Source organism: Paenibacillus sp. 1-8, assembly GCF_056316205.1.
In genome coordinates this window covers 512501-570171 of sequence record NZ_CM149995.1, presented here as the reverse complement: position 1 = coordinate 570171, position 57671 = coordinate 512501, and the positions used below count along the sequence as shown (strand labels likewise).

The following is a 57671-nucleotide window of genomic DNA, read 5'->3' as shown; positions in this document are numbered from 1 at the left end:
GGCTTGCGCATCGAGCTGTCCGTCGGCCTGCTCGTGATGCTGTTGGCGGCGGTGCTTACCCACCTTTCGCCTGGTCAGGCACCTGCGATGCCGTTTGAGGAAACCCGCACCGCAGGCCAATACAGCATCTCGCTGGCGGTTAGCCCGAATGCTGTGGGCAGCAATGAATTCAAGGTAACCGTGCGGGATGCCAAAGGAGCTACCGTTCAGGGCATCCAACAGGTCACACTGACACTCGTCCCGGCCGACCCTGACAAAGCCCGGCAGGAATTTGTTCTCCCTGCACAACAACAGCAGCCATTCCTAACTCAAGAGCTCCTGACCGCCGAAGGAACATGGACTGTACAGGTACATGCTCTGACCGCATCATTGGATGCAGTTGACGCTGAATTTACTCTGCACGTAGGTAGAAAAAGATAATCATTATATTGTTTAAAGGAGCAAATGATATGAATACAACGATTCAAACGGTAAAATCCAGATTTTCCAGACTTGCGACCTCTATGGGTCTGATTGCAGCAGGTGCTTTACTTTTTGCAGGTATGGCCAGTGCCCACGTGACGGTCAAACCCTCCGTTTCACAGCCTAACGCTTGGGAAACGTACACGCTGAAAGTGCCTGTCGAAAAAAACATTCCAACCACCAAAGTGGCTTTGAAAATCCCGAAAGAAGTCGTTTTCAAGCAGTATGAGCCTGTACCGGATTGGAAAGTAGCAACCGAAAAAGACAGCTCTGGCAAAGTAACCACCGTTACCTGGACGACCGACGAAGATGGCATCCAGGCGGGGCAATACCAGCGTTTCAGCTTCGTGGCACAAAATGCAGACCAGAATACTGAAGCCGCATGGAACGCTTTCCAATATTACAGCGACGGAAGTATCGTGGAATGGACAGGCGATGAAGGAAGTAACAATCCGCATTCCATTACAAAAATCACGGCTGATGCCACATCCGAGGCTCCTGCGCCTGCCGCAGACAGCGGACACGATTCTGCTGGCACCGCAGCAGGCCATGCGAGCACAGACACGGCCAAGGATAGCAGCAGCCCTGCACCCGCTTCGAACAATGCTACCGAAGCTGCGCCTGCCGTCGCTGCTCCCGCCAGCTCTGCCGCACAAACGACAGCACTCGTTCTCTCGATCATCGCAGTCGTGCTTGGTGCAGTAGCCATCGGCATTGCGCTCAAGCGCCGCAAGTAATCTTTGTTTGCAAAAGCTGGCACCTATATAGACGGTGTCAGCTTTTTGTTCTATTGCTTATTAAACTTGCAACATGTATACAGCAATTACCCATTGGCTGGAAAATTGAAATTTATTCTATTTTTTATTTTTCATCTTGTATTATTCTCATAAAAAATTTTAATTCAAAGTCGGTTACTCCTAAGTAATTGACTTTTTTTGTATTCTACATAGAATTCGAAGCAGTGTATATCATTTTAACATTCACCTATCTATCATTTTTTTGGTAAAATAGGAGAAACCTCACGATTCTAACATGATAGCTTTGCAATCTATGATGCATAGGAGAGTATAAGATGAAAATCGTAAATAAGGCCCTCTTATCCAGTGCCATCTTTCTGAGTGCCGCGGCAGGCATCTATAGCCCGTCTGCGCAGGCAGATGCGGGGCAGGTCAGCATTGTGCTGGACGGATATCCGCTGCCTTTCCCGGTACAGCCCGCAGTCATGAGCGGCACGACGATGGTTCCCTTCCGTGCCATTTCCGAAGCTCTCGGCATTACTGTGAAATGGGATCAGGCCAGCCAAAGCATTACCGCCACCAAGTCTCAAGGCTCTGCGACCAAACAAGTTGTTCTGAAAATGGGCAGCCGCAATGCCACGGTAGACGGACAGACAGTGCAACTAACAGCCGCGCCACAAACAGTGCGCGGCAGTACAATGATTCCGTTAGGCTTCTTCGGACAGCAGTTTGGAGCCACGGTCAACTGGAATCAGGGAACGCGGACGGTATCCATTACATCGCCGCGTGAGTCTATGTATACAGTCGGATTTTACGCGCTATCTTCCTTCGACCAAAAATCCAAAATACCGGATTTTAACGCGGTAGCCTTCGGCTGGAGCCGAATTGATGCGAACGGACAATTTACGACCAGCGGCAAGGAATACAAATGGCCTCAAGCCGCCGACAACGTGACACCAGAGTCCATTGTACAGGAGGCAGACAGTCAGGGAACTTCCCCTTACCTGATGGTCTATTCTGGAGATGGCAATCACGAGCTGACCAAAGTTTTGGAAAATGCACAGCTTCAGGAGCAAACTATTTCCCAGATCGTTAGCACCGCCACTGACAAGCAGTTCAAGGGCATTACGCTGGATCTGGAGGGACTGGGCTGGAGCGGAGATAAAGCCAAAGCGCGTTCAGACTACAATGCCTTCATTCAAAAGCTGTCGGCCAAAGCGCATCAGGCCGGACTCAAGCTCACCGTCGTCCTGCATCCGCTGAACAGCTCTTACTCAGGCTACGACTATAAGACGCTGGGCAATCTGGCGGACGATTTGATCATCATGGCCTATGATTACGGACAAAAAGCAACGCCTGAGCCACTCGATAAAGTGGACGAAGCCATACAACTGGCCTTGAAGGAAACCTCGCGAGACAAGCTGATTCTAGGCATCTCTATGGGTAGCGAAAAAGACAGCACCGTCAACGCAAAGATCGGTCTGGCCAAACGTTATGACCTGAAAGGCATCGCCATCTGGCGACTGGGCATCATTGGAGAAACCGCCTGGACGCAGATGAACGAATCCATCGAGTTCAAATAAATAAATCTCACAAGAGCGTCTCGCCCTTATTCCGCCCGCTGATGAATTTCATGCATCTTCCATGCGAAGCTCTATGAGATCATCAGTGGGCTTTCCTCATTTCCCACTCCAACAAGAAGACTCCCCGCACTTGGCATTGGCCGCCACAGGCCCGCAGGTCTGTTCCACATAAAAGACACCCCAGTCTCTCATAAAATCCAGCAACGGCCTCAACGTATCCCCCAACGGGGTAAGCGAGTATTCCACACGCGGCGGATTCTCGTTATAGATTTCACGGTGTACGATACCATCACGTTCCAGCTCACGCAGCTGCAAGGTCAGCATACGCTGCGTAATATTGGGCAAGGTCCGTCGAATTTCGTTATACCGGCGCGGTCCCGTGGTCAAATGATATAAAATGACCCCTTTCCATTTGCCGCCGATAACCCCTACAGTTTTCGCTACCGGACATCCAAAGTTCACGTTAACTGTATTTTCCATCTCTTGCGTCACGGTTTTCCCTTCTTTCTGCCGATTATAGACCCAAAATTTTCAGACTTATAACAAGGAACAAGTATGTGCGTACTTGTTCCTGCGAAAAACTTTTTATATGATGACTATACATTCGATATTAGCTCTCATTATAGTAGCAGAAAATAAATGGAGCACCAACTCAACCCAAACCGGAAGGAGTACACTTCATGTCTAATACATCAGCTAAAAAACAGGAAATTCTGGATGCCTTTCTGTTCAGACATGCCACTAAGGAATTCGATCCTGATCGCATCATACCAGAGGATGATTTTCAATTTATTCTCGAAACCGGGCGACTTTCCCCAAGCTCCGTCGGCTTTGAGCCGTGGCGATTTGTGATTGTACAAAATCAGGCATTGAGAGAAAAGCTGGCTGCGGCTTCAAGCGGCGGACAAAAACAGATTCCTGCGGCCAGCCATGTCGTCTTGATTTTAGCACGCAAGGATGTCCGTTATGACTCTCCTTATGTGGAGTATATGTATAAAGAGGTTAAAGGGATGTCTGAGGAAGACTTTGCCTCACTGCCGGACCGATATAAGATTTTCCAGGGTGAAAATCAGCGCCTGCTGGAAACCGAACGTACGTTATTCGACTGGGCATCCAAGCAGACCTATATTGCCTTGGGCAATATGATGACGGCGGCGGCTCAGATCGGCATTGATTCCTGCCCGATTGAGGGCTTTAACTACGATCAGGTGCATGCCATTTTGGAGGAAGAAGGACTGTTGGAGAACGGACTGCTGGATATTTCGGTCATTGCTGCCTTTGGTTATCGGGCCCATGAGCCCAAACGGGAAAAATCCAGACTGCCGCTGGAACAGGTCACACGCTGGATTCCGTAACTAATTATCCCCTTATTAGACAATGATACTGGAACATAAAAAAATAACAAACAGGCGGGCTTGCGGCATTTCATCTTAATCATGAATATGCCACAGCCCGCCTGTTTCATGTGATCCTAATGATTGGTTAAAATTTTTTCTATTTCGATACTTTTGTTTATATCTGGAGCTAAGTTATCATATATAATGGTATGTATCCGCTTAAAAAGGAGTAGACTATTTGTGGGGAGATCAGATAAATTCACAAGAATTATTCTTCTAGATGATGAAGAGCCGGCTTTAGATTATATGAAGCGTCTATTTAGTAAAATTGAAAACATACATATAGTAGGTTCATTTATGAATCCACTGGAAGCAAAAGAGCAAATTCTTCTCGAAAATATAGATGTAGCTTTTCTGGATGTAAGCCTGCCTGAAATGAACGGCATTGAGCTAGCAAAGCAAATTCAGGTTGAAAAGCCTCGTCTCCATATTGTATTCGTAACGGCCTACGATGAATATGCCATTCAGGCCTTCGAAATTAATGCACTGGATTATTTGATCAAACCAGTCACCACAGATCGCCTCATTAAGACCCTAAACCGTATTCCGGAACGCGATGGTCATCCTGCGCTCCAGCCTTCCAGTGACCCTCCTCTCCGGTTACAAGTCTTCAGAGAAGTCGCGGTTGGATTAACAAATCAGCAGTCAACGGCTATACAGTGGCGAACGAAAAAATCACAGGAGTTGTTTCTATACCTACTTCAGCATCATGACCAGTTTGTTCGAAAATCAGCACTGATTGAATTGCTCTGGTCGGAACATGATGAGGAGAAGGCTTACTCTCTTCTATATACTGCTACTTATTACCTCAGAAAAGCTATGGGCCCATATAAAGACTATTTAAAAATTGATAATACCAGTGGCGGATATATTCTAAATACGAAAAATATACTACTGGATAAAGAGGAATGGGAGTACAGCCTGACGTCTGCTCCACCGATTAGCCAGGAAACAATTGATGACTATATCAAAATAATGAAGTTATACAGAGGCGATTATTTACAAGAATACGATTTTTGGTGGGCTGAAAGCGAACGTCAAAGACTTCAAAAAATGTGGATAGCCACCTCATTAAAAATGGGAGAATGGTATAACAAAAACGCTCAGCCTGACAAGGCTATCTCTCTTTATGAGGATATCTGCAACCGACACCCTCAAGCAGAGGATGCGTATTGGGATTTGATGAAAATATATGCGGATATGAAAAAGGATACCTTGGTTAGCCGGTGGTATGATTTATTATTATCCGTTCTATGGGAAGAACTTCATGTGAAGCCAAATGAACAGATCACCGATTGGTATACTCGATGGAAAATGACGCATGTCTAGTTCCGTGCGTCAACTAACAATCTGCAACCTATATATGATGCGGATATCATGCAGAAGCGTGCTTTTTCCAGCCATCCTGCATGATATCCGTACTTGACAAAAGTCGTCAGTCTTCCTTTTTCTTCTCGCGGGGAATATGAAAGCTGACGGTTGTTCCTTGATCGGGATGGCTGCTGATATGCAGCCCGTCACCGTACATTTGCTTTAGGCGCCGATCTGTATTTAGCAAACCGACTCCTCTTTCTTTATTCTGATGGGTCAGTATATTGTCCAGCTTCTCCTGATCCATACCTACTCCATCATCTATGATTGCTATTTCTGTACCCTTCGCATGGTCCGTGATACGAATATGCAATGTCCCTCCACGGATACGCTTCAGAATGCCGTGTCTAACGGCATTTTCCGCAAGTGGCTGGATCGAAAGGGGCGGGAGATGCAGGCTCAATTCTTCATCCACTTCCCAGACGATATTCAATCGGTTTCCAAAGCGCTCCTTCTCGATATACAGATAGGACCGAAGGAGTGCCAGCTCATATTCCAGTGAAACGACACGATCCAGGTTTCGGGAATTGAAGCTCCCTCTTAGGTATTTTCCAAATTCCTCGATCAGAACGATCATTCTTTCTCCATCCGTCTCACTCAACGAAACGATCGTGTTCAAGGTATTAAACAAAAAGTGTGGCCTGATTTGTGCCTGTAGCCATGCGGCCTCCATACGAAGTCGTTCACTTGCGGATCTCTTCACTTCCGTCAAGGCATGAACCCTTGACTTTAATTCCAATGAATCCACGGGCTTCGTAATATAATCGTTAGCCCCTGCTAAAAAACCCGTATACAAGTCCTCCCGCTGGCTACGTGTAGTCAATAAAAGAACAGGAAGCTCGGAAATTGCAAAGTACTCTCTCACACGACGAGTTAATTCATAACCAGACATTTGCGGCATCATCACGTCAGCTATAACCAGATCCCATTCTTGATGATCCAGTATCCGTAATGCCTCCTCACCGCTGGTAACGGTGACTATATCATAGGCGTCCGTAACGAGAATTCCCTCCAGAATTTTCAGGTTTACAAGATCATCGTCGACGGCTAATATTCTGGATCTTGGGGTACCCGTTGCGACTGGCATAGCAGCCTTTTTAGAGGGTAGTATAGGAGTTGCGCTCGCTGCATACTCCATATAAGCCCCCTCATCCCCTGGTATCTCACCGACTACAGGCGAATGATCCAGAGGAAGAGTGAATGTAAAGACCGAACCTTTTCCCACTTCAGAGTGAACCCTCAAGGTTCCCCCGTGCAGCTCAATGAGCTGCTTGCTGATGCTCAGCCCCAGTCCCAGCCCGTCTCCAATCACCGTCAAGTGTGACGTTCCTTGTTCATAGGGCTGGAATATTCTCTGCTGCGTCTCCTCATCCATGCCAACTCCCGTGTCCCGAACGTGGATATGGGCCATCCCGTCCCGAATATCTGCTTGAATCGAGATCGTTCCTGCATTCGTATACTTGACCGCATTATGGAGAAGGTTGAAGAAGATTTGCACCAGCCGATTCTCATCCGCCAACACATTGGGGAAATGATCTGGAATCGAGATAACCATTTCCAATGATTTACCATCTGTCATGAACCGGAGCATGTCCAGTACACCGGAAGCTACCCCTTGGGGCTTCAAACTGCGTTTTTCCAGGCGAATATCCCGTTCTCGCAGGCGCGTTACGTCAAGCAAATCATTAAGCAGCAGAGACATCCGCCGACCCACGGTGATGAGCAGCTGCATGTTGCTCCTGTTCCGTTCATCCAAGGTATGGGTCTGACTATCCAGCACAGACTGCGCTATATTGATCATTCCGTGCAGAGGATTTCGCAATTCATGTGAGGTGTTCGCCAGAAAATCATTCTTAACCTGATCCGCTCGCTGCAATCTATCCGACAAACTTCTCAGTTCGGTGTTCGTTTGGAAGAAGTGCTTGAACCAGTATGAGGCGAAGCCTAGAAATGCCAGCACGATATCCCAAGGGTAGTATGGAAGGTCATTCCACAATACTGTTTTGAGAACTCCCCATAATATGCTGGACCCGATGCTTATGGAGGCAAGCAATAGAAAAATAGCGCCTTTTTGACCTCTGAATGTCTTGAAGAAAGCAAACAAGGGAATCGTGACACAAAACGTAATAATTCCCAGCAGCAGCATAATCATCAGAAAAGAACCGATCTCCTGTGGAGGCATAAATAAAATCAAGATTGCAAAAATACACTGTCCCGCAAAAACAGTCTGAATAATTCTGGACCTCACCAACAGGAGCTGTGCAAACTTGAGTATGCACAAAGCGATCCCTGTATAAGAGAGCAACAACATCTTAAGTGTAAGCTCCAGGCTGACTGGAAGCCAGCTCAGCAGCAACCTATCATCGTCCATCAGAATGGATAAAACGGTAAACACCACAATACCTGAAAAATAGAGCAGTGACTTTTTATGAGGTCCCATAAAAAAGATGATGCCCGCATACAACCCATGCAGCAACAAAATAATACATACGATCAACTGCATAGTAATTGAAAAGTTAGTCCGGCTGCTGACCGCCTCTGCGCTTCCGAACATAATCGATTTTGCAATTCCCCCATTCGCAGGGAAATCAAAATTGGATGCCTGTATGACAATTTCAATGGCATTCCCATCCGCTTCAAAGATAGCAGAATAGGGAACAATACTACCTATATGGTGTTCAGGTTTATCAGCCACCTGACCCTCTTTACTGATTAACTGCCCATTCACAAACAGATTGGATGCGGTATTAATCCTCGGGATGCGAAGCCCGTACAACGGTGCTTTTGGGGAGTCAGTCAAAATTAACAGCCGGTAGCTCCCGAAGCCATATGCAGTATGATCAGGTGAATGCAAAGCAGCATTCCATTTTCCCGGAACACGAATCCACTCCCGCTGCTCTTTCGCTGGTAAGGATTTTAAAAGATCCGGTTTTGATAGATTCCCTGCATAAAATTCCCATTCTCCCTTTAACGGAATAGTCTCACGGCCTTGCAAATCCCAGCCCCGCAAGTCCAATACTCCTTTTTTGGCCTCAGGATACTCCTGTCCTTGATAATAATGAAACCACAGCATACGGAAACCAGTGATCATAAGCACAAATAACACCGTAATCAGGAATATTTTTCGTTTAGTCATCATGTATTTATACATTCGATCCATTTCTTAAATATCCTGTACCGTGCTCCACGATCAGGATACCCTTGGAGGCCAGATTATCCAGGCATTCCTGCATATAAGCATCGTCATGCTCCGCATACGCGCCGACAGCTTCCAGTTCCTCGCCAAGCTCTGTCGCCCACGGTTCGCACTGCTTGCCGCGATACAACGGCTGCTCCCATAGCGGATCAATGTTGTAACCGCGACTTTTCATTTCGTCCATGATGAGCTTATGGTAGCGGACGAGCAGCATCGGGTGATAGTCGAACACATAATTAACCGTAGCATGTCGCTTTCCCCACCCGTTCCCACGTAGTGCACAGCACTCGCGGTGTTGCCCCAGCAGTTGCGGACGTGGCAGCTTGTCGATCAACTCTTCGTGCCAAAGTCTCATGCTTCCACAACCTTATCTGTAGCATTTTCTTCTCTAGTGAATCAACCGATCAGCATACGGATACCTGTCAGGACAATACCGATCAGGAAGCCGGTAACCGCGCCGTTAATACGTATCCACTGCAAGTCCTGCCCCAGCTTGTCCTCCATCAGAGCAATCAGGGAATCGTTATCCATTTTATCTACATTTTCGCGTACCAGATTACCAATCCGACTGTGGTTGGCTTCCACCAGCTCGGTAATGCCTGCCACAATTCTAGAATTGATCTTGTCCAGCAGCTCGGTATTCCCTCTCAAATCAGCCAGCATTCGATCCAGTAGCGGCAAAATATAGGTCGGCACATAGCTGCCGTCTTCCATATAGTCCAATAAGCGTACGCGCAGCTCTTCTATCTTACTGAGCACCGACGCATCGCCTTCCCAGGTATCAACAAGGTTGTTCTTCCAGCTGTTCAATCCTTCCTGAACCGTATCTTTCGCCGCCAGACGGGTCAGCTGTGTTTTCAGACCGTCCAGCACGGCCTGACGGCGCGGATGTTCTTCCCTTTGCAGCTCTGCAACCTGATCCAGCAGGAAATGGCGAATCATTTCACCCATGCGCTCTTCGTTCAGATAGCCAAGGAATGCGTTCAGGGCAAATTGCATCAGCCCGCTCACCTGCAAACCGCTCACAGCCTGCATTCCCAAGGTACCCAGCGTGTAGCCCGTTTCCGGCTTCAAAAGCCAAGATTCAGCCTGCTCCAGCGTGTAATCCAGCGCGCGGCGGTCATAGCCCTTCTCACTGGTTTGACGGGCAAGCGCCTCCAGCAGCGGTCCGGCGTCGAAGTCTGTCACCTGCCGCTTGATCTCGGCCGCAATTACCGGGGCCAGCTCCGCAAGCGGAAGCGACCGAACCAGCCGTTTGGCGAGAATATCTACGGATGCGGCCGCTTCCGGCGTGCGCAAGCCCTTTTCCACACCACCCAGCATCAAATCGGCCAGCCGGATATCGGCAATTTTAGATGCGATACTGTCTTTGCCCAGCAAGTTATTTTCCACCGTACTCACCAGTGCATTCGTGAGCTTGTCCCTGTTTTTGGGGAGAAGCGCCGTGTGCGGAATCGGAATGCCCAGCGGGTGACGGAACAATGCGGTGACGGCGAACCAGTCCGCCAGTCCTCCGACAAGTCCGGCCTCGAAAGCACCTGCTAACAACCGAGCCCAGCCATATTGCTGAAAAGGCAACGTAGCTGCAAAGCCCGCTCCCAGAATAACGAGCGACCAAGCCGCTGCGATTTTCGTATTTTTTGGTTTTCCCATCCTATAATCCTCCAAGTTGACTGTCGAGTAAGTAACACACTAATATCTGTATTACCCATCATATCATTGCCCGTGTGAATTCCAAAGCTAACGGCACTCTATTTCCTGTAAAAGCTCGCCCCAAAAGTGAGCTGTTTCGGGAGTACATCAAACATTATAGCCCCAAACGGTAGCTCGTCGCTCATGGATTTGATCATTTTATAATTTCATGGTCTGATCAGGAGTGGCACCTTGCTTGTCAAAGCACACTGCGGGAACAGGATGACTCGACCCATTGACTCACTAATCGGCGGACGGGCCGATTGGCCGGGTTGCCCAGTTATCCGGCTTGTAAAAGCGCGCGCTCAGGCGATAACGAATGGGACACGCCCAGCCCTGGCATAGCGTTATGGGGCACCATCAAGACTTGGGGAAACCTATGTACGAAGAATAGGACGCCCTAATTGCCCAGGACGTCCTCTATTGGCAATCTGAGAACTCATATTGTGAGTTTTTTCTGACATTTCTCTTTTTATAGTTGTTCTTCTTCTGGAATAGAGAAGAACATTTGCTTCGCCTGATCTTCGGTCGCTTCACCCAGACGAGTTTTTTTACCGGCTTTATCAATAGTTCCGAACGTGGTGCCACCCGGAACGCTATAATTATAATAAACAACGCCCTTTTGGATCGTTGGCATTTTGCCACTTTGTTCAACAATTTTGTTGGTGAGGAACGGCAGACTTGCATTTTTAGCTTCCTGTTGCAGATTCAGTCTTGCAGACCAGAGCAGCTCTACATGTGTGTCAATGATACGATAGTAATTCACAATGTCCATATGTTGTTCGAAAAATTCGCTGGATTGGTTTTTTGGGAAGTAGCGAATGTAATTCATACTATCCCCTTCTTCACCTTGCAGTACATTAACTTTCGCAATACGTGGAAGATCGTATGCACCATGACGAGCTAAAGAAATATCGCTAGATTGGATTTCTTTCAGCATATCTTCTGTCGGTTTAGCTACGTAAACTGTACGATCTGGAGCATTCCAGTACACTTGAGATCCGGACGCATCTGCAATGAAACGCAACGGTACCATAACACGACCCTTTTTCATTACAGAAGAGGTAGATAGCGTTACTTTTTTCCCACCTACCATTGCCTCTTTTTTACCAGCCACCAGTGTCGATTTTGTTCCGTTATTATCTACAGTTACCGTTTTAGAAGTGTTGTTCCAGCTGATCGTTACACTAGGAATTGATCTTAACATATTCAATGCCACCAACGTGGAACCATTCTCAATATATGGGTCTGCATCCCCTGACACAGGTTCGTTATTCACTTGCACAATAATTGACTTGGAAGCTGCCGCAGAAACGCCAGGAACACCGCTGGCAAGCATGCTAAAGGATATTGCAGATGCAAGAGCCGCTTTGGAAAATGTATTCATAATTTTAGTCTCCTTAATAGTATTGTGTATATTCAGACGTATATTATACCAAAAAGTTACACATACTAGGAAATTTCATAAATTTGATATGGTGATTTCCAATCTATCTTCATAATCATATTTCACATATGGTGCACTGCATGGTTGGATGATGTTTTCATCGCGTCCTTCCGCGAATTTTTTAGAGTATCCTTATCACTAATGTAGGTATAAATAGACAAAGGCAACTGCCTTTGTTTTTAGAGAACCGTTTTGCTTTTGCAGTTCTTATGTGAATTTTTAAATTCATGTGAATAGTTAAAACAAAAAACAAGCTCAATATCATATATTAGCGGCTGGCTACAATTTCAATCTATAACACTCTTAAACTGATTATGGTTCTAATCTCTTAAAAACATTTATTTGGGAAGTCAACCGCTTATTTCGAGTTATAGTCAACAAGTTTTGAAGTATGGTTGTAAAACATATTAAAAAAACTCCTATATATATGAGAAGAGAAAACAGTAAAAAATCTTCTCAAAAAACATTATAAGGAGTAGATATTAATATGAACAGACACGCAGGAATCGTTGCAGAGACAACCGCAGCCAATTACACAGGATTGACAGCAAAGCTTACTATCCCTTCCAGTATTCATACTAACGATGGATATGTTGACTGGTACATGGGAATTGGTAAATCCGCAATTGAAGCCGGTATTTCCTACAAGGCTGGTGTAGGCTTCAAAGTATTCATCAACGGTGTCGTTGACGCCGATAAAGAAGGTGTACGTTCCAGACCTGTATCCTTCCTGAGTCCAGGACAAACGGTTGATATGAAACTCGTGTATAACCACGGCACCAAAAAAGCAACGTTGTACATTAATAGCAAGCCTATCGACTGGGCTACCGAAGTTACCGCAACGGCTGACGCTTTGAAGCGACTGAGCACTTACAACACAGTAAAGCTGGTACACGGTGTGGAAGACAGTGGCTTTAACACATTCAGTCAAGCTACTTACTCTTCTCCGCAGCTTCGCATGGACACTGCGGGTACACAGTACAAAGCTTGGACTTCAAGTTTGTCCACAACTGCTTCGCGCGTTTTGGGTGACGCAGGCAGTGCAGATCATTTCTATGTTTTACAAAACTTCCCGCTGGCAACTCGTTTGGATCGAGCATAAGATTTACAATTAAAAAGTAAAAGAATGAAAATAACTCCATATAATTATGGAGTTATTTTCATTCAGGCTGTCGAGAAACCCCCTGTTTTTTTGAAGAGGGTTAAAATGGTCGTTTTTCTCCAATAAAAGTGGGTCTCAGATCGTTTTAAATCGATTTTTGTTTTAAAAGTTGAGCTCCCCCAAATAAGCAATGTGACAAATAGAATCAAGAAAATTATCAAAAAAACGTAACCGTCATACTAATTCTCCCCTTTATTTATTGATTTTTTATATTCGTTAACAAGTAATTTGGCTGTTGTAAAATCAATCCGATCATCTAATGCCAATCGTTTGATAAGAGAAACGAATATGTCTTTATCCTCATTTTCAGTTATGTTTATTTTTTGAATTAAACGATCTAATCGAAGTCTTACTGTAGGATATGTTACCTTATATATTGATGCAATCTGTTTAAGTGACCCTGATTCCAAAACGAAGTTTTTGATAAATGCTACGTCCTCATCATCAAGATTGACCATCCATTCAGGGATAATTCTAATTGTCATAAAAACCCCCTACGTGGTATTTCTTTTATAATATTATGTTATTCTTTAATTATGTTAAAGTTAATACTTATTATTTGTTTTAATTATATTTAGGAAACGAGTAAAAAAACAACGTATGAACATAGACTGTCCCGTGTCAACGGAAACAAATCGTCTTTCGAGGGGCACAGATAAGAAAAAGTTGATGCAAACGTATACGTTTGTGAGGATGTTTTTTTGATGGGAAATTGAATGATAATGACTATTTATGCGAGCTTGCTAAAACGAACGCATTGGAGCACTCTCGACAACTTCAACTTCTAGGTTTATTTTCCCTAAAGTAGTTTATATAACGAATACAAAATGCGCAATCAAGTGGGCTCACTTATTGCGTAATTTTGTATGCACATATTCGCATTTATCTCTCTTTTGGATCTACATGTTCGTGAACAACATCACAACATTGGACCCAATCTAATTTTCTTCATGATAAGCCTAATGAACTATTTCGCTAGAACAAAGACCCATTTTTTTCAAAACAAAAGGATATGCGCGTCGGAAGGTGGAATGGGCATAGAATACCTTTAGCATCCTTTCCTGGATTTTATTCCAGAAATGAATTGAACCCATGGCATCTCCAAATTTTTTCAAGATGATTTAACTTTTTCGTATGGATGAATGAGTTAAAAATATGGAGGAAACGAGGCTGTTTTCACCATAATAGTACACCTGAATTCGAATGGAAAATAATTCAAAATATTATTCGCTACATGCATTTATGTGATGTGATAAAATAAACCGTATTCATAGGAAATCATGTGTAAACCACCATATTGTTTTGTTAAACAAACAGTGATTAGCTTGATAAATTTGCTCTTTTGTAAAGGAATTGAATATGACAACAGACCAAAAAAACAACAGGAATGGGACCCCTTGGAGCAGCGATCCAGTCGTCATTGCACGTACTCCCTCCGCTTTTGCCAAGCAATCCCTTTTTTATATACAGGAAATAGGTTATTTCAAAAAAACATCTGCTTATGCCATGGAACGGAAGGAACTCACCTCGTTTCTGCTCGTTTTTACGTTATCAGGACAAGGGGAATTACTGTACCGGGAGAAAAAATACATATTGAAGCCTCATGATATGTTTTTCGTTAGTTGTGAGGAATACGTACAGTACAGCACCGCTGGTCATGAAGCATGGGAGTTTATCAGTGTACATGTGTACGGCAATCTGATCGACAATTTCTACGAACAATTTGCCAAGCAAAACAAGCCTGTAATATCACTCAACGATCCATGCACCATATCGGACAAGCTGCGTTCCCTGTTATACGTACAATCTGACAGAAGCTTCTCTGCTGAGTTGCTTACATCCAGACTCATCGGTGAGTTGCTGACGTATATTTTGCAGCACCCTTACGATCATCCGTATGTAAACCAGGATACGATCACCGAGATACGCAAGGTTCAGCAATATTTGGATCGATCCTACAGTGAGCGAATTACGCTGGATTCGCTGGCAGACATGTTTGAGTTAAACAAATTTAATCTCGCTAAAAACTTCAAGAAACAGATCGGATTTTCTCCTATCGATTATCTCATTAATGTCCGCATCACAGCGGCTCAAGGCTGGCTTAAAACCAGTGACGAATCCATTGTGGATATCGCACGGTTTGTAGGGATTCCCAATACCAGCCATTTTATCAACCTATTCAAGGAACATGTCGGAGAAACCCCACATTCCTTCCGCAAAAAATGGGGAAATCGTGCAAAACTATAAACTCATCTATCGGATGACTTTGTCGAAAAACAGAGAAAATCTGAGATTGTGCTTGCCTGATCGGAAGCCTAACTGATAGAATGATAGATATAGACTGTTCAGGATAAATGGCAAACCTGTCGAAAGGCAGGGACGCAAAGCTACAGGGCCTTCTTTTTTAAGATGGTAGCCAGCTACCGGTTGGAGAGGCTTTTTGTCGTGTCTTTTTTTCCTGAAAAACTTTATACGATAATAGCAAACCTGTCGAAAGGCAGGGACGCAAAGCTATAGGGCCTTCTTTTTAAGATGGCAGCCTGGCCGCCGAAAGGAAGTTTTTCTATGAGGAAAATGTCGTCTTTTTTACTAATTTTAGTATTTTTATTATCCATCCCCCTACATACGACAGCATTTGCTGCCGAAAGTCAGGCATGGCTGAATCAAAACAACGTAAACCACGGTATTGTTAATATACGTTATCCTGTCAAGTCCAATGTCAAAACCAAGATCGTAATTACCAAGGATGCGGAGAAATACTCTTATTATCTGAATTCGAGCAAACCTGAGGAAGCATTCGCTCTTCAAATGGGCAATGGCAATTATAACATTCGTTTATTGGAACAGCTAACTGGCAATCAGTATAAAGTGATAGGTGAAGAAACGGTCCAGTTAAATTTGAATGACAGTAAAACCATATACCTCAATTCTATTCAAAATATTGACTGGAGCGATACGAATCAGGCGATTCGGAAAGCCAAGGAATTAACCAAGGGTGCAACGACAGATGATGAAAAGGTGAAACGTATTTACGAGTATGTCATTAGTCATATTAAATACGATTCCAACCAACCTTTTTCCTTATCACCCGACTATCTTCCACAAATTGATCGTACACTAGTTTCGCAAAAAGATATTTGCTATGGATACGCTTCACTGTTCGCCGCCATGCTTCGAAGTGTGGATGTTCCAACGAAACTGGTTATGGGCGAATCCTCCTATGTGAATACCTACCACGCTTGGAATGAAGTCAATATCAACAATCAATGGGTTATCGTTGACACTACAGTAGATGCCGCTCTAAAAAGCGGTAAACAGAAGTTTGCAATGGCCAAAGAACCCTCCAAATACACAAAAACAAAGCAATATTAATTTTTTTTTAGAAAGCCCTGATCACTGCGATCAGGGCTTTTTTCTATTCTTGTTGAGAAATTGTTGAGATAAGGAAGGTATTGTATACCTAGTCAGTCATTTAAAACCTACCGTGTTGAATATACTAATTTGACTGGGCCATTAATGTGAAGGCTGTGGATGATGTAAACCCGGTATTAGATAGCATTGTGCCTGAATCTACACCTGCACCCTTTCTCAGACTACACTAAATGGAAAGGGAGGATTTTTAAAATCAGTATGTGATACACCTTACATAAGTTAGGGAGGTTTTTTAGATTGCGTAAGCTATCATACTTGTTCATCGCCTTGGGAATACTCATTATTTTGTTTCCTAAAGCCAATGAATGGAACGAAGATCGGAAGCAGAGCGAGCTTTTGAAAGAGGCAGAAGTACTGAACCCTAGCATTATCGACGGCTATAAGCGCTTGTCCAGCAAGCTTGGAGATAACACGGGCATCGAAACCACACGAGGTCCTTCGGTACCCGCAAATGAACCAGACCCTAAGCAACTCCCCATTGCCACCATTAGCATTAATCGTATTGATTTGAAGCTTCCTGTGCTGGAGGGTGCAACTTGGGATAATATGAAGCACGCATCTGTACACATGTCGGAAACGGCAGCTCTGGGTCAGACAGGAAACGCCGCCATAGCAGCCCACCGTGCGCGTACAGCAGGACGTTTATTTAATCGGCTGAACGAGGTAAAGATTGGAGATAAAATCATTATTAATACCAAGGGTGAACAATATAGTTATACAGTCTATAAAATTTCGATTGTCGATCCTACAGACGTCTCCGTTCTGAAAAGCTTTGAAAATCAAAAGCTGCTCACATTAATTACATGTGACCCTCTTGTAAATCCGACACATCGCCTCATTGTTCAGGCCCGACAAAGCACCTAAAGCTGGATCTGTTCGCCATATCCGAACACCCTTGCTGCTCAGATTTACTTAATTTGCAGCGTTAGGGGTTATCTCTATTTCATTGGACAGACTCTTAGTCCGTTGAATATATTACTTCCGGGAAAGAAGGAGGGATGCTATAAACGCCCCGACATGAATACAATATACAGTAATCTTTATACAGTAATCTTTAGACAAGGAGACTTAAATAGAGTATGAGAAAAAAATGGAATGTAATGATTATTGCATTATTACTCACAATACAAAGCTTTTTTGGTATCACACAGGCTTATGCTCAAATTCCTGCCCCGGATCAGCCGGAGATTGCCGGAACCGAGGCAGGGCGAACCGTTACAAATGATGTATATGATATCGTAGTACCCGAAACAGAACCAGTCATAGAACCAGAACAACAGAAGCCTCCTTCCCTACCAGCTCCTGTTGTTCAGGCAGCGGCCGCCACAAATTCTGAAGAAGCTGCTCAAGCAAGTATTTTAACGAAACTTACCCTGACCGATGCGACTGGTCAAGTAATTGATGCGGTATACAATCCCGATAGTCGCTTGGACATTGACGATGCAGTCCATCTCATTTATGACTGGGAGCTTCCCAACAATACGTACAAAGCCGGAGACACTTTTACCTTTCAATTGCCCGAGCAATTTGTAATCTACACAGATATCTCCTCTCCTTTGGTTACGACAGATGGAAATGTTGGCCATTTCACAGTAGACCGCCAAGGCAAAGTGGTCATGACTTTTAACGATTACGTGGAGAGCCGTTCCAATGTCAGCGGAAAACTGGAGGTTAAGACCGAGTTCAGCAAGCAAATAGAAAAAGGCAGTACAGAGGTCATTATCGCCATCCCGATCAAGGGGGGCGTACAAACAGCAGTCGTAAATATCAAGCCTGCGGCAGGCTCTTCCTTGGATAAGCAAGGGAAAGCCAATGGAACCCATCAGATTGATTGGACGATTGACGTAAATAAACAATTGGATACGGTTCAACATGCTGTAGTCACCGACCCGACTCCCCAAGGATTGGAGCTGGTAAGGGATTCTATTCGGTTATACCATTTACAAATCAACGTGGATGGTTCAACCTTGCTGCGTGATCCGGTGGATAAGGATACGTATACGCTGGAAGCCGATTCGGCTGGTACCGGCTTCATCATCCGTTTTAAAGATGGAAACATCAGCAGCGCATACCGAATCCAATACTCCACTAACATCACCAGCGAAGAATCTCGTTTTTCCAACACAGCCACTTTTTCAGGCAACAATACGAAAGACGCTTCTGCAACAGCTACAGTAACCGTTCAACGCGGCGAATTTTTGTCCAAAAAGATGGAGCAATACGACCCGGTTACTCAAACGGTATCCTGGGCGATCAAGTATAATTTTGGCGAAAAGAAAATTCCCGCCGGGAAAGCCGTGTTAGCTGACCGCTTCAACAAAAGCCAGCAGCTCATGGCCGGTTCGCTTAAAGTGTACAAAGGAGCTACTTCTGAGGAGCTTTCATCCTCCGAATATACCGTCTCACTGGTTAACAATGAAACGGCCAACGGCTTCGATTTACGCTTCAACTCCGATGTGGAGACAGCATACACGATCCGTTATCAAACCAAGGCCATAGATCGTGTACTTAAAAATGAACGGATAACGAATACCGTAACGTCTGATGGAGTAACCAAAGATACTACTACCGAGCTAAAAAGCGGGGTCATTGTTAAAGGCTTCAAGGAACCGAACTACAACACAAAAACAATTCCCTGGGTTATTGCCATCAATACGGATAAATACACGATGAATCAGGTTGTGATCAACGATACGTTTCCGAATGGCGGTCTGGCTCTCTTACCGGATACATTAAAGATCCAAAGCGCAGACGGAAAATCAACACTAACATCACCAGCAGATTATGAACTGATTCCTTTATCACAAGACTATAAGCAAGGATTCACGATACGTTTCCATAAAACGATCCAGGATGCGTATACCATCAGCTATTCAACAACATTTAATAATGAATGGAAAAAAGATACGAGCAAGCCGGATTTCTGGAATAAAGCTTCCATCTCATGGGTACAAAATGAAACATCTTACTCTGCTGCAGCCGAAGCCCGGCTATGGCCTGACAATCTGACACAGCAGAACGGTGCCAAACAAGGAAGCTATAACGCTACATCCAAGCACATCACATGGGACATCTTGACGAACTATAACCGTAAAACCCTGAATCAGGCTGAAATAAAGGATACGCTACAGCAAGGGCAGAAGCTGGTTCCCGGCTCTGTCAAAGTGTATGACATGACACTGCTCGGATGGTGGAATGGTGTGGAAAAGGGAGCTGAACTGCCAGCAGACCAATATACCCTTGTTCTTCCCACCGCTGATAACGGCAATGAGCTGCGTATTCATTTTAATGAACAGATCAACACTCCCTACTGGATCACTTTTCAGACCACATTGGAGGGAGAGCTTATTGATAAAGAAATCAACAATAAGGCTCTGCTGATGGATGGAAAAAACATGATCTCTGAGTGGGCAGCCAAAGTAACTGTGCCCTATGGGGGAGAATACGTTACAAAATCCGGTAGCCAGAATGGTAATAAGATTGACTGGCAGATCCGGATCAATGAAGGGCAATCTTATGTCTCCAACGCCAAAATCGTGGATACACCCAGCAGCAATCAAATCCTGATTGAAGATTCCTTTCATTTGTATTCCACCAAAGTATCAGCCAACGGAAAGGCTGCCAAAGACACTGAATTAGCCAAAGATCAGGATTATAAACTGAAAATTACGACAAACGATCAAGGTCAGCAATCCTTTGAGCTTGGCTTCACACAGGCCATTTCATCCAGTTATATTTTGGAATATCAATCCTTTATTCAAGCGGATGATAAAGCGAAAGTGAGTAACAGCGTCTATTTTGAGGGCGACCGCTTAACTACGGAGCTGAGAGAAACCAGTAAAGAAATCATCGTGCGGACATCCTCCGGTTCAGGTTCAGGGGGAGGCATAACAGGAAGCCTGGAAGTGACCAAGGTCGACCAGGATCATCCTGACAAGGTGTTGTCTGGAGCACGCTTTGCACTCTATGATAAGAGCCAAAAAAGAGCCCCGCTCATTCAAACTACCAATGCAGACGGGAAAATTTTGTTCAATTCATTGCTGTATGATGATTATATTCTGGAGGAACTTACGGCTCCAGCAGGCTATAAAATAACAACCTCGAAGACAGCGGTCAAAATAGACGCCACGGTTAAACAAAGCTCAGGTATTAAGCAGATTGTGGTAACCAATGAAAAAGAGACCCCTGTCGATCCGGGTAAACCTACCAATCCAGGAACGCCTACGAATCCAGGAACGCCTACGAATCCGGGAACGCCTACGAATCCGGGAACGCCTACGAATCCGGGAACGCCTACGAATCCGGGAACGCCTACGAATCCGGGAACGCCTACGAATCCGGGAACGCCTACGAATCCGGGAACGCCTACGAATCCGGGTTCAGGTAAAAAGCGCGATAAAGATCCTGAACCCACAGAAATACCGATTGTACCCGTTAAGCCAGTAACCAATGAACCACAGATCGTTGAAGATGAAGATGTGCCATTGGGTGTTCCAGTGATTGAGCAGCCCCCTGCAGAACCCGATGCGCTACCGAAATCGCCAGAAATTGATCCTCCTCAGGAATCGTCTCCACCTGTAGAGATCGAAGATGATCCCATCCCTAAGGGAGGTATCAAGTTCCCTGTTGAGGACCCCGAGGACCCAAGTGATCCAGGTCACACTCCGCAGGTAAAGAAATTACCGCAGACAGGAGAAAACAGTCCTGCTTCCTTCTATGTGAGCGGAATGTCTTTCATTCTTCTGGGTGCCTATTTGAAATACAGACGGATGCATAAAAATAAAAGAATAAAATAATCAAACAATCCCCTTTCTCGGCTTATACAAAGCGAGGAAGGGGTACTATCATGATATGGGTGGTGACATAAACTTGAATTTAACTCAAAACTCCTATACGCTCTTATGTTTATTGATCTTAAACCTGATCGTATGGATATGCCTTGGGGTTTTTTTAAGGTCCGTATTTGTGGAAAGAACTATGCTAAGGAAACTTGCTTACCAAGACCCGGTAACAGGTTTGTTCAATCGGAATGCGCTCAACCATTTCTGGAAGCAGTATAAAGGCAAAGAAAGCACCGCTATTTTATACATTGACCTGGATGGCTTCAAAGCCATTAATGATGCTTATGGGCACAGGGTAGGCGATATGCTGTTACATGAAGTCAGCCTTCATCTGCTACAAGTCATGAATGCGAACCAAAAGGCTTTTCGTATTGGGGGGGATGAATTTTTGCTCATCATAAAAAATTTTGATTCCGACCAGGTAAAGATTTTGGCGGAACTCCTCCTAAGAAAAATCAGCAGAGCCTACAGCATTCATGGACACAGATTATCTGTCACGGGAAGTATTGGCATTAGTATGAATCCATCCCAGAAGGAGAATCTGCAGACATTGCTCAAAGAAGCGGATATCGCCATGTACCATGCCAAACGAATGGGAAGAAACCGTTATGCCTTGTATTCCAAGATCAACCGGAAACAGAGTAGTTCATATAGCTCTACACGGATCAAAAACCTCGCAAAAGACATTCGAAAGCGCCATAATATCCATGCCAAAAAACAACCTGCACCTCTATAAGCCATGCAACAATCTAAGCCCAGCGGAGAATATAAATCAGGCGGGTGATTCCTGTTGATTCAAAGAAATACACCCGCCAAATGCACACATCATTACAATTATTCGGTTGGACCCGTAGTACCCTTTGCAATCAGCTTGAAATCGTCAAAGTGGAATCCCGGAGCGACAACGCAGGTTACCAGCACAGGCTCATCCCCAAGCGGACGTGCCGTTTGCCATACTGTGCCCGGTACCAGCGCTTGTGGATGCTGTCCTGCCTCCACATCGGCACCGACGATAATCACGGTTTCTTCACCAGGTTGTTCTCCGCTTCCACCCAATTTCAACTCCACAGGGCTGCCGCTATGATACAGCCACAGCTCATCCGAATGTACGACATGCCACTCGGAGAACTCGCCCGGATGCAGCAAGAAATACGTCGACGAAGCTGCAAAACGCGGACCGGAATACATATCCGGCAGTACAGGCTTCGGAATTTGAAAATGGGCCTTCCACATCTCTTTGTACCAGCCGCCTTCCGGATGGGGCTCCATGCCCAATGCGGTTACCAGCGGTGAAATAGCTTTCGTCATTGCACTAACCTTCCTTTACCCTAAATTCCTTCTCCCCTACTGTAAAACATAGCGTTGCTTTTGTCACGTTTCTCCCTTGGAATGTCGAAGGTCGTTATTTTGTGTCATATTTAGTAACATTTAATTGTGCATTCATGCTCATTCACATGTGGAAATAGCGATTTTCTCATGAATAATTACATGAAAATATATTTAGAGTTAAGTTTTATGACATAAAATCTTGTTTTTTATTGTAAGCTTATAGTATCATGAGAGAAAATTTTGAAATTTTGATAGAGCTTGATCATGCCAGCCAATCTACCAAGCTATGTATCCAAGCCTGAAAGGGGTGAGCCTTCTGATCCAGTTTCGTAACGTCAACAAGCATTTTGGTCACTTCCATGTACTTAAAGACATCAATCTCCAAATTAAGGAGGGCGAGGTCGTCGTGATCATCGGACCCTCCGGCTCGGGTAAAAGCACCCTGCTACGCTGCATCAATCGTCTGGAAACCATATCGGACGGGGAGCTGATCGTCAACGAGATACCTGTACATGACAAAAAGATTGATATTAACGCCTTCCGGCGCAATATCGGTATGGTATTTCAGCACTTCAATTTGTATCCCCATAAAAAGGTAATCGAGAATATTGTACTTGCACCCATGAAGGTGCTGGGCATCTCGAAGGAAGAGGCTACCCAAACAGCCATCACCTATTTGAAGCGTGTTGGAATCGAGGAAAAGGCACAGAGCTACCCCGCTCAATTGTCGGGCGGACAGCAGCAACGGGTTGCTATCGCCCGTGGTCTCGCGATGAATCCGAAAATTATGCTGTTTGACGAACCTACCTCCGCTCTTGATCCTGAAACTATCGGGGAGGTACTGGATGTTATGCGTTCGCTCGCGCATCAAGGCATCACCATGGTCATTGTGACTCATGAAATGGGCTTTGCCCGTGAAGTAGCGGATCGCGTCATTTTCATGGACAAAGGACAGATTTTAGAAGACAGTCAGCCTGCCGAGTTTTTCCAGAATCCGGGTGAGGAGCGGGCGCGCCTGTTCCTGAGCCGTCTGATTCATCATTAAACAGACCTTTAAATGGATTCAGGATTTTTTCAAACTCCTCTGGAGTGTAAATTCAGAACGTAAATCGAAAGGGGATTGTTCAAATGAGAAAAAGATATTCATGGAGTGCCCTTATGCTGCTTATGCTGTCCTGTCTACTCGTTTTGGCTGGCTGTGGAGGCAAGCAGGGAACAGCAACGTCGGGGAATGAGGCGCCGGCAGCCAACGGGCTGGAAGCCATCAAGCAACGTGGCAAGCTGGTTGTTGGTGTGAAATACGACACCAAGCTGTTCGGTCTGAAGGACCCGGCCACCGGGAAAGTAGAAGGCTTTGATATCGACATTGCCAAGGCAGTAGCCAAACATATTTTTGGAGACGAAACCAAGCTTGAATTGAAGGAAGTCACATCCAAAACACGAATCCCCTTGCTGCAAAACGGGGACATCGACGCCATTATCGCGACCATGACCATTTCGGACGAACGTAAAAAGCAGGTCGATTTCAGCGACGTCTACTTTAACGCCGGGCAATCCCTGCTTGTGAAAAAAGGAAGCCCGATTACCGGTCTGGAGTCCCTGACTCCGGATACCAAGGTACTCGCAGTTAAGGGCTCCACCTCCGCCAAAAATATCCGCGAAAAAGCACCCAAAGCGACTGTACTGGAGTTTGAGAACTACCAGGATGCATTTAATGCACTCAAGGCAGGTCAAGGGCAGGCGTTGACCACCGATAACTCTATTTTGCTCGGCATGCAACAGCAAGATCCGAATTACACCCTCGTAGGCGGAAACTTCACTGAGGAGCCTTACGGCATTGCGGTGAAGAAGGGACAAACCGAATTGCTGCAAGCCATTAACGATACGCTCAAGGAACTGAAAAGCAACGGTGAATACGATAAGCTCCACGAGCAATGGCTTGGGGTTAAACCCGAATAATATTCTTGTGAAGGAGCCGCAGCTGCGTGCTCCTTCCTTTCTTTAGAAAAGCCCATCGCTCTGGATAAGGAGGTAAATCCGCAGATGCTTACTTTTGATATCAACGTACTTTTCGACCACGGCGACCGCTTTAGAGAAGGCTTGCTTCATACCGTTCAAGCCAGTGTCATTGCCTTGATCGGAAGCTTTATTCTGGGGGCGATCATCGCCATCCTCCGAATTGCGCCCTTTAAATGGCTGAACTGGATTGGCACCATCTATGTAGAGGTCATTCGTAATATCCCGTTGCTGATCGTTGTGCTGTTCTTTTATCTGGGACTTCCCACTTTGGGCGTTCCCTTGGACGGGTTTACATCTGGAACGCTTGGTTTGACCGTGTACACAGCCTCCTTTATTGCAGAAGCGATACGTGCCGGCATCCAGTCCGTACCGAAGGGGCAATTTGAAGCCGCACGCTCCTCCGGACTGAGCTACAACCAGACGATGATCAGCATTATTTTGCCGCAAGCGATTAAAATTGTACTGCCTGCGATTGGCAACCAATTCATCAATCTGGTCAAAAACTCTTCCGTACTGGCCATAGTAGCCGGACTGGACCTGATGTATTACTCTGACCTGATTAACTCGGATACCTTTATGCCCATCACCGTCTATGCCATTACAGCGTTGTTATACCTTATATTGACGGTTCCGCTCAGCTTTCTTGTTCTGTACATGGAGCGTCGTCTGTCCAAAACATCCTAAGGAGGGAAGCCCGTATGGATTTCAGTGGCTTGTTTGTATGGCCTAATGTGCGTTTTATACTGGAGGGCTTCCTGCTGACGCTGGAGGTCGCCGTGTACTCCATCGTGTTCAGCTTCGCGCTCGGTATCGCGTTCGGCATCCTGCGCTATACGCGCTTACCTGTCGTTTCACAGGTAGCGGCCTTTTTGATTGATCTGATTCGCAATCTTCCGTTATTGCTCATTATCTTCTTCATCGGTATGGTCTTACCGTCCATTGGCCTTTCCATTTCGCTCAAATGGGCAGCCATTACGGGCCTGTCGATCTTTGAGGGTGCCATGATCGCCGAGATTGTTCGTAGCGGTTTGAACTCCATTCATAAAGGACAGATCGAAGCCGCACGTTCCTCCGGGCTGAGCTACTCCAGAACGTTATGGCATATCATTCTGCCGCAAGCGCTTCGCCGCATGGTGCCGCCCATCGTCAGCCAGTTCATTTCCCTGCTCAAGGATACTTCTCTCGCAGTCATTATCAGTCTGCCGGAGCTGACACATAACATTCAGATTGTCGGCGGTCAAAATCAATCCTTCGTCATTCCGGCTCTGCTGTTCGCCGCTTTCCTGTACTTCGCTGTCAATTACAGCATGTCGCTGCTTGCACGCAGGCTGGAGGTGCGCACTCATTAGCATTCAGCACACATAGCTTGATCAGAGCTGCCGCCAGACTGAACGTTCTGTCAGCACAGCATGTATTTTTTCAATCAGCCGTTTAATGGCTTCTCCCGTGTAACGATCTGACCGATGAATCAGCTCCAGCCGAACCTCGGGTACTCCCCGTGAAATAGGCACTGCACAAAGGGATGAACGGTCCAGGGATACTGCGAGGGATTTGGTCTGGATAGTCACTGCAAGTCCCTCCTGTACCCAACGCAGGATCGCAGGAATGGAATGGGTCTCCATGGCAGTGGCAAAGGGATACCCGCGATCACAGAAGCATTTTTCAATGTGCCTTCTACCCAGATGATCCCCTGGCTGCATAGCCCAAGGCATGTGCCTCAATTCGTCCAGTGCAATCGAAGAACGGTTGGCAAACGCATGTCCTGCCGGGACAATAAGACAGTAGCTCTCCGTCCGAAGCGGTAGCTGGACGAGCCTTTCATCTATACCTGAGTGCAGCGTAATGCCAAGGTCCATCCGGTTATCCAGCACCTGCTCCAGCAATTCAAACGATGGGTGGATGTGCAGACTGATTTTAGGAAACAAACGATGAAAATCCATAAACATCTCTTGCAAGGGTTCCTCAAGCTCCGGCAAAGCGATACCGATCCGTAAGCTTCCCCGTTGCTCGGTGCGAAGCTCCTCAATGGAAGCCTTCGCCTGCTGTAAATTCTTGAGTGCATGAGCGCTGTGCTGTAGCAACAGTTTTCCAGCCTCTGTCATTTTGATCTTTTTGCCTGCACGATTAAAGAGAGTCATCCCCAGTTCTTCCTCCAACGCCTTAATTTGCAAACTGAGCGTAGGCTGGGAGATTCCGATCTTTTCAGAAGCTTTCGTAAAATGCAGTTCCTCGCATACGGCTATGAAGTATTGAAGCTGGCGTATTTCCGTCTTCTTTCTCTCCCTTCGAAATTCCGCAGATGGTTACATTAAAAGGCTAAAAGAAGCACGAGATCGGATCACTCCGGTTCGCGCTTCTTTTTAGATTATTGTGCTGCTTCTGCTTTTTCCGCCGTCAACGTAATATTGGCAAACGTGTCTGCACCATACTCCTTGCCACGGGTAATGTCGTAATTGGCTACCCGGTTATTCAGAGCCTCCAGCGAATAGCGGAATAACGTCGGTACGATTGGAGCTTCCTCACTCATATACGCCTGCCACTGATTATATATATCTTTACGATAGTTGTCGTCAAAGGCTTTGACCGACACCCCCTCCTTCAACAGCTTGTCATTTTCTTCACTCGTAAAACGCGAATAGTTAAAGCTGGCTCCGCGTCCATACAATCCACCAGGATCTACATCTGAACCTGTTCCCCATGCGCCGCCAAAAATATCAATGCCAGGATCATCCTTTTGCACACGGTCATAGAAAGAATTGAACTCCAGCAGACGACCGTCTACCAGCTCGACATGTAGCCCGACATCCTTCCAGTTTTGCAAATAGAACTTCGCCAAGGATTCGGCTGTTGCATCCCCGCTCATCGCTGCATAATGGAGCACCAGCTCCTTACCCTTAGGGTCCTCACGGTAGCCATCTCCATTGGTATCCACATATCCTGCCTCGTCCAGCAGCTTTTTCGCTTTGTCCGGGTCATATGTGATGCCCTTCGCGTTCGTGTCATGATATCCCTTAAAGGCAGGCGGAATCAGGGACGTTGCCGGAACCCGAAGCCCGTGAAAGAGCTGCTTGCCGACCTGCTCATTATTCAGCGCATAGCCAAGGGCCTGACGCAATGACTTGTTCGCCAGCTTGGCGTTCGGGTCCATGATATTTAGACTCTTGGCCTGATCGAATTTGCCCAGTTTAAAGCCGACATAGCTATAAGACAATTCCTCCTGACCGAGAAACTGTACATTTTTCGGATTGCTGGCTTCATCGTAACGGGTGGTTGGATAGCTGGCCCAGTCAATTTCTCCGCTTTTCAGCGCTTCTGTAATGACATTCGGGTTCACAACCTTCAAATGAAGGCCATCCAGCTTGGGCTCACCGTGAAAATAATCCTTATTTTTGACGAATTCCACAGATTCACCTGTGACCATGGATTTAATTTTGAACGGCCCATAGCCAATCGGATTTTTACGGACAGGATCAGATCCGGCCATATCTTTCACGGGAATGTTTTGAAATACCTTTTTCTCCAGTGGCGTAGACCAAAGTCCCGATTTCACCGAAGGATTAGGCTCCTTGAACTGAATGGTAACCTCTTTCTCATTCAGCACCTTAATGCCTGAAATCGTTTTGGCCTTGCCCGCGTGATATTCCTCCATACCCACAATATTGGTCATAAAGCTATCGTAACGCGGACCTTCGTAGTCTTTATGACCGATCACTTCATAGGAAAAAGCATAGTCCTCCGCCGTTACGGGATTACCATCCGTCCAGTTCAGCTTGGGATCAATTTTGACAGTCACCGCCTTATTGTCTGGGGAAAAGGAAATCGTCGCCGCCCCTTTATCGTTAATATTCAGATTGGAGTCAATTGAAAACAAAGAAGGATAGAAAAATTGGAAAACTTCAAAATCCGGATTGCCATCATAAAATACAGGATTCAGAATCCCTTCAAAAGGGGTATCGGACACGAGTGCATAATTGATGATGCCGCCCTTAATCGGTGCCTTATCGTTCTTGACCGCCTTCGCTAGCGCTGTCGCATTCACCTGCTTGCTGTCCGATCCTGTACCGCCTGTACCGTCAGACGATTTTCCTCCATTCGAAGCGGAAGGCGAGCCGCTGCACGCGGCCAGAGAAAGCACCAAAATTGCAGATAGAACAGGCAGAATTCCTTTTTTCCAGCGTTTAACCATTGTAAACCCCTCCTTGTCATTGTCCTTATCCTTGAACTTCGGTTAACCCAATCGTTGTCTGGCATCCGTGGCGCGTTTGAGCGCCTGACCGATAAAGTTGATCGCCAGCATCAGCACCAAAATAAGTAAAGAAGCAGGCAACCACATCCACCAGCTATTCTGTAAAACATCCGGGTCATTGGCGTAGCTCACCAGCGTACCCAAGCTTGGGGTGGATTCCGGCAAACCAAAGCCGAGATAGGAAAGCCCAGTCTCAATCCCGATATTCCCTGCAAGACTGAGCGTTAGATTGACGATCACAACCGAGCTGAGATTGGGCAGCACGCCAAACCAGATAATTTTCCAATTGGGTGTGCCGAGCGTTTTGGAGGCCTGCACATAGTCCAGCTCCCGCTCCGACAGCACCTTGGCCCGAATCAGGCGTGCTTTTCCAATCCACAAAAAAGCGGTCATGATGAAAATAAAAGATCCTATGCCGCTCTTGGGGACAATACTGACGAATACGATCACCAGCATCAAAAACGGAAGCACCAGGATAAAATCAATGATCCGCATGATAATGTTATCAACCAAGCCACCATAAAAACCGGCCATCAGTCCCAGCGTCAAGCCGATGGCAGCGGATAATAGTGTAATCGTGAAGCCAATCGTGAAGGAATTACGCGCCCCAATGACCAGCTGACCGAAAATATCTCTGCCCGCCCGGTCCGTGCCCAGCCAATGCACCGAGCTTGGAGCTTCACGGATCGCGCCCAAATCGACCGTCGTAACTACATCCTGATTCACAAACAGAACGGATGAATAAATAAAGAGCAAAAACAAGACCACAAACGCGATGGACACCAGCGCCGTTTTGTCACGCACCAGCTCGCGGCGCAGTACAGACCAGCTGGATGGTGACTTGCGAATGATCTCCGGCGTGAAAACCTCCTCCACCTGCATGGACACCTTACATCCCTCCCCTTCCTCTGAAGTTGTTCGTTATTCGATCCGAATGCGGGGATCGACCTTGCTCAGGATGACATCAGACAAAAGGGTCCCCAATAATGCCAGGAAGCCGGAAATCATCACCAGCGCGGTCACGACTGAAAAATCACGTTGGGTGATGGACTGGAGAAATAGCTGCCCCAGCCCTGGATACCCAAAGATGGATTCAAGGAAAATGTTGCCCGCAATCACTCCCGTCAGGTCATAGCCCAAAAAGGCGGCAATCGGTAGCAGCGAATTTTTGAAAATATGGCGGGAATAGATTTTCCCCTCGGGTACCCCTTTGGAACGCGCCGTTTTCACAAAATCCTTCAGTCGTGTGTCAATGACCTCATTGCGCAAATACTGAATCGTTGCCGTTGTACTGAGCAATGCGCCTGTAACCGCTGGCAATATGAGATGGTAAGCCTTGTTGATGTAATATGCTGAGGTTCCCGGTTCTACGCCCACATCCACACTGCCGCTGGTCGGAAACCAGCCAAGCCTGAATCCGAACACGTACAGCAGCAGCAACGCGAGTATAAATAAGGGAGTCGCAAAGCTGAGATAGGTATAGCCCACCACGGTTTTGTCCAGCGGGCTATGCTGATAACGACCGCTAAGTACACCGAGCGGAATCGCGATCAGATACGTCAAGATCAGGATCACTACGCCCAAAAAGAACGTGTTCCCCAGACGGCTACCGATCAGATCGGTGACGCCGATTTTATGTACATAAGATTTTCCCAAATCCCCGTGAACCAATCGGGCAAGCCAGTTGCCATATTGTATCCACACCGGATCATTCAGCCCTAATTTTTGCCGTTGCTCCTCCAACGCCGCCGGATTCAAATTGGGTGTCGAGGTTATGAGTCCTGTCAGGGCATCCCCCGGCATGGCCTTCGCCAGAAAAAAGATAAGTATGCTCAAAGCAACCAACTGAGGGATCATGGTCAGCAGCCGACGCAGTGTAAATTTCCACATATTCTGTACCCCCTTATGGTAGCGCGACTTGATGGGACGTGCTTACCGCTTTTAGCGCAAACGGCTTACCGTTCTCATCCAGATGTTTGGGCAGCTCCGTTTTATAGGAGGACAACAGGGCTCGCCTTTTTTGAGCATTTTCCAGCCGTTTGGCGGGATCTATATTCGGAATAGTCGCAATGAGCCGCTGGGTATACAAATGCTGCGGATGCTCATAAATATCCTGTTCGCTTCCCTGCTCCACCAGACGGCCCCGGTACATAATCCCGATTTGGTCGCACATATGGCGGATGATACCGAGATCGTGGCTGATGAACAAATACGTCAAATTAAATTCCCGCTGCACATCCTTCATAAAATTAAGCACCTGTGCCTGAACGGACACATCCAGCGCTGATACCGGCTCATCGGCAATGATCAGCTTTGGATTTAATGTGAGTGCACGCGCAATGCCGATCCGCTGTCGCTGTCCCCCGGAAAATTCATGCGGATATTTGTAGGCCGCATCGGCGTTCAAGCCGACCTTTTCCAGCAGCGTCTGAACTTTTCGGCGTTCTTCCTCACTACTCAGCCTTTCAAAATTCCGCAACGGCTCAGCGATGACATCCAGCACACGCTTACGCGGATTCAGCGAGGAATACGGGTCCTGAAAGATCATCTGAATATCTCTCCGCAGCGGATGGCGGTTGTTACGGCTTAAGGCCGTTAGGTCATTTCCGTTAAAAAGAACCTGCCCGCTCGTCAGCTTGTTCAGCCCGATAATCGTTCTGCCTGTGGTCGTTTTGCCGCAGCCGGATTCTCCCACCAGCCCGTACGTCTGACCCGCCTCAATGCTGATGGACACACCATCCACCGCTTTTACCTGATCGACCACACGCTGGAAGAAACCACCACGCACCGGATAATGGACTCTCAGATCATTTAGCTCCAGCAGTGCCATGAGCTGCTTCCCCCTTTGCCTCATCTTCAAAATGAAAATGCTGATAACATGTACAGCGGACCCAATGCCCGGGAGAAACCTCACTTAAATAAGGATGATCCTCATGTGCCTCATGCTGAATCCAGGGAATACGTGGAGCAAAGCGACAGCTATTGCGGGGAATATCCTGCAAGGAAGGGACGATTCCTCCGATGACGTGTAACGGTTCTCCCTTGGTATGCGATCCCGGCATGGATGCGAGCAAAGAACGCGTATACGGATGCTGTGGCTGTCGGAACAATTCAAAAACATTGGCGCTTTCCACGATTTCTCCGGCATACATGACCGCTACGCGGTCCGCCACCTCTGCCACAACGCCAAGATCGTGCGTAATCAGGATAATGCCGCTTCCAGTCTCCTGTTGAAGCTGCTTGAGCAAGTCGAGAATTTGAGATTGAATGGTTACATCGAGCGCTGTAGTCGGCTCGTCTGCAATAATGAGGGCAGGACGACAAGCAATGGCTATGGCGATCATCACACGCTGCCGCATCCCCCCTGACAGCTCATGCGGATACCGGTCGTATACACGTACGGGATTCGGAATATCTACACTGTCCAGCAATTCCAGCACACGTACCTTTTTCTGCTTCGTAGAGAGGGTCGTATGATAATCAAGGTTTTCCTCAATTTGCTTACCAATGCTCATTAGCGGATTCAGCGCGGTCAGCGGGTCCTGAAAAATCATGCCGATGCCTGCTCCGCGGATTTTGTTCATTTGCCCTGTAGAGAGGCGATTCAGATCCGTGCCTTTAAAAAGAATCTGTCCCTCCACGCGGGTACGCTCCAGATCGTGCAGCTGTGCTATCGAAAGCGCCAGCGCGCTTTTGCCGCAGCCGGATTCCCCGACCACAGCCAGCACCTCATTGGGGTTGACCGTCAGATCCAGATGGTCAACTGCAGGGTAATATTGATCCTTAATGCGAAAAGATACCGTTAACCCTTTGATCTCCAACACCGGCTCGCTACTCAATGTATATGCTTCCTCCATTCTCCATGGCCTTGTCCTGCTAATGCACGCCACGCTTGATGTTAAACCTCTCATAAACATTACACACTGATTTAGTCGGAATAATTTGAATTCATCCTATCACCAGTATATGGATATATCAATTAAGATTAGACTATCACCATCATTGGTAAAACCAATGATTCAGCAGCAGCGCGACCTTTCTGGCACAAAATATAATGAAATAACCAACCACAGGTTAATTTTTAGCACAAAAAAAGCCGCCTGACCCCCTTAAAGGGATCAAGCGACTGGCTGGTCCAGCTCAAATTGTGCTCTCTTCGTTAGTTACGAGGCCGCTCCATAGGAGCCGGATTTGAACGTTCTTGGATCGTACCATTTGTAGCCCGCTGCCGGAGCAGCCCAAGGCTCAGGCTGCGGTTCCGTGGAAGCCGCAGGCTCCTCGAACGGTAGCAGCTGTGTTGGCTGGTCTAGCGTCAGGCCTGCCACATCGGACAGCTTCGTATAGTCCTGCTTCCATGCGAGCCATTGGACCGTCTGTACCAGGAAGGTGGAATCGTCCACTTCCTTGAAGCCATCGTACGTCTTCTTCGACTGTCCGTTTTCCTCACGAACATATTTCGGCGTGGCATCCTCAACTGGCGAAGAATCGCCGATAAACGCTGCCTTGCCTTGGCCCACCTTGGAGATAGCGGCATAAGGTCCTTCCGCACGACCCCCGCCGTTATAAACTCCCTGGTCCACAGCATTGCCCCATTTGTTCGTGCCCGAAGGGATATAAGCGATTCCTTTCGCCTTGGTCGGGTCAATAATCGCCAGTGTAGAACCAGCATGCATTGCAATCGAACGTACACCCTTCGTAATGCCAAAGGATTGATCTGCCGCTACGATGTCCGTAGCGTTCACGTCACCAAGTGCATTGTAGCGGAAACGAACGCCAAAGTTCGTCGCCAGCCAGTCGGAACTGGTTAATCCCTGCATAGCTGGTGATGCAGCTTCTTCTGTAGTCATGCCTTTGGCCGGATTGGAATAGGCTCCACGGCGGTAGCCGTTCATAACCTCGGAGGAATCCCAACGGTTTTTGTTTCGGTCAGCGTTATAGTGGTCAGAAATGAAGAAAATGCTGCCTCCATTCTTCACGTATTGCACCAGTGCGGCCTGCTCGGATGCCTTAAAGGCAACATTGGCTTCACCAATGATGAACACATCGTATGGACGCAGCTTGTCATACGTTATAGCCTGCTCTCCATAGGTAAAAGGAATGGAACGGTTCAACGGGTCCACGGTAAAACCTGCATTACGCAGTCCGCCCGCAAAATCGGAAAAGGCTCCATCAATAACCCAATCTGCTGCTCCGGCTGTCTGTGCGTGCGTATTATCAAACAGTACTTTTTTGCCTTTTCCATCCGGTAATGTCGTACCGGGTTGACCCGGGGTACCAGGATCAGGTTCGCCCGGATCACCAGGATTTCCAGGCTCGCTTCCGCTTACCAGCTCCACAGCGCTTGGGCTTTTCACGCCGCCAAAATTGTTATAGGCACCGAGCGCACCCGTCACGCGAATTTTACTGCCGATCAGCTCAGGATGGCCTGACAGCCCGAATGCTCCTCTATACGCGGATGTCAGTTGTACATTTAACAGATTAGACGTATTACGTTCACTCGCCTGATCCGCAATCAGTACGTTAAAATCGTTTGCAAACGGGGCAGAGAAATTAGCCGTTTTCGATCCGGTGGCATGTCCTACGACGTAGCCTTCTACCGTCACCGTACCTCCGCTGCTTTGACGCTGAAGCGCTTCCGCTACCGTCAACGCGCCCTCTGCCTTGACCTGGCCGAATGGAACGAAGAGTCCTACCAGCAGTGATACGATTGCCGCCAGATGCAGCATTCCTTTTAAGCGTGAACCTGTGAACCGGAAACCTTTTACCATACGTAAATGTCCCTCCCATTATTCCATAAATTAGCTTGTCCTCTATCAGATTAGCTATCAACCTTCTAATTCCTTCCTGTTTTCATCCATAATTATGTAAAATTTAATCTTTTTTATTGAGAAGGTACCTGATTATGTAAAATTTCAACCTGTGATTGACACCGGGCATGGCATACATTACGCTTAGGAGGAAATGTTGAACGGTATACGCGAATGAAGATGACGGGAGAGTCTGTCCGGGAAGCACATCCCGGCGGCACCGAAGGAGCAAGACGCCAGCACCCGGCTGGCGGATAATCTCTCAGGTCCATGTATCGCCATCTGACGCAACTCTGGAGAGAGCGCAAGCCACCCAAGGGGTAAGGCGGTAGTACACCGCACGAAACTCTCAGGTAACGAGGACAGAGATAAGGGAAATTTCCTTATCCTGTCCTTTTTTGTGCTTACATGCTGCGTTAGCATTAGAAACTGTCACACCCGCGCAAGGGCGCGGCAACACCATATACTATGGTATTCAAACATACAGGGGGCCACACCATGCGTTTCAAAGATGTATTTTCCATTATCGGTCCGGCTATGACTGGACCCTCCAGCTCGCATACCGCAGGCGCAGTGCGGCTCGCACGCGTTGCCCGACACTGGCTTGGTACGCAACCTGACCGTGCCCGCCTGACGCTGTACGGCTCATTTGCCGATACGTACAAGGGACACGGCACAGACCTGGCACTCATTGCCGGACTGCTGAATTACGATACAGACGACCACCGGATTCCGGATGCGGAGCAATGTGCAGAGCAAGCCGGGATGGAAGTAGAGTTCGCTGTCAGCGGACTGCCCGCCCCCCATCCGAACACGGTCCGCTTCGAGCTATGGAAGGGTGAAGAACAGCGCACGCTGCTAGGCTCCTCCATCGGCGGCGGCAGCATTCATGTCCAGCAGCTTAACAAGTTCCGGGTCAATCTGACCGGAGAGCTGCCTACGCTGGTGCTTCTTCACTCGGATAAGCCCGGAACATTGGGCGCGGTGACTTCGGCGCTGGGTGCAGCTAACATTAACATTGCCTACATGCACGTGGATCGCAAAGGCCGGGATGGCGAAGCGCTCACTGCTATTGAAACCGATAGCCCCGCTCCGGCTGAATTAATTGCCGAGCTGCGGGCTTTGCCTCATATGTATGAAATCAAAATGATTAATTTGAAAAAAGGAGCTGAATCCGATGCGGTTTAGCCATCTGCATGAATTAGGTGCCTTGTGCGCCAAGGAATCCACTACGATTGGGCGCCTGATGATCAAGGAACAGGTACAAGAAACGAACACACCGGAGGAAGAAATCTTCCGACAAATGGCTGATTATTATGAAGTCATGAAGGAAGCCGTTCATCGCGGGCAAACACAGGACACCGTATCCCGCAGCGGATTGACGGGCGGCGACGGCAAGCGCCTGGCGGAATATTTGCGCGCAGGGGAAACCTGCTCCGGCGATGCCTCGGCACTCGCCATGGCGTACGCCCTCTCCGTGTCGGAGGTCAATGCGTCCATGGGTCGCATTGTTGCCACGCCTACCGCGGGTTCATGCGGGGTCATCCCCGGCGTGTTCATCAGCGCGCAGGAGCGGTTTGGCTGGGATGACGAGCATATGGTGCGCGGACTGTTCGCCGCTGGAGCGATTGGCTACGTTATCGCCAACAATTCCTTTATCTCCGGTGCGGAGGGAGGCTGTCAGGCCGAGATTGGCTCAGCCATCGGGATGGCTGCAGGCGCTATGGTCGAGCTGCGCGGCGGTACGCCAGAACAGGCCATTCATGCAGTGGGCCTCGCGCTCAAGAACACGCTCGGCCTGATTTGCGACCCCGTCGCCGGGCTCGTGGAGATTCCTTGCATCGTGCGCAACGGGCTGGGAGCCGTGACCGCGCTTGCCGCTGCGGATATGGCTCTGGCGGGTGTGCGCAGCGCCATCCCGTCTGACGAAGTCATCGACGTGATGCTCGAAGTCGGCAGCGCGATGCCGTCCAAGCACCGCGAGACCGCCAAAGGCGGCCTGGCCCAAACGCCGACCGGCAAGCGTCTGACGGAGTCGCTTACACGCAACATACCAGCCAAGAAGGATAAGTCGTAGCTTCTAAGCGGTAAACCTCCTCCCGCATGTAGATCGGGAGAGAAGCTGCCGTCTGTCCAGCCACATAAAGGTGAAAAGGTTGCTCGACACTTCCATTTTATCAAAGAACGGTTTTTTTTGATTTTAGAAGGATTGCAGAAGCTTTTCTCGCTGGTCACAACAGCGATTGGAACAACGGTCCGTTCGCGAAGCGTCCATCTGAGTGCCAACGAATATCATTCTCTAAAGCAAAGGGGCGCCCCATTGCCATTTCCATGGCTTTTGGGACACCCCTTTTTTTTACTGAACGTTCACCAGTACCTTCGTTGTTTTACCTGCATATTTCACCGTAATGACAGCTTTACCTTTACCCTGTGCCTTAATGCTGCCGTCTTTAACCGTAGCAACAATAATTCGGGACGAGGACCAGACAGCCGGCTTGGATACATCCTTCTCCGACTCATCCTTATACGTAGCTGTAGCCGTAACCTTAGCTATCTGTCCTGCTTTCAAATTCAGCGAGACTTCGTCAGTTTGCAAATATTTAAGCGTATCGACATCCACCGGTACGGTGATATATTTCCCGCCAAACTTCGCCTGAATATTGGTTTTACCGTAGCTTACTGCGGTAACCTGGCCCTTTTTGACCGTAGCTACCTTATAATTGAGCGTTTTCCATTCGGCTTGGGCCGTAACGTCTTTTTCTTTGCCATCACTGGATTTGACCACAATTGCGATGGTTTTTTGATCTCCGGATTTAAGCGATAACGCGATAGCATCCGCCTCAATCTGTTGCGCCACATCCACTTCTACTGTAAATGTAATGCTTTGCTTGCCATAAGAAGCTGTAACAGTAGCCTTACCACTGCCATTCGCTTTGATCAAGCCCTCGCTAACCTCAACCACTTTCACATTGCTGGTAGTCCAGGTGGCATCCTTGGTTACATCTGCTTTTGTACCGCCACTCTTGACGCCTGCTACTTTCAACTGCTTCGTTTCCTGGGCACCAAGCGCAATCACGCGTGTGTCTGTTTCCAAACGGTCTACGAGACCGACTTGTACATTAATGGTCAGCTTTTTGCCATTATAAGTGGCTGTAACAACCGCCTTACCCGCTGCTTTACCTGTAATTGTACCTTTGGATACCGAAGCAACATCTTCCGCACTTGAAGTCCATTCTGCATCCTGTGTAACATCTTCCTTACGACCATCTGCATAGGTAGCAGTCAGAGTCGCAACATAGTCCTCATTAATATCAATCGTTGCCGTTTTGGAGGACAATGCCAGATCACCAGGCACATTCACAGATACCGTCGCTGTGACTGTTTTGCCGCCATAAGAAGCAGTGATCGTAGCCTCACCTGTTTTATAGCCCGTTACTTCACCCTTGCTAACAAAAGCAATATCTTCATTGCTGGATTTCCATTCTGCCTTATCCGTGATATCTTCTTCCGTACCTGTTACGTACGTCGCGGTTAGCTTGAGCTTCTTGGATTCCTTGGCATTCAGGCTCAGCTTGTCCTCGCTCAAATCCAGATATCTGGACGTTTCCACATCTGCCTTAATCGAAACCGTCTTATCGCCATACTTCGCGGTCACCGTAGCCGAACCCGCTCCAATCGCCATAATCGTTCCTTTGGTCACCGTCGCAATTTTTTCGTCGCTTGTGGACCATGTAGCTTTATCCGAGACATCCGTTACCGTTCCATCAGGGTACACCGCAGAAACCTGTACTTTTTTGGATTCATCCAAACGGAGAAAAATATTGGATTCGCTGGCTTTCAGCTTATTCGTTTGATCCACATCCACCGAAATGGTAGCAGACATCGTACCGTATTTACCGGTAATCGTCGCTTTACCCGCGCTGTAGCCCGTAATCGTGCCTTTCAGTATATCCGCCACGGCTGCATTGCTTGAGCTCCAATCGGCGGACTCTGTAACATCCTGCACCGTTCCATCAGGGAAGGTCGCGGTCAGTTTAACCTTCTCGGTATCCTTCAACAAAAGGGAAACTTCTGGTGAACTGACTTCCAGACGCTTAACCTGTTCTACCTGTACAGCAATCGTTACCGTCTGTTGACCGTATACGGCTTTAATATTGGCTGTACCTGCTCCCTGAGCGGTCACCAATCCGTTAACAACGGTTGCTACCTTTTGATTATCCGAAGTCCAAGTCGCATCACCCGATACCTGAGTTGTCGTGTTATCACTGTAAGTCGCTGTCAGATCGACCTGTCCTGTACCGCTTGAACGCAAGCTCAGGCTCTGCACACTGGATGTCAGTGCCTTAACCTTTTTCGTTACATGTACCTGAACCGATTGTATCTTATCTTTATAGGTCGCAACCACAGTTGCTTCCCCTTCGCCCTTACCTGAAACCGTACCGTTATATACCGTAGCAATAGCAGTATTATCACTTTTCCAATCCGTGCTTACAGTTACATTTGAAGTCGTCCCATCGGCATAAATAGCCGTAGCCGTCAACGCAGCCGTATCTCCCTGCTGCACAGTTACCTCGTTAGAGGAAAGGACAATCTTGGAAAGCACCGGATCAGCTGCGGATGCAAACCCTGCGTATGATGTAAAACTTGAGATCAGGATGACCAACGCCAAGAAACCGGACCATCTATTCTTCAAAATCTAATTCCCTCCCATTTCGAAACTTAAAATTAAGGATTTCGCAAAATCCTTATACCTACGTTTTATGTCGACATGTGGAAAAGAATAGTTTAGGCTTTAAAGAAAATTTGGTCCTTATTAACTACTGAATTTTACATTAACAGCTCGGCCACCGTTTCTTTCCAGCGATTGATCACCGATTCCGGCTCCTTGAGACGAACCGTGACACCTGTCAAGATATCCGCATATTGAGCAGAATCCTCTCTGGCTGCGAAAACCCGTGCCGCAAAACGCTCGCGTACATGCTTGGCCCCCAGCAAAGCCGACAGGTGTTCCAGCGACAATCGGACATAATGCGCCTTCCCGCCGATGAACACCGCGAGCGTCGCCTTTCCGGTACGAATCATGTTGCCCGTCGTAGTCGTGCCCGGCCACAGTGCCAGACGCAGATTTCCCTCGTCCAGCGCTACAACCTCGCCCACGCTAACCATTGCAATGTGCGGCCACTGGTCCTCCGTGACCGTCAGCAGCATCATCGCTTCATGCTGCTTGTTTTCCAGCCTCTTGCCATCCAGCAGCGAGAACAGCTCCTTACCGATCCTTGGTGTCTGCATGAAGTATACTCCCCTTTACATTTGGCCTATATCTTCAAAGTACCATAATTTACGGCTGCTTACGAACGTCCCTGTACCCTCTCTGGAATAGGAGGGACATGGGCGGCATTCGGAATATCTTGGGGGTTCACCTTGAACGCCGATTTATACTTTGCCGGATCAGTAATGCTATCCGGTTCCGAGGTGCGCCATGTGAACATACATACAGGACACAGCAAGACCTCCCAGGCGCCTTTCACTGGCGAACGGGTAACAACCTCCGAACGATTAGATTCACAACGGGGACAAATATGCATCTGTCAGCACTCCTTTAATCTTTCTATATTTTCAAAAATATTTAACGAAGCATTTGGCTCAGCTTTTTTTCCCATTCCGCTACACCCAGCGGAGAATCGAGCGGCTGCGAATAATGGCCTCTAATATCCGGTGCTACAGGTGTCGTCGCATCCAATATCATTTTGTGCGTCATGCCTGCCGGATCAGAGCCAGGGTCAAGCGGTAAAATTGACAGGCCCGGCACAATGACAGCATCATGCTTCGGATGCAGCTTGGTGGATAAAGCCCACATGACCTGCGGCAGATTGAACGGATCGACATCCTCATCTACCACAATCACCAGCTTGCAATATCCCAATCCATGCGGAGTCGTTAGCGCACGCATCCCCACAGCCTTCGCAAAGCCGCCATAACGGGTTTTTGTGGAAATAATAGCGACCAGCCCATGCGTATACATAGCATTAACGGCTACAATTTCATTAGGAAATGCATCCTTGAGCTGTTGAAACAACGGTACACTTGTATTCACACCGATCATATAATCCGTTTCCGTCCAAGGCATTCCGATGTACAAATGCTCAAAGATAGGCTGTTTGCGGTGATATATACGATTAATCTGAATGACTGGCATTGCGCGGCCGCCGGAATAGTGACCTGTAAATTCACCGAATGGACCTTCAAACTCACGCTCACCCGCTAATACTTCACCTTCCAGAATAACCTCGGCTCCCCAAGGCAGATCGAGATCCGCATCCTTGGCTTTGACCACACGGTAAGGCTCACCTTGAATGGCGCCCGCCATCTCATATTCCGATTGATCGTACAGCAGCGGCGTAGAAGCCGCCGTGGTAATCACAGGCTCACATCCGAGAGCAATAGCGACCTTCAGATTTTCACCGCGTTCCTCAGCCTGACGGATATGGATCGCAATATCATGCTGCGGTACAGGTTGGATACCCAAACGGTTTTTGCCCTTGACCTGCATCCGGTACAAGCCGACGTTTTGCTTGCCATAGGTGTCCGGGTCATCCAGATCGCGTGAAACTAAAATCGCTTTATCCAGATAAAATCCTCCGTCTCCCTGGTTCAAACGAAATAACGGCAAAATATCAAACAAATTAATATCCTCTGTAATCTCGACTTCATGAAAAGGAGCGGTTTCTTCCCGCTTCACGGGCACCGGAAATTGTTCATAGCGTCTGGCAAATTCAAAAAACTGCTCCTTGAGCGGCGTGTTTTTTGGCATTCCCATCATGAGGGCATGATTGGGCCAGGAGCCCATCACATTCATTGCAATACGAGCATCCGTATATCCATAGATATTGTTGAAAAAGAGAGCAGGCGTCTTGTCTCCAAGATTGTTTAATGCTCTGTTAGCTGCTGCGAGGTCCGGCTCCGGCCTTACCTCATCGCTGATCGTAAGCAATTGCCCCTCCTTCTCCAAAGTATGCAGAAAATCGCGAAAGTCTTTATAAGCCATCATTCATTCTCCTTTGTCTTCCGTTTTCTCAATTCTGGTGCAGTCTGGAGTCAGTCTGCTTCATTCCATCCCAGCGCTTAGCTACGGTAGTGACAATACCGAACTGATCCAATGCGCGAAAAACAATATGATCCACCAATTCCTCAATGCTTGCAGGATGATTATAAAAGGCAGGCATCGGCGGCAGGATCATCACGCCCATACGTGACAGCTCCAGCATATTTTCCAGATGAATACTGCTTAATGGTGTTTCCCTGGTCATGAGCAGCAGCTTCTTTCGCTCCTTCAGCATTACATCCGCTGATCGGGTCAGCAGGTTGTCCGCCATACCGATACGAATAGAGGCGAGCGTCTTCATACTGCAAGGAGCGACGATCATGCCATCTACCCGGAAGGAGCCGCTGGAAATACGTGCAGCCTGATCCTTATACGAATAAACTGCATCCGCCATGGCCTCCACTTCCTTCACCGTGTAGCCTGTCTCATAGGGAATGTTCGCAATAGCCCACGGGGATAGCACCAGATGCTCTCCACTCCGGCCTCCCGTAATTGTTGCAATATACGGATACCGAAGATCGACCCTGTCGCTCCCGATATTCCTACAATGATTTTCTTCATATGTCCCCTCCTTCCACTCCATCGTTGTATGTTCACCAATGCATCACTGTCAAAAATTATACGCCTGTTCCTTGCACACGAAAAATATATATAATATATGTAATGCATACTTTAAAAGTATTCAAATCGAAGCGTTGTTCAGAAATGAGGAGGAACCCCCCAATGGATATGAAGCATCTGCATTACTTTTGCGTCATTGTGGAGGAAGGGCAAATCACCAAAGCCGCACGCACGCTCAACATGGCCCAGCCTCCGCTGAGTCAGCAGCTCAAAAATATGGAGGACGAGCTTGGGGTAAAGCTGATTTACCGGGAAGGAAAGAAGTGGGAGGTCACCGAGGCCGGATACGCACTGTACACCCGCGCCAAACGATTACTGGCTGAAATGGAGGATACCTGTAGAGAAATTGGGGAATTTGAAAACAACGTAGCTGGCACCCTGTCCATAGGCACTTCATCCGCCTGCATGTCTCTAATTACCGAACAACTCAGCCGCTTTCATCGGGATTACCCGGAGGTATACGTTAAGATAGGACACGGGGACACACATCATCTGGAAGAACTGCTGCATCAAAATAAAGTCGATCTGGCTCTGCTACTGCTTCCGGTAGACGACAACTCGTACCATACGATTGAACTGGAGGGCGTTTCTTTTGTTGCGGTACTTCCATGTGAATGGGCAGATCGTCATTCGAGTGGAGAAATCACGCTACAGGAAGCAGCCAGCTATGACCTCCTGTTGGCACGTCGAACAGAAGGTCACGGATTATACGAAACCGTCATCCGCAAATTTCAGGAGCACCATCTTACTCCGCGCGTCGTACTGGACTGTCCTGAAATATCGACCATTCTCTCGCTCGTATCCACAGGCATGGGGGTTACCATCATTCCAGACGCTGGCTTGGGACAAGAATACGGAGACAGATTTCGCACACTCTCCATTAAGGAGCCGTTCCCTTTTACACGGCCTGCCGTCGTATGGCGCAAGGATCGTTATTTATCCAATGCGGCTCGCAAATTGGTTGAACAGCTCCAAGCTGGACACACGAAAAAGACTGCTCCCGAGTAGATGCTCTCTACAACTCTACTCATGAAACAGCCTTATGCTGGATGAACCTCGGTCATTCCTTTGTTGTTGCCGCCTTATTTGACTCCCTGATGCCGATACTCGGTCGGAGTCATGCCACATTTGCGCCGAAATACTTGTGTAAAATGCCGCATATCCTGGTAGCCGATCCGCTCCGATATATCAGCCAGCCGCAGATGGGGATCATTGAGCAGACGCTTCGCCTCCTCCATCCGCAAACAAATGACATAATCCTTATAACCTTGTCCGGTTTTTTGCTTGAACAACTGGCTGAAATACACCGGATTCAAAAAGACGATCGAAGCCACCTTCTCCAGCGACAATTCCTCGGTAAAATGGGCCCGGATATATTGCAACGCCACATCCACCGTATGCATGCCTTTTCGCAGACATTCCCCAGTATCCGTCGCTGCTGCTGCAATCTCCTCAGGCGTCCGTCTTAGCCTTGCCACCTCTTTAGGTATGGAGGAAAAATTGTGATGAACGCCTGAGCGTGTAATTTGCAGGGGCACCTTCACGTAACGTTTCAAATGGGATTCGAGTAACGTCTCCAGCCGTGCGGCCTCTGCTTCATCCCGCAGTCGTGCAATGCCCAGCAGGCTGTGGCGGTCGAGACTGACGACAAAACCGCTGCCCCCCGCCTCAACGAGCTCGGACAGTACGTTTTCAATCATAAAATGCTCCAGATGCGTCTGCTTATGATCAGGTTCCATGCGAACCATGAAGAGGTAAAACTCCGGGTAATTTTCGATAAAAGGCTGTATATCCAGTTTTCCCGTGTCCAGTCCAAGTGCATAGCGTTGAAAAACAGCCTCCCGCAAATAGACCATATTGGATTTGAGAAGCCTGCCCTCGTTGGCCTGCTGCGAAGCGACAAGCGCTTCGGCTGCCAGCACTTCAATGCATTCCAGCAGCTTTCTTTTGCCGATTGGCTTTAACAAATAGTCTTTGGCACCCAGCTTCACTGCTCTTTGCGCGTATTGGAAGTCGGAATGGGCCGAGATGACGACCCACTGTAAATGAGGATGCTTTCGCTTGGAAATGCGCATGAACTCCAGACCATCCATGCCGGGCATCACGATATCGGTCAATACAATATCCACGGGATGCTCCGCCAGAATGCCTGCTGCTTCCTCGGTGGAAGCAGCGAGATGAATACCGCAAGTTGGCAGAGCCTGGCCAATCGTACGCCGAATCCCCTGCCGAATCATACTTTCATCGTCAGCTATCAGAATATTCATGTTTCTCCTCCTTCAGTGGCAGAGGCACACTTACAGTGGCTGTCGTTCCGGCCCCAGGTGCGCTGGAAATCCGTAGGCCGTACTCTTCTCCGAACATGTGCCGTAGCCGTAAATTTAGGTTTTGCAGGCCGATGCCTCCCGCCTGCCCGCTGCCCGCCTGCTTGCCGGGTTCTGCCAAAGCAACCTGAACCACCTCCCATCGTTCGTACTCCATCCCTGCACCGTTATCTATAATATGCAGGCTTAATACGCCACCATATTCCTCTGCTCTGACAAGCAGCTTGCCACCTGTATTCGCATGAAGAGGCTCCAGTCCGTGCTTGACCGCATTTTCAATCAACGGCTGTAAGGTCATTTTCGGCAAACGGATATCCATCCAGCGCTCATCAATACTGATGTCTACGGATACCCTGCCCTCCAGCCGGGTCTGAATAATGGTGAGATAATGTCCGATCTGCTCTACTTCTTCGCGCAGGCTGACATCGGTTCCTTCCTCCCAATGACTGCTGTAGCGGAACATATGGGATAAGGAAAGCACCACTTCCCCAAGCTGATCCTGCCCCTTTTCATCCAGCATCCAATAGATCATATCCAGCGTATTATACAGAAAATGCGGATTGACCTGCGTCTGGAGCGCGTGCAGCTCGGCATTTTTTTCACTGACCGATGATATACGAACCAGTTCGATCAGTTCGTCAATCCGTCTTACCATATGGTTGAAGGAGGTCGCTAATTGGTTGATTTCCTCATACGATTCAATCTCCAACGTATGGCGGAAATTCCCCGTCTCCACCCGTTTCATTTCCCGAATGACCCGCTTCAACGGAAGAGAAATACGTCTGGAGACAATGGACGCAATCAGCGCGGATAAAATAATGAGTACAGGCACCACAATGAGCAAATACCTTTGATTTTGCACCAGCTCCACGTTCAAATCCTCGCTGGGGGTCACGCTAATGACCGACCAATCGGCAAACGGCAACTTGGAAGCGATTACAACGCTCTCATTACTTCGGTTTACAATGACATCGTCCTCCGGTACCTGCTGCTCCAGATTTTGCAGATCCGGTGGCGGTTCAGAGGAAGTAGCCGACACAATCCGGTTTTCATGGCCCACCAGATATACCTGACTATTGGTACCCAGCCGCAAATTGTGGAGGGCGGACAGAACAGAGCGCGGTTCAGCTTCAAACAGGACAATACCAATCGGCTTATGCTCATCCAGATCATAGAGCTGGCGCCCGAACGCAAATACGGGTCTGGTTTCCACCTGGTCAATGACAGAGTGAGGATAAACGCCCAGCCATGCGATTTTGCCCGCTGACTTTCGAATTTCCTTATACCATTCAGTGTGTTCGTAATCCGTATCAATGACGTTCATATAATTCCCGTAATTGTATACCTTGCCTGTGTCTGTGATGACATGAATGCCTATCAGGTCCTCCCGCGAATAATAGATAGCTCCCAGAATATTGGTAATTGTACGTTCATTGATGTAATTGACGGCGGGTAGATCGCTGGTATCCATCGTTAGCAGACGAACCAAATCCATATTATTGCTGATCGATTTGGACAAACTGTTATAGCTGCTGAGCAGCAATTCGAACAGTCCTGCCGTTTGGGAAACATTTTTACGAGCCAGCTCACTGACCTTATCATGGAACTGTACTGTAGTACGGTTATAAAATAACAAACTGATCGCCAGCACAATACCAGACATGCTCAACAGGAATAGAATGAACAAGCGGTGGTGAATAGACTGAAAACGGCGCATCATACCTCCGTGCGCTCCTTTCGAATCGCTCGCCTACCCTTTAACCGCCCCCGCTACCATGCCCTTGGTAATCTTTTCGGACAGGACAAAATAAATAATAATGACCGGTAAGGCCCCCATGACCAGAAAAGCGCCAATATTGCCGTAATTCACAGAATACTGACTGACGAATGTATAGACGCCGAAAGGGAGTGTTTTGAGCTTCTCTGACGAGATAAAGGTGGCGGCCATAATGTATTCATTCCAGATATTAATAAAGGTCAAAATACACACCGTCATCATCGGCGGAATCGAGATGGGTAAGATCACACTGCGGAAAATACGATAAATGCTCGCCCCATCAATATAAGCGGATTCTTCAATCTCGTGGGGAATGGACCGCATAAAGCCGGACAGGATGAAAACCGCAATCGGTGTCTGAAAAGCAATGTAGGGTAAAATTAGCGAGAAATACGTATTGAGAATGTTAATGTTTTTGAACATCACCATCAGCGGCAGCAGCGTTGCCTGCATCGGAATCATCATTCCGATCAGAAACAAGGTCAGCACAGCAGCCCCGAAGCGCCAGCGAAAACGCGTAATCGCATAAGCAGTCATCGAGCTTAACAAAATGACGAATAGCATCGTAACTCCGGTCACCAGCACACTGTTTCCCAAATAGCGCAAGTAGCTCCCTGATTCATAAGCTTCCTGATAGTTGTGCCACTGGGGCACTTGAGGGAGTGCAAAGAAGCTTGCGCTCAAAATCTCTTCATTCGTCTTCAACGAATAGGTCAGCAGCCAGAAGAGTGGATACAGCTGCGTGACGATCAAAACCGCCAGCAAGGAAAAGACCAAAGTTTTTTTCATGGTGTTCACAGCTTCATCCCCTTTAGCTTACCTTATTTTCGATTCGTTTGAAAACAAAATTTATCACAATTGTAAATGACAAACAGATAACGACGAGAAACGAAGCCAATGCGCTGCCATATCCATATTTCATGGACAAAAAGGACATGTTGTACATATACGTGGACACCGTATCCGTTGCATGAGCAGGCCCTCCACCCGTCATCACCCAGATCAGATCAAACGATTGCAGAGAACCAATAAAGGCCAATACCATTGATATTTTGAAAATAGGTACAATGAGCGGCAGCGTAATATAACGGTCTGCTTTAAAACCCTCAGCTCCATCCATTTTGGCTGCCTCGTACAGCTCATTCGGAATATTTTGCACCCCGGTAAACTGAATCAGCAAATGATAGCCAAAATACTGCCACAACGACACAAAATAGAGCGCGTACATAGCAATCTGCGGTTCTGTCAGCCATGAGTGTGTCCAGCTTTCCAGCCCGACCGACATCAAAATACCGTTCAGCATCCCACCCATCGAGGCCGGATTATAGATCGTCTTCCACAACTGCCCGATAATAACCACTGACAGAATGACCGGCAGAAAATACATCGTAACCAGCGTATTCGCCTTACGCACATAGCGGTTGAGCAAAATAGCCAGCAGCAGACAGAACGGAATTTCCAGCATGGAAAACACAGCGAACATCATCGTCCGCTTCACAGACGGCCAGAACACCGGATCAGCTGTAAAAATCCGCTCGAAATTCGCCAGCCCCACAAACTTCGCCTCAGATATCCCGTTCCAATCCAGCAGTCCACAGTATACCGACACCAGAATCGGAACAAATACCATACAGGTGTAGAGCAGCAGGCAGGGCAGCACGAAAACGGCAATGGTGCGTGCCGGCACCTTCAGTACATTCATGCTCCAATCTCCTTTGTGTTTTTTCTGAACTTCTTCTAAGGATGCGCAGCTCAGAGTTATCCCAAATCAGGGAAGGAACTAATGCGCCCCTCCCCTGTTAAGCTGCAACTATTTGTTCGCTTCAAAAGCACTCTGGTGCTCCTTGGCAACTTGGGCAGAGTCCTCCTTTTGCACGAACAGGTTTTGAATGCTGCTCAGATGCGCCTGCGCAATAGCCGGATTCATCGTATTATCAAAAGCGAGGTCGCCGCCCTTCACATTTTTGAACAGCTCATTGAGGTTAATCGCCAGCTCGGAGTAGCCCGCCTCCTTCAGATCGCCTTTCATTTTCTGCCCGCTGCCAATCGCATTTTTCAGATCAAACTGGATCTTGGGCATCTCTGTAATAAAATAGTGCAGAAAATCCTTCGTCTCCTGCAAATGCTCACTGTTCGCCGATACCGCAAACGCACTGCCCGGCGCAATCACATACTCATTCACATCTCCCTTGCCATTCACCGTAGGGAATTGGAACGCACCCACCTTGCCTGCTACCGAAGAAGCATCAATAGACCCTGTTTCCCATGTGCCCATGATATACATCGCAGCTTTTCCTGTTTTAAAAATATTACCGCCCGCATTATAGTCAATGGATGTAGCTCCATCAGGGAATGCCCCTGCCTGCACCAGTTCCTGAAATGCATCAACTGCTTCCACAAAGGCCGGATCATTAAACGTCTTTTTGCCGTCCAGCACATCCTTGAGGAAATTCGGCCCTTCATTCGTACGCAGCAAAATGTTCATGAAAAGGAGTGATCCGGTCCACGAATCCTTTTCCCCAATCGCAATCGGAGTAATCCCCTTTGCCTTCAGCGCCTTGACGGCCGTAATCAGCTCATCAAAGGTGGTAGGCAGCTTTTGAATTCCCGCCTGCTCGAACAGCTCCTTATTGTAAAACACCACTTCTATATTGTTACCGTCCGGAAAAGCATAAAGCTTATCATCGAAGCTATAATAATCGAGCAGTCCATCCTGAAATGTATCTTTTAAGCCATCTTTATCTGCCACATCGTTCAGGGGAGCCAGTAGCCCGGCATCCACGAAGGGCTTCATTTGTGCGGCCGGGTTTACAATCGTAATATCCGGTACTTCCTTCGCCGCCGCCTGTGTTTTCAGCTTTAGCTTTTGTTGATCTGTATTCAGCGAATCCAGCTCAATTTTGACATTCGGATGATTCTGCTCATATTGACTTACAATTTGCTTTATCATTTTGTATGAAGGAGTGCTAGGATCAGGATTAATGTTCTGGAAGGTGATCGTCACTTCTTTACTTGCAGCGTCTCCACCCTTGCTTCCTGAGTTTCCCGGACTTTCGCTCTGTCCGTTATTACAAGCTGTCAGCGTCAATGCCAAGGCGCTCGCTATCAAAATAGAGAACGCTTTCATTTTTGTTCTGCCCATTATCCTTTTTCCTCCTCTTGTTGAAGCATTGCGCGAATTGTCCCTGTCGGTGAACACTCAATGCCCGCTTGTTCTTTTCATTATGTTCTATAGAAAAGAAGTGAACAATGTGTGAACTTAAGGAGAAGGGTTTGCTTTTTCAAGCCCTCATTCGTGCGCTTCAAAATTCATTCATATCATAACTTGCAATTTATCTCGAACACAGGCATAATATGAATAAGCTCATTATTTGATAATGATTCTCATTATTAAAAGACAAATATACATGGGCCCCAAAGGAGGCAGAACCGCAGTGAAAGAAGCTTTTAGTAGAACCTCCCTGCATATTGATGATTATTTGGATCTTCTCAATCTTGCGGTACAAGTCGGAGATATAAAGTGGCAAAAGGAAATTACACGTAAACTTCAAGCCTTAAGTGTCCTCCAGACAGAACAGGTTGAAATAGATCAATAATCGCCTCCCCAGCTAATTGACCGCTATACGCGTTGATTAGCTTTTTTTATATTATAAATGATAATAAGTACAGGTGTGTCAGAAGACGTAAATCAAGGCGGGTCCTAGGGACTCCGCCTTATTTATGTTCATTTTTTTAGAGACGGCAGATTTCATGCGCACATTGACCATACGAAGGGCAGCAGCACATCATGCGCAGCACCTTGAGATCGTGAATAACTATTTTTCCATCCCGTGTATCAAGCGTCCCCTGCTCCTTCAACGAGCTTAGCATCCGATTCACACTCTCCCGTGTCGCTCCAATCATTTCACCCAGCTCGGAGTGACTCAGCTTCATATTCAGTAAAATGCCATCCTTCACCGCTACACCGCATGTATTGCTCGCCCGGATCAGCGTGGAGGCCAATGCTCCTGTTTTACCATACAGCAGCAAATCCCGAAACCGCGATTGCATAATCCGTTGCTTCATAGCCATCCACTGAATGAATTGGAGCCCCATTGCTCCATTTTTGGACAGAAGCGATTCCAGATCCTGAACACGCACCACGCCCAGCTCACAGGCATCGGCTGTTTCTGCGGTGCAGCTATACTCTTCTCCATCTATCCCGCTGAACTCCCCGATTAAGTCGCCTTGATGCTGAATGGTCAAAATCAATTCTTTTCCGTCTTCTGTCGACTTGCGAAGCTTAACATGGCCCGAATGTATATAATAAAGCTGCTCCGATTCTTCGCCCTCTCTAAAAAGTGTAATACCCGCCTTTACCTTTTTCCAGGACATGATATCCTTCAGCAGCCCAAAATGTTCCTCCGTCAAAAAAAGCTGAATTCCCGTGCGTTCCACCTTATCCCCAAACCGTTCCGTACAAGTGGCTTGCATGTTAGCGTCCTCCTCGTGTTTACCTGATATCTATATCATAATGTTTTGACGCATCAGTTGTTATCAGGAGAACACCTGATTTTATACCTCCCTACTCCCTGATTCGCTGTGATAAATATCACTTCTGCTATCAAGCAGAGCCTAATTTATCGGCTTCTCTCCTACTCCTTGCCCCGCCTGTTCAAAAGTCAGTGTTTCCTGCACCTATAGATCAGGGGGTTCCCTGACTTACTTTTGTAACTGCTGGAACTACAATAAGTTAGAGCTACAGTTTTGTTACGAAAAAGGATGTGTCTTCTATGCTAGAAATAACGGATGAAATGCGCAAAACACTGGATCAGTTGAGAGATCGTATCCATGGGGATCTCACAGCACTTGCGCTCATGTCCAAGCCGGGCGGTAGGTTGCAATGGTATTATGCCTCTGGCAGCCGCAGCGAACGCTATCGGCGTATTTCTTTTAAGGTAGGGCATGGTATTGCCGGGATGGCTGTTCGTCTGGGGCGTACCGTGACCGTAAGCGCTATGCTCTCCGGCAGCATCCGTTTACGTCAGGAATGTGCGCTGATGCTGGCGGAACAGCTTCACTCTGCTGTGGCTATTCCCTTTTCCAGCACAGGGGATCTGCCGAACGGTGTATTGCTTCTCGGTAATCGTGATGTGAGAGTGTTCACCGATTCCGACGTCGCAGGGGCCACAAAAGTCGCCGAGCAGTTTGGTCAGCAATGTGCCCACAGGTATACTCTATGAGATCATATAACTGTCTATGTTGATTGGAATCCCTTAAATTTGATATGATGATGACAAAACGTACGGTTCTACCGTTCGAGGGGATGACAAATTGATTCGTATACTTGTAGTGGATGATCATGTTGTCGTACGTTCCGGCCTCATGGCCCTATTGGACGGCAAACACGGTATTAAGGTGGTAGGAGATGCAGCGGATGGGGATGAAGCGATTCGCAAGGCGATAGAGCTACAGCCCCATGTCGTACTCATGGATTTTAGTATGCCACCTGGCAAAGATGGTCTTACGGCAACCACTGAATTGAAAAAACAGTTGCCTGATACAGAAGTGCTTATTTTAACGATGCATGATGATGAAGAATATCTGTTCCGGGCCATTCAGGCCGGAGCCTCCGGATATATTTTAAAAAGCGCACCTCACGAGGAATTACTCGCTGCCATTCAGTCTGTGGCGGAAGGTAGCGCCTATCTGTACCCGAATGCAACCAAACGGCTGATGAGTGAATATCTGGATAAGATCAAGAAGGAAGGCATAGCCGGCCCGTATGAGTCCCTTTCTGAACGGGAAAAGGAAATCCTCTCGTGGGTAGCCAAGGGATATGCGAACAAGGAAATTGCCGAGCGTCTGGTGATCAGCGTCAAAACCGTTGAGTCCCACAAAAGTAACCTGATGGAGAAGCTTAACCTGAAAACACGGCCTGAGCTGGTCAAATTTGCACTAAAAAAGGGGTTGCTGCATTATGAATGAACCTTCTAAACCTTTGCTCCAGCATGCTTTTGGCGAGTCAGCCGATAAGCTGCTGGATGATTTGGAAGCGCATATACCAGAATCCCCTTTTCTCCATGCACTGCGTAACTCACTCCACCAGTTAACCAATCTGAAATTCGCGTTGGATACGTCCTCTATCGTTGCTTTGACCGATCACCGGGGCATTATTCAGTACGTCAACGATAAGTTCTGCGAGATTTCGCAATACAGTCGTGAAGAGCTAATCGGTCGGGATCATCGCCTCATTAATTCGGGCTATCATACCCCTGCCTTTATGAAAAACCTGTGGACCACAATTCGTTCAGGCGAGGTATGGCAGGGAGAGATACGTAATCGAGCCAAAGACAACACCTACTATTGGGTGAATACCACCATCGTTCCGTTCATGGACGAAGAAAGTAAGCCCTATCAGTATTTGGCGATCCGTAATGAGGTAACCAAACTAAAAAAAGTAGAAGCTGAGCTGCAGACGATGATGACGCAAGTGATGCAAATACAGGAAGAAGAGCGCAAGCGTTTCTCAAGAGAGCTGCATGATGGAATTGGGCAAAGCTTGTTTGCGCTGATTATTCAACTGGATAGTCAGCTTGCCGAACAGCCTAGTCCTACTCTGGAAAAGCTGCGTTCGCAGGTGACTGACATTATTAAGGATGTCCGCGGACTGGCGTGGGAACTTCGCCCCTCAGTTCTAGATGATTTGGGCGTCGTACCAGCCATACGGACCTATATTGAAAACTTCTGTTCTCATTACGGGATTGAGGTGCATTTTCAATGCACTCTACGTAAACGCCTCGATATTCGCAAGGAAATAGCAATTTATCGGATTGTACAGGAGGCATTAACGAATATAGCCAAATATGCAGACGTAGCAGAGGCACATGTCGACGTAGAGGATCAGGGTGAGGTCATACAAGTGACCATTTGGGATGAGGGTATCGGATTCTCTGAGCAATCTCAAGGGAAAGGCGTGGGACTGTTCAGCATGGAGGAACGAGCCAGGGGCGTAGGAGGATGGATCAGCGTAACCTCTGCACCGGAACATGGGACCTCCATCCAACTGACCACTCCTGTGTAAAGATATAGCAGCATAAATAAACAAAAAAAAAGAGAGAGCGCTGTCCCCAGACAGGCTCTCTTTATTTATAAGGTGTCACCACTGAGGCAACAAGAATCCGCTATAGCAAAAAGCGGGTGATGGGAATCGAACCCACGCTACCAGCTTGGAAGGCTGGAGTTCTACCATTGAACTACACCCGCAAATCAGTATCGGGATGACACGATTTGAACATGCGACCCCCTGGTCCCAAACCAGGTGCTCTACCAAGCTGAGCTACATCCCGATATTATACATTTTTAAGAAAATGGCGCGCCCTGAGAGATTCGAACTCCCGGCCTTTTGATTCGTAGTCAAACGCTCTATCCAGCTGAGCTAAGGGCGCAAAATGTAATCCATAATAAGCAGTAAAGGCGCCACCCAGATTTGAACTGGGGAATGAAGCTTTTGCAGAGCTTTGCCTTACCACTTGGCTATGGCGCCGAATGGATAATGGAGCGGACGACGGGAATCGAACCCGCGACCCTCGCCTTGGCAAGGCGATGCTCTACCGCTGAGCCACGTCCGCAAAATATGGTGCGGTCGAGAGGACTCGAACCTCCACGGGGGTTAGCCCACACGGACCTGAACCGTGCGCGTCTGCCAATTCCGCCACGACCGCAAAATAAATATAAATGGTGAGCCATGAAGGATTCGAACCTTCGACACCCTGATTAAAAGTCAGGTGCTCTACCAGCTGAGCTAATGGCTCTTAATGGCTGGGGATATAGGATTTGAACCTATGCATGACGGAGTCAAAGTCCGTTGCCTTACCGCTTGGCTAATCCCCATTAAATGAAAATAAAGGGCGGCCGATGGGGCTTGAACCCACGAATGCCGGAGTCACAGTCCGGTGCGTTAACCACTTCGCCACGACCGCCATAATGATTATGAAAAGACTGGTGGAGGATGATGGATTCGAACCACCGAACCCGTAAGGGAGCAGATTTACAGTCTGATGCGTTTGGCCACTTCGCTAATCCTCCAAAATGGTGCCGGCGAGAGGACTTGAACCCCCAACCTACTGATTACAAGTCAGTTGCTCTACCAGTTGAGCTACACCGGCACATTACTCATTCCCACTTGAAAGGTGGCTCGGGACGGAATCGAACCGCCGACACGAGGATTTTCAGTCCTCTGCTCTACCGACTGAGCTACCGAGCCATATATTGTTTTATATCTGTAATATACAAACCCACATTATATGTAGAATACACAAAAATGCCAGTTATATATTTCATAAAATGGCGGAACTGACGGGATTCGAACCCGCGATCTCCTGCGTGACAGGCAGGCATGTTAGGCCTCTACACCACAGTTCCATAGATAATCCTAAGGAAAATCAATTGCGGGGACAGGATTTGAACCTGTGACCTTCGGGTTATGAGCCCGACGAGCTACCGAACTGCTCCACCCCGCGACATTAAAAGGGAATACTTGTATAACATAAATGGTGGAGGCTGAGGGGTTCGAACCCCCGACCCTCTGCTTGTAAGGCAGATGCTCTCCCAGCTGAGCTAAGCCTCCATACTATGACCCGTAGGGGAATCGAACCCCTGTTACCTCCGTGAAAGGGAGGTGTCTTAACCGCTTGACCAACGGGCCTTAACAATAAATAATATCTGGCGGAGAGAGAGGGATTCGAACCCTCGCACCACTTTCGCAGTCTAACCCCTTAGCAGAGGGTCCCCTTATAGCCACTTGGGTATCTCTCCAACAAGCAGCATAGAGATTACATCCTTAACCTCACTGAAATGAATCGTAGGCCTCAACCAGCTCAGTTACGCCGCCATCTTATATATAAAATTCAGAAATATTCAAGATTTGGCTCCCCGAACAGGACTCGAACCTGTGACAACTCGATTAACAGTCGAGTGCTCTACCAACTGAGCTATCAGGGAATATTGGTGGAGCCAAGCGGGATCGAACCGCTGACCTCCTGCGTGCAAGGCAGGCGCTCTCCCAGCTGAGCTATGGCCCCAGTCATTTTGTTTCATCAAGAAGTGGTGGGCCTTAGTGGACTCGAACCACCGACCTCACCCTTATCAGGGGTGCGCTCTAACCAGCTGAGCTAAAGGCCCTAATATGTATGTCTTCATTATCCTCTAAAGGGACATTGCTTGGCGACGTCCTACTCTCCCAGGACCCTGCGGTCCAAGTACCATCGGCGCTGGAGGGCTTAACGGTCGTGTTCGGGATGGGTACGTGTGGAACCCCTCCGCTATCGCCACCAAACATGAATTTGCTATGCAAATTCTACCGTATGGTTATCCGGTTCATCACCTATTGTGTGAATGAATAGCCATGCGCTTGTCGTATGTATCTTCTACATACCTTCAAGGTGTTACACCCTGAAAACTGGATCCGAAACTCCATTGCGTCCTATTCTTAGGATAAGCCCTCGACCGATTAGTATTGGTCAGCTCCATGCATTACTGCACTTCCACCCCCAACCTATCTACCTCGTCGTCTTCAAGGGGTCTTACATACTGGGAAATCTCATCTTGAGGGGGGCTTCACGCTTAGATGCTTTCAGCGCTTATCCCTTCCGTACATAGCTACCCAGCGGTGCTCCTGGCGGAACAACTGGTACACCAGCGGTACGTCCATCCCGGTCCTCTCGTACTAAGGACAGCTCCTCTCAAATTTCCTACGCCCACGACAGATAGGGACCGAACTGTCTCACGACGTTCTGAACCCAGCTCGCGTACCGCTTTAATGGGCGAACAGCCCAACCCTTGGGACCTACTTCAGCCCCAGGATGCGATGAGCCGACATCGAGGTGCCAAACCTCCCCGTCGATGTGGACTCTTGGGGGAGATAAGCCTGTTATCCCCAGGGTAGCTTTTATCCGTTGAGCGATGGCCCTTCCATGCGGTACCACCGGATCACTAAGCCCGACTTTCGTCCCTGCTCGACTTGTAGGTCTCGCAGTCAAGCTCCCTTCTGCCTTTGCACTCTTCGAATGATTTCCAACCATTCTGAGGGAACCTTGGGGCGCCTCCGTTACTCTTTAGGAGGCGACCGCCCCAGTCAAACTGCCCACCTGACACTGTCCTCGTACCGGATCACGGTACCAAGTTAGAACCTAGATACGATCAGGGTGGTATCCCAAGGATGCCTCCTCTCAAGCTGGCGCTCAAGTCTCTTAGGCTCCCACCTATCCTGTACAGATCGTACCCAAATTCAATATCAAGCTGCAGTAAAGCTCCATGGGGTCTTTCCGTCTTGTCGCGGGTAACCTGCATCTTCACAGGTATTAAAATTTCACCGGATCTCTCGTTGAGACAGCGCCCAAGTCGTTACGCCATTCGTGCGGGTCAGAATTTACCTGACAAGGAATTTCGCTACCTTAGGACCGTTATAGTTACGGCCGCCGTTTACTGGGGCTTCGGTTCATAGCTTCGCCCCGAAGGACTTACCACTCCCCTTAACCTTCCAGCACCGGGCAGGCGTCAGCCCGTATACTTCGCCTTGCGGCTTCGCACAGACCTGTGTTTTTGCTAAACAGTCGCTTGGGCCTTTTCACTGCGGCCCCCTCGGGCTATTCACCCTACCGAGGCACCCCTTCTCCCGAAGTTACGGGGTCATTTTGCCGAGTTCCTTAACGAGAGTTCTTCCGCGCGCCTTAGAATTCTCTTCTCGCCTACCTGTGTCGGTTTGCGGTACGGGCACCTTCTCCTGGCTAGAGGCTTTTCTTGGCAGTCTGAGATCATGACCTTCGCTACTACAATTTTCGCTCCCCATCACAGCCCAGCCTTACGATGTGCGGATTTGCCTACACATCAGCCTCACTGCTTAGACGGACATCCATCAGTCCGCGTCACTACCCTACTGCGTCACCCCATTGCTCATAACGGATTACGGTGGTACAGGAATTTCGACCTGTTGTCCTTCGACTACGCCTATCGGCCTCGCCTTAGGTCCCGACTTACCCTGAGCGGACGAACCTTCCTCAGGAACCCTTAGGCTTTCGGCGGATCTGATTCTCACAGATCTTTTCGTTACTCATACCGGCATTCTCACTTGAATGCAGTCCAGCGCT

46 protein-coding genes, 20 tRNA genes, 2 rRNA genes, 1 pseudogene and 3 riboswitches (2 of these 72 running past the window's edge) are annotated in these 57671 nt (G+C 47.8%); of the genes and pseudogenes, 22 read left to right on the top strand and 47 right to left on the bottom strand.

The window, feature by feature from the left end; genetic code table 11:
* The 3 genes from AC0WRU_RS02630 to AC0WRU_RS02620 all read left to right on the top strand — a co-directional run.
* Positions 1-420, top strand: the 3' end of a protein-coding gene (locus AC0WRU_RS02630) for a copper resistance CopC/CopD family protein (protein WP_476127097.1). It extends 1299 nt beyond the left edge of the window; the window shows 420 of its 1719 coding nt (coding positions 1300-1719); the start codon falls outside the window, past its left edge; its stop codon occupies positions 418-420.
* 29 nt (positions 421-449) lie between these two features.
* Entirely contained in the window at positions 450-1199 is a 750-nt protein-coding gene (locus AC0WRU_RS02625) for a YcnI family copper-binding membrane protein (RefSeq protein WP_476127096.1), read from the top strand.
* A gap of 335 nt (positions 1200-1534) precedes the next feature.
* Positions 1535-2782, top strand: a complete 1248-nt coding sequence (locus AC0WRU_RS02620; RefSeq protein WP_476127095.1) for a stalk domain-containing protein — start codon at positions 1535-1537, stop codon at positions 2780-2782.
* Between the two features lie 96 nt (positions 2783-2878).
* Here the strand turns inward: AC0WRU_RS02620 and AC0WRU_RS02615 are convergent, their stop codons facing one another.
* The gene (locus AC0WRU_RS02615; RefSeq protein ID WP_476127094.1) at positions 2879-3274 is read right to left on the bottom strand and encodes a winged helix-turn-helix transcriptional regulator; all 396 of its coding nucleotides are present in this window, start codon (positions 3272-3274) and stop codon (positions 2879-2881) included.
* 188 nt (positions 3275-3462) lie between these two features.
* On the opposite strand from AC0WRU_RS02615, the gene AC0WRU_RS02610 reads away from it, so the two are divergent.
* Entirely contained in the window at positions 3463-4137 is a 675-nt protein-coding gene (locus AC0WRU_RS02610) for an NAD(P)H-dependent oxidoreductase (protein WP_476127093.1), read from the top strand.
* Between the two features lie 222 nt (positions 4138-4359).
* On the top strand, positions 4360-5508 hold the full coding sequence (locus tag AC0WRU_RS02605) for a response regulator (protein WP_476127092.1): 1149 nt from the start codon (positions 4360-4362) through the stop codon (positions 5506-5508).
* A gap of 106 nt (positions 5509-5614) precedes the next feature.
* Here AC0WRU_RS02605 and AC0WRU_RS02600 read toward each other — a convergent pair whose 3' ends face one another.
* From AC0WRU_RS02600 to AC0WRU_RS02585, 4 genes are all read right to left on the bottom strand, one after another.
* Positions 5615-8710, bottom strand: a complete 3096-nt coding sequence (locus AC0WRU_RS02600) for a hybrid sensor histidine kinase/response regulator (protein ID WP_476127091.1) — start codon at positions 8708-8710, stop codon at positions 5615-5617.
* Positions 8694-9101 carry a TIGR02328 family protein gene (locus AC0WRU_RS02595; RefSeq protein WP_476127090.1) on the bottom strand — a complete coding sequence of 136 codons (408 nt, stop codon included), beginning with the start codon at positions 9099-9101 and terminating at the stop codon, positions 8694-8696. Before AC0WRU_RS02595 ends, AC0WRU_RS02600 begins: the two co-directional genes overlap by 17 nt.
* A 41-nt stretch (positions 9102-9142) precedes the next feature.
* A complete protein-coding gene (locus AC0WRU_RS02590) occupies positions 9143-10399 on the bottom strand; it encodes a DUF445 domain-containing protein (RefSeq protein WP_476127089.1) in 1257 nt (418 codons plus the stop codon).
* A 511-nt stretch (positions 10400-10910) separates the two neighbouring features.
* The gene (locus AC0WRU_RS02585) at positions 10911-11825 is read right to left on the bottom strand and encodes a copper amine oxidase N-terminal domain-containing protein (RefSeq protein ID WP_476127088.1); all 915 of its coding nucleotides are present in this window, start codon (positions 11823-11825) and stop codon (positions 10911-10913) included.
* 547 nt (positions 11826-12372) lie between these two features.
* Here AC0WRU_RS02585 and AC0WRU_RS02580 point away from each other — a divergent pair.
* A complete protein-coding gene (locus AC0WRU_RS02580) occupies positions 12373-12987 on the top strand; it encodes a hypothetical protein (RefSeq protein ID WP_476127087.1) in 615 nt (204 codons plus the stop codon).
* A gap of 239 nt (positions 12988-13226) precedes the next feature.
* Here the strand turns inward: AC0WRU_RS02580 and AC0WRU_RS02575 are convergent, their stop codons facing one another.
* Entirely contained in the window at positions 13227-13532 is a 306-nt protein-coding gene (locus AC0WRU_RS02575; RefSeq protein WP_476127086.1) for a DUF2089 family protein, read from the bottom strand.
* An 874-nt stretch (positions 13533-14406) separates the two neighbouring features.
* Between AC0WRU_RS02575 and AC0WRU_RS02570 the strand changes: the two genes are divergently transcribed.
* The 5 genes from AC0WRU_RS02570 (at position 14407) to AC0WRU_RS02550 (ending at position 22056) form a co-directional block, all read left to right on the top strand.
* Positions 14407-15294, top strand: a complete 888-nt coding sequence (locus AC0WRU_RS02570) for an AraC family transcriptional regulator (RefSeq protein WP_476127085.1) — start codon at positions 14407-14409, stop codon at positions 15292-15294.
* 99 nt (positions 15295-15393) lie between these two features.
* A riboswitch (cyclic di-GMP riboswitch) is annotated at positions 15394-15475 on the top strand.
* Between the two features lie 42 nt (positions 15476-15517).
* Positions 15518-15599: riboswitch (cyclic di-GMP riboswitch) on the top strand.
* A 13-nt stretch (positions 15600-15612) separates the two neighbouring features.
* Positions 15613-16419 (top strand): transglutaminase family protein, encoded by an 807-nt coding sequence (locus tag AC0WRU_RS02565; RefSeq protein ID WP_476127084.1) that lies wholly within the window; start codon positions 15613-15615, stop codon positions 16417-16419.
* 297 nt (positions 16420-16716) lie between these two features.
* Positions 16717-17343, top strand: coding sequence for a class D sortase (locus tag AC0WRU_RS02560; RefSeq protein WP_025682368.1), 627 nt, complete (start codon positions 16717-16719; stop codon positions 17341-17343).
* Between the two features lie 215 nt (positions 17344-17558).
* The gene (locus AC0WRU_RS02555; protein WP_476127083.1) at positions 17559-21275 is read left to right on the top strand and encodes a collagen binding domain-containing protein; all 3717 of its coding nucleotides are present in this window, start codon (positions 17559-17561) and stop codon (positions 21273-21275) included.
* A gap of 181 nt (positions 21276-21456) precedes the next feature.
* Entirely contained in the window at positions 21457-22056 is a 600-nt protein-coding gene (locus tag AC0WRU_RS02550; protein WP_476127082.1) for a diguanylate cyclase domain-containing protein, read from the top strand.
* Positions 22057-22154: 98 nt separating this feature from the next.
* On the opposite strand, the gene AC0WRU_RS02545 is transcribed toward AC0WRU_RS02550, so the two are convergent.
* Positions 22155-22628, bottom strand: a complete 474-nt coding sequence (locus AC0WRU_RS02545) for a cupin domain-containing protein (protein ID WP_025682371.1) — start codon at positions 22626-22628, stop codon at positions 22155-22157.
* Between the two features lie 307 nt (positions 22629-22935).
* Here AC0WRU_RS02545 and AC0WRU_RS02540 point away from each other — a divergent pair, with 307 nt between their 5' ends.
* From AC0WRU_RS02540 to AC0WRU_RS02525, 4 genes are all read left to right on the top strand, one after another.
* Positions 22936-23694 carry an amino acid ABC transporter ATP-binding protein gene (locus AC0WRU_RS02540; RefSeq protein ID WP_049827254.1) on the top strand — a complete coding sequence of 253 codons (759 nt, stop codon included), beginning with the start codon at positions 22936-22938 and terminating at the stop codon, positions 23692-23694.
* 83 nt (positions 23695-23777) lie between these two features.
* Positions 23778-24608, top strand: coding sequence for an ABC transporter substrate-binding protein (locus tag AC0WRU_RS02535; RefSeq protein ID WP_025682373.1), 831 nt, complete (start codon positions 23778-23780; stop codon positions 24606-24608).
* Between the two features lie 84 nt (positions 24609-24692).
* Positions 24693-25352 (top strand): amino acid ABC transporter permease, encoded by a 660-nt coding sequence (locus AC0WRU_RS02530; RefSeq protein ID WP_025682374.1) that lies wholly within the window; start codon positions 24693-24695, stop codon positions 25350-25352.
* 14 nt (positions 25353-25366) lie between these two features.
* Positions 25367-26017 carry an amino acid ABC transporter permease gene (locus AC0WRU_RS02525; protein ID WP_476127081.1) on the top strand — a complete coding sequence of 217 codons (651 nt, stop codon included), beginning with the start codon at positions 25367-25369 and terminating at the stop codon, positions 26015-26017.
* A 21-nt stretch (positions 26018-26038) separates the two neighbouring features.
* Here the strand turns inward: AC0WRU_RS02525 and AC0WRU_RS02520 are convergent, their stop codons facing one another.
* The 7 genes from AC0WRU_RS02520 to AC0WRU_RS02490 form a co-directional block, all read right to left on the bottom strand.
* Entirely contained in the window at positions 26039-26932 is an 894-nt protein-coding gene (locus tag AC0WRU_RS02520; protein ID WP_476128546.1) for a LysR family transcriptional regulator, read from the bottom strand.
* Positions 26933-27033: 101 nt separating this feature from the next.
* Entirely contained in the window at positions 27034-28854 is a 1821-nt protein-coding gene (opp4A, locus tag AC0WRU_RS02515) for an oligopeptide ABC transporter substrate-binding protein (RefSeq protein WP_476127080.1), read from the bottom strand.
* Positions 28855-28896: 42 nt separating this feature from the next.
* The gene (locus tag AC0WRU_RS02510; protein ID WP_476128545.1) at positions 28897-29796 is read right to left on the bottom strand and encodes an ABC transporter permease; all 900 of its coding nucleotides are present in this window, start codon (positions 29794-29796) and stop codon (positions 28897-28899) included.
* Positions 29797-29835: 39 nt separating this feature from the next.
* On the bottom strand, positions 29836-30804 hold the full coding sequence (opp4B, locus tag AC0WRU_RS02505; RefSeq protein ID WP_476127079.1) for an oligopeptide ABC transporter permease: 969 nt from the start codon (positions 30802-30804) through the stop codon (positions 29836-29838).
* Positions 30805-30817: 13 nt separating this feature from the next.
* A complete protein-coding gene (locus tag AC0WRU_RS02500) occupies positions 30818-31744 on the bottom strand; it encodes an ABC transporter ATP-binding protein (RefSeq protein ID WP_476127078.1) in 927 nt (308 codons plus the stop codon).
* Positions 31722-32753: an ABC transporter ATP-binding protein gene (locus AC0WRU_RS02495; RefSeq protein WP_476127077.1), complete on the bottom strand. Its 1032-nt coding sequence runs from the start codon at positions 32751-32753 to the stop codon at positions 31722-31724. Before AC0WRU_RS02495 ends, AC0WRU_RS02500 begins: the two co-directional genes overlap by 23 nt.
* A gap of 324 nt (positions 32754-33077) precedes the next feature.
* The gene (locus AC0WRU_RS02490; protein ID WP_476127076.1) at positions 33078-34682 is read right to left on the bottom strand and encodes a DUF6359 domain-containing protein; all 1605 of its coding nucleotides are present in this window, start codon (positions 34680-34682) and stop codon (positions 33078-33080) included.
* 213 nt (positions 34683-34895) lie between these two features.
* A riboswitch (glycine riboswitch) is annotated at positions 34896-35009 on the top strand.
* Between the two features lie 210 nt (positions 35010-35219).
* Between AC0WRU_RS02490 and sdaAB the strand changes: the two genes are divergently transcribed.
* Entirely contained in the window at positions 35220-35909 is a 690-nt protein-coding gene (sdaAB, locus tag AC0WRU_RS02485; RefSeq protein WP_476127075.1) for an L-serine ammonia-lyase, iron-sulfur-dependent subunit beta, read from the top strand.
* Positions 35899-36798 (top strand): L-serine ammonia-lyase, iron-sulfur-dependent, subunit alpha, encoded by a 900-nt coding sequence (gene sdaAA, locus AC0WRU_RS02480; protein WP_476127074.1) that lies wholly within the window; start codon positions 35899-35901, stop codon positions 36796-36798. The genes sdaAB and sdaAA overlap by 11 nt, the downstream gene beginning before the upstream one ends.
* Positions 36799-37077: 279 nt before the next feature.
* On the opposite strand, the gene AC0WRU_RS02475 is transcribed toward sdaAA, so the two are convergent.
* The 5 genes and pseudogenes from AC0WRU_RS02475 to AC0WRU_RS02455 all read right to left on the bottom strand — a co-directional run bounded on the left by AC0WRU_RS02475 (position 37078) and on the right by AC0WRU_RS02455 (position 42384).
* Positions 37078-39414 (bottom strand): Ig-like domain-containing protein, encoded by a 2337-nt coding sequence (locus AC0WRU_RS02475; RefSeq protein ID WP_476127073.1) that lies wholly within the window; start codon positions 39412-39414, stop codon positions 37078-37080.
* Between the two features lie 134 nt (positions 39415-39548).
* Complete coding sequence (locus tag AC0WRU_RS02470) at positions 39549-40010, bottom strand: pyridoxamine 5'-phosphate oxidase family protein (RefSeq protein ID WP_476127072.1); 462 nt, start codon at positions 40008-40010, stop codon at positions 39549-39551.
* 59 nt (positions 40011-40069) lie between these two features.
* On the bottom strand, positions 40070-40306 hold the full coding sequence (locus AC0WRU_RS02465; RefSeq protein ID WP_025685903.1) for a non-oxidative hydroxyarylic acid decarboxylases subunit D: 237 nt from the start codon (positions 40304-40306) through the stop codon (positions 40070-40072).
* Between the two features lie 41 nt (positions 40307-40347).
* Entirely contained in the window at positions 40348-41766 is a 1419-nt protein-coding gene (locus AC0WRU_RS02460; RefSeq protein ID WP_476128544.1) for a non-oxidative hydroxyarylic acid decarboxylases subunit C, read from the bottom strand.
* A gap of 28 nt (positions 41767-41794) precedes the next feature.
* Positions 41795-42384, bottom strand: a pseudogene (locus AC0WRU_RS02455) (UbiX family flavin prenyltransferase).
* Positions 42385-42546: 162 nt separating this feature from the next.
* Here AC0WRU_RS02455 and AC0WRU_RS02450 point away from each other — a divergent pair.
* Positions 42547-43452, top strand: a complete 906-nt coding sequence (locus AC0WRU_RS02450) for a LysR family transcriptional regulator (protein ID WP_476127071.1) — start codon at positions 42547-42549, stop codon at positions 43450-43452.
* Between the two features lie 74 nt (positions 43453-43526).
* Here the strand turns inward: AC0WRU_RS02450 and AC0WRU_RS02445 are convergent, their stop codons facing one another.
* From AC0WRU_RS02445 to AC0WRU_RS02425, 5 genes are all read right to left on the bottom strand, one after another.
* Positions 43527-44711: a response regulator gene (locus AC0WRU_RS02445; RefSeq protein WP_476127069.1), complete on the bottom strand. Its 1185-nt coding sequence runs from the start codon at positions 44709-44711 to the stop codon at positions 43527-43529.
* The gene (locus tag AC0WRU_RS02440; RefSeq protein WP_476127068.1) at positions 44692-46488 is read right to left on the bottom strand and encodes a sensor histidine kinase; all 1797 of its coding nucleotides are present in this window, start codon (positions 46486-46488) and stop codon (positions 44692-44694) included. Before AC0WRU_RS02440 ends, AC0WRU_RS02445 begins: the two co-directional genes overlap by 20 nt.
* 30 nt (positions 46489-46518) lie before the next feature.
* On the bottom strand, positions 46519-47343 hold the full coding sequence (locus AC0WRU_RS02435; RefSeq protein WP_283654274.1) for a carbohydrate ABC transporter permease: 825 nt from the start codon (positions 47341-47343) through the stop codon (positions 46519-46521).
* Between the two features lie 13 nt (positions 47344-47356).
* Positions 47357-48247 carry a carbohydrate ABC transporter permease gene (locus AC0WRU_RS02430; RefSeq protein WP_476127066.1) on the bottom strand — a complete coding sequence of 297 codons (891 nt, stop codon included), beginning with the start codon at positions 48245-48247 and terminating at the stop codon, positions 47357-47359.
* Positions 48248-48355: 108 nt separating this feature from the next.
* Positions 48356-49687 carry an extracellular solute-binding protein gene (locus AC0WRU_RS02425; RefSeq protein WP_476127065.1) on the bottom strand — a complete coding sequence of 444 codons (1332 nt, stop codon included), beginning with the start codon at positions 49685-49687 and terminating at the stop codon, positions 48356-48358.
* A gap of 292 nt (positions 49688-49979) precedes the next feature.
* Here AC0WRU_RS02425 and AC0WRU_RS02420 point away from each other — a divergent pair, with 292 nt between their 5' ends.
* A complete protein-coding gene (locus AC0WRU_RS02420; RefSeq protein WP_014279404.1) occupies positions 49980-50141 on the top strand; it encodes a lysine-specific demethylase in 162 nt (53 codons plus the stop codon).
* Positions 50142-50277: 136 nt separating this feature from the next.
* Here AC0WRU_RS02420 and AC0WRU_RS02415 read toward each other — a convergent pair whose 3' ends face one another.
* Entirely contained in the window at positions 50278-51018 is a 741-nt protein-coding gene (locus AC0WRU_RS02415; RefSeq protein WP_476127064.1) for a Crp/Fnr family transcriptional regulator, read from the bottom strand.
* 299 nt (positions 51019-51317) lie between these two features.
* Here AC0WRU_RS02415 and AC0WRU_RS02410 point away from each other — a divergent pair, with 299 nt between their 5' ends.
* The 3 genes from AC0WRU_RS02410 to AC0WRU_RS02400 all read left to right on the top strand — a co-directional run bounded on the left by AC0WRU_RS02410 (position 51318) and on the right by AC0WRU_RS02400 (position 53608).
* Positions 51318-51767, top strand: coding sequence for a GAF domain-containing protein (locus AC0WRU_RS02410; protein ID WP_476127063.1), 450 nt, complete (start codon positions 51318-51320; stop codon positions 51765-51767).
* Positions 51768-51858: 91 nt separating this feature from the next.
* The gene (locus tag AC0WRU_RS02405; protein WP_044647721.1) at positions 51859-52512 is read left to right on the top strand and encodes a response regulator; all 654 of its coding nucleotides are present in this window, start codon (positions 51859-51861) and stop codon (positions 52510-52512) included.
* Positions 52505-53608, top strand: a complete 1104-nt coding sequence (locus tag AC0WRU_RS02400; protein WP_476127062.1) for a PAS domain-containing sensor histidine kinase — start codon at positions 52505-52507, stop codon at positions 53606-53608. The genes AC0WRU_RS02405 and AC0WRU_RS02400 overlap by 8 nt, the downstream gene beginning before the upstream one ends.
* Positions 53609-53719: 111 nt before the next feature.
* On the opposite strand, the gene AC0WRU_RS02395 is transcribed toward AC0WRU_RS02400, so the two are convergent.
* The 22 genes from AC0WRU_RS02395 to AC0WRU_RS02290 all read right to left on the bottom strand — a co-directional run.
* Positions 53720-53790: transfer RNA gene (locus AC0WRU_RS02395), tRNA-Gly, on the bottom strand.
* A gap of 9 nt (positions 53791-53799) precedes the next feature.
* A tRNA-Pro gene (locus AC0WRU_RS02390) sits at positions 53800-53873 on the bottom strand.
* Between the two features lie 22 nt (positions 53874-53895).
* Positions 53896-53972 (bottom strand) — tRNA-Arg (locus tag AC0WRU_RS02385).
* A gap of 26 nt (positions 53973-53998) precedes the next feature.
* Positions 53999-54070: transfer RNA gene (locus AC0WRU_RS02380), tRNA-Cys, on the bottom strand.
* 10 nt (positions 54071-54080) lie between these two features.
* Positions 54081-54155: transfer RNA gene (locus AC0WRU_RS02375), tRNA-Gly, on the bottom strand.
* 6 nt (positions 54156-54161) lie between these two features.
* Positions 54162-54248, bottom strand: a tRNA-Leu gene (locus AC0WRU_RS02370).
* 14 nt (positions 54249-54262) lie between these two features.
* Positions 54263-54338 (bottom strand) — tRNA-Lys (locus AC0WRU_RS02365).
* 4 nt (positions 54339-54342) lie between these two features.
* A tRNA-Gln gene (locus AC0WRU_RS02360) sits at positions 54343-54417 on the bottom strand.
* A 16-nt stretch (positions 54418-54433) separates the two neighbouring features.
* A tRNA-His gene (locus tag AC0WRU_RS02355) sits at positions 54434-54506 on the bottom strand.
* Between the two features lie 20 nt (positions 54507-54526).
* Positions 54527-54612 (bottom strand) — tRNA-Tyr (locus AC0WRU_RS02350).
* 4 nt (positions 54613-54616) lie between these two features.
* Positions 54617-54692 (bottom strand) — tRNA-Thr (locus AC0WRU_RS02345).
* A gap of 25 nt (positions 54693-54717) precedes the next feature.
* Positions 54718-54790 (bottom strand) — tRNA-Phe (locus AC0WRU_RS02340).
* An 81-nt stretch (positions 54791-54871) separates the two neighbouring features.
* A tRNA-Asp gene (locus AC0WRU_RS02335) sits at positions 54872-54948 on the bottom strand.
* Positions 54949-54972: 24 nt separating this feature from the next.
* Positions 54973-55046, bottom strand: a tRNA-Met gene (locus AC0WRU_RS02330).
* A 31-nt stretch (positions 55047-55077) separates the two neighbouring features.
* Positions 55078-55153: transfer RNA gene (locus AC0WRU_RS02325), tRNA-Val, on the bottom strand.
* A gap of 6 nt (positions 55154-55159) precedes the next feature.
* Positions 55160-55231 (bottom strand) — tRNA-Glu (locus AC0WRU_RS02320).
* 18 nt (positions 55232-55249) lie between these two features.
* Positions 55250-55341, bottom strand: a tRNA-Ser gene (locus AC0WRU_RS02315).
* 110 nt (positions 55342-55451) lie between these two features.
* Positions 55452-55527 (bottom strand) — tRNA-Asn (locus tag AC0WRU_RS02310).
* A gap of 4 nt (positions 55528-55531) precedes the next feature.
* Positions 55532-55607: transfer RNA gene (locus AC0WRU_RS02305), tRNA-Ala, on the bottom strand.
* 23 nt (positions 55608-55630) lie between these two features.
* Positions 55631-55707 (bottom strand) — tRNA-Ile (locus AC0WRU_RS02300).
* A 37-nt stretch (positions 55708-55744) separates the two neighbouring features.
* Positions 55745-55861 (bottom strand): 5S ribosomal RNA (gene rrf / locus AC0WRU_RS02295).
* A gap of 154 nt (positions 55862-56015) precedes the next feature.
* A 23S ribosomal RNA gene (locus AC0WRU_RS02290) occupies positions 56016-57671 on the bottom strand (it continues 1272 nt past the right edge of the window).

Bases quoted from the DNA above. Each gene is read 5' to 3' on its own strand.
- AC0WRU_RS02600 (WP_476127091.1), bottom strand. From the start codon at position 8,710: ATGGATCGAATGTATAAATACATGATGACTAAACGAAAAATATTCCTG.
- AC0WRU_RS02465 (WP_025685903.1), bottom strand. From the start codon at position 40,306: ATGCATATTTGTCCCCGTTGTGAATCTAATCGTTCGGAGGTTGTTACC.
- AC0WRU_RS02550 (WP_476127082.1), top strand. From the start codon at position 21,457: ATGCTAAGGAAACTTGCTTACCAAGACCCGGTAACAGGTTTGTTCAAT.
- AC0WRU_RS02535 (WP_025682373.1), top strand. From the start codon at position 23,778: ATGAGAAAAAGATATTCATGGAGTGCCCTTATGCTGCTTATGCTGTCC.
- AC0WRU_RS02430 (WP_476127066.1), bottom strand. From the start codon at position 48,247: ATGAATGTACTGAAGGTGCCGGCACGCACCATTGCCGTTTTCGTGCTG.
- AC0WRU_RS02585 (WP_476127088.1), bottom strand. From the start codon at position 11,825: ATGAATACATTTTCCAAAGCGGCTCTTGCATCTGCAATATCCTTTAGC.
- AC0WRU_RS02500 (WP_476127078.1), bottom strand. From the start codon at position 31,744: ATGGCACTGCTGGAGCTAAATGATCTGAGAGTCCATTATCCGGTGCGT.
- AC0WRU_RS02525 (WP_476127081.1), top strand. From the start codon at position 25,367: ATGGATTTCAGTGGCTTGTTTGTATGGCCTAATGTGCGTTTTATACTG.
- AC0WRU_RS02565 (WP_476127084.1), top strand. From the start codon at position 15,613: ATGAGGAAAATGTCGTCTTTTTTACTAATTTTAGTATTTTTATTATCC.
- AC0WRU_RS02450 (WP_476127071.1), top strand. From the start codon at position 42,547: ATGGATATGAAGCATCTGCATTACTTTTGCGTCATTGTGGAGGAAGGG.
- AC0WRU_RS02590 (WP_476127089.1), bottom strand. From the start codon at position 10,399: ATGGGAAAACCAAAAAATACGAAAATCGCAGCGGCTTGGTCGCTCGTT.
- AC0WRU_RS02575 (WP_476127086.1), bottom strand. From the start codon at position 13,532: ATGACAATTAGAATTATCCCTGAATGGATGGTCAATCTTGATGATGAG.
- AC0WRU_RS02625 (WP_476127096.1), top strand. From the start codon at position 450: ATGAATACAACGATTCAAACGGTAAAATCCAGATTTTCCAGACTTGCG.
- AC0WRU_RS02490 (WP_476127076.1), bottom strand. From the start codon at position 34,682: ATGGTAAAAGGTTTCCGGTTCACAGGTTCACGCTTAAAAGGAATGCTG.
- AC0WRU_RS02595 (WP_476127090.1), bottom strand. From the start codon at position 9,101: ATGAGACTTTGGCACGAAGAGTTGATCGACAAGCTGCCACGTCCGCAA.
- AC0WRU_RS02610 (WP_476127093.1), top strand. From the start codon at position 3,463: ATGTCTAATACATCAGCTAAAAAACAGGAAATTCTGGATGCCTTTCTG.
- AC0WRU_RS02445 (WP_476127069.1), bottom strand. From the start codon at position 44,711: ATGAATATTCTGATAGCTGACGATGAAAGTATGATTCGGCAGGGGATT.
- AC0WRU_RS02580 (WP_476127087.1), top strand. From the start codon at position 12,373: ATGAACAGACACGCAGGAATCGTTGCAGAGACAACCGCAGCCAATTAC.
- opp4A (WP_476127080.1), bottom strand. From the start codon at position 28,854: ATGGTTAAACGCTGGAAAAAAGGAATTCTGCCTGTTCTATCTGCAATT.
- AC0WRU_RS02400 (WP_476127062.1), top strand. From the start codon at position 52,505: ATGAATGAACCTTCTAAACCTTTGCTCCAGCATGCTTTTGGCGAGTCA.
- sdaAA (WP_476127074.1), top strand. From the start codon at position 35,899: ATGCGGTTTAGCCATCTGCATGAATTAGGTGCCTTGTGCGCCAAGGAA.
- AC0WRU_RS02410 (WP_476127063.1), top strand. From the start codon at position 51,318: ATGCTAGAAATAACGGATGAAATGCGCAAAACACTGGATCAGTTGAGA.
- AC0WRU_RS02510 (WP_476128545.1), bottom strand. From the start codon at position 29,796: ATGCAGGTGGAGGAGGTTTTCACGCCGGAGATCATTCGCAAGTCACCA.
- AC0WRU_RS02545 (WP_025682371.1), bottom strand. From the start codon at position 22,628: ATGACGAAAGCTATTTCACCGCTGGTAACCGCATTGGGCATGGAGCCC.
- AC0WRU_RS02555 (WP_476127083.1), top strand. From the start codon at position 17,559: ATGAGAAAAAAATGGAATGTAATGATTATTGCATTATTACTCACAATA.
- sdaAB (WP_476127075.1), top strand. From the start codon at position 35,220: ATGCGTTTCAAAGATGTATTTTCCATTATCGGTCCGGCTATGACTGGA.
- AC0WRU_RS02470 (WP_476127072.1), bottom strand. From the start codon at position 40,010: ATGCAGACACCAAGGATCGGTAAGGAGCTGTTCTCGCTGCTGGATGGC.
- AC0WRU_RS02540 (WP_049827254.1), top strand. From the start codon at position 22,936: ATGTATCCAAGCCTGAAAGGGGTGAGCCTTCTGATCCAGTTTCGTAAC.
- AC0WRU_RS02620 (WP_476127095.1), top strand. From the start codon at position 1,535: ATGAAAATCGTAAATAAGGCCCTCTTATCCAGTGCCATCTTTCTGAGT.
- AC0WRU_RS02425 (WP_476127065.1), bottom strand. From the start codon at position 49,687: ATGGGCAGAACAAAAATGAAAGCGTTCTCTATTTTGATAGCGAGCGCC.
- AC0WRU_RS02570 (WP_476127085.1), top strand. From the start codon at position 14,407: ATGACAACAGACCAAAAAAACAACAGGAATGGGACCCCTTGGAGCAGC.
- AC0WRU_RS02440 (WP_476127068.1), bottom strand. From the start codon at position 46,488: ATGATGCGCCGTTTTCAGTCTATTCACCACCGCTTGTTCATTCTATTC.
- opp4B (WP_476127079.1), bottom strand. From the start codon at position 30,804: ATGTGGAAATTTACACTGCGTCGGCTGCTGACCATGATCCCTCAGTTG.
- AC0WRU_RS02460 (WP_476128544.1), bottom strand. From the start codon at position 41,766: ATGGCTTATAAAGACTTTCGCGATTTTCTGCATACTTTGGAGAAGGAG.
- AC0WRU_RS02530 (WP_025682374.1), top strand. From the start codon at position 24,693: ATGCTTACTTTTGATATCAACGTACTTTTCGACCACGGCGACCGCTTT.
- AC0WRU_RS02415 (WP_476127064.1), bottom strand. From the start codon at position 51,018: ATGCAAGCCACTTGTACGGAACGGTTTGGGGATAAGGTGGAACGCACG.